Here is a 57,671-nt window from a genome sequence, read left to right on the forward strand (position 1 = left end):
GTGCATTTGCATACGGTATCGGAATCGCATCGGTATTCTGAGGGTCGAGTACCGGCATGGTTGGCACCGCATAATAAGCAAGGCGCCAGGCTGATTCTTCAGGGTCATATCGTGTCGCGTTACTGAAAATAACATTACCACCGATCTTCATCCAGTCGTTCGCTTTAAAATCGATCTTCGATCGAAGGTTAAAACGTTCATATTCATTTTTCATCTTCAGAATCCCCTCTTGTCCAAAATAACTGGCTCCGAGGGCATAGGTGGCTTGCTCACTACCTCCGGTAACGCCTAGGTTATGATTCTGAACGAAGCCGTGTCTTATGATTTCCTTATACCAATCGGTATTTGGTGCAGGCACATTCGGATTAACCCGGCTTCTGCCATAGCGTTGCATGGCATTCAGGATAAATTGTTCGTCAGGTTCAGAACCCGATTCCCGGGCTATGGTGGCGAATTGTTCGGAATTTGCCACTTTCAGTACATTCTGAGCGACCTGGATCCCGGAATAACCATCATAAGTAATCTCTGGTTTTTGATTATAGGTACCCGATTTAGTTTCTATCAGGACCACTCCATTAGCTGCTCTTACCCCATAGATAGCCGCAGCCGATGCATCCTTTAAGACCGACATGGACGCTATATCTGAAGGGTTGAGAAAATCGATGTCGTTAAAAAATGCTCCGTCGACTACATATAACGGTCCGGAAGCATCGGTATCATAAGATCCGATACCCCGGATTCTTACCGTAGGAGATTTCCCGGGAGAACCGGCATTAACGACCTGTAATCCTGCAACCTTACCTTGTAAAGCCTGCATGGCCTGGCCGGTCGGCACTTTCTGAATCTCTTCTGATTTTACAGTGGAAATAGCGGATGTCAGGTCTTTTACAGTAGTGGTACCATAACCGATTACTACTACTTCATCCAATTGATTTTCGGCGACTGACAATGAAATATCCAAAGGATTTTCATCTTTGATAACGACCTCCTGAGATGTTAATCCCACATAAGAAATCACCAACGTTTCACCGATCTCTGCATCCAGGGAAAAATTCCCATCGAAGTCGGTCTGAGTACCCCTTGAAGTACCCTTGACCAGCACGGATGCACCCGGCAATGGCATGTCAAACTCATCTTTGACGGTTCCGGTAATCGTAACCTGTTGGGCATGGACATAGGTACCCACCCAACCAAACAAAGCTAAAACTAGTAGTTTAATCTTCATTTTTGTTCTATTTAAGTTAGCTTAATTAAAATATTACCAGCAGTAGACGGACTGATATTAATCCTGAGCAGGAAAAACACACAGAAATAGTGTTAGGGTTACGAAAATATACAACAAAAAGTTTAATTTATTGGAAATCTGTAATTTAATGTTAATTAAATTAATAATTTTTTAATAATCCATTAAGAAATGATGTGTAGAGAGACTCTTATTCGCCCGTGTGAATTCATACAAAGTAGTATATTTACAATCGCTGTTTAAGGACAAATCATAAACCTGTTTTTTACATGAATCAAACGCTGCTAATTCTACTGATCGCGATCGGGACTTCTATACTCGGGCTCGTCCTGGGAATTTATATTCAAAAACTGAAGAACAATGCATTGAAAAGTGCAGCCGCCGCCAGTGCTGATCAGCTCCGGACTTCTATCGAAGAATTGAAATCCAGTTTGAAGGAGGTAAGAGAAGAGCGGGAACGACTTCGTTCAGATAAAGAACAGATCGCCATTCAACTTTCCCGCAGAGATACCGAAATGGAGAACCTCAAAGTACGCCTTGAGGAAGAAAAACAGGAAGTAGAACAATTACAAATAAGATTCCAAAAAGAATTTCAAATACTGGCCAATAAGATTTTAGAAGAGAAATCAGAGAAGTTCACCCTGCAAAACAAGGAAAATCTAAAAAACATCCTTACCCCTCTACAGGAAAAGATCATGCTTTTCGAGAAAAGAGTAGAAGACACCAATAAAGAGAATATCGTACGTCACTCTTCCCTTCAGGAGCAATTGAAGAATCTTAAGGAGCTCAATCAACAAATCACTAAAGAAGCCTCTAACCTTACCCGAGCTTTAAAAGGAGATACAAAGATGCAGGGTAACTGGGGAGAACTGGTACTGGAGCGGGTTCTTGAAAAATCAGGTCTTGAAAAAGACAGTGAATACTTTGTTCAGAATAGCTTCACGACAGAAGACGGTCGACGCGTACTTCCGGATGTCATCATCAATCTTCCTGATAATAAGAAAATGATCATCGATTCCAAGGTATCGCTGATCGCTTATGAACGTTACGTCAATGCAGATGATGAGCAACTACGCCCTGCACTGCTGAAAGATCATGTGAATTCTATCAATAAACATGTGGAACAACTCTCCTCCAAAAACTATCATCAGTTATATGAAATGGAGAGTCCTGATTTCGTATTGCTTTTCATCCCACTGGAACCGGCCTTTGCGCTGGCCTCACAAAGTGATCCGCAATTATATAATACGGCCTTTGAGAAGAATATCGTAATCGTTACCCCATCTACGTTGCTGGCAACACTCAGAACTATTGACAGCATGTGGCAGCATGACAAGCAACACAAACATGCAATGGACATCGCTACACAGGCCGGAAGATTATATGACCAGTTCAAAAATCTGCTGGATGATCTGGAAAAGATCGGTAAGCAATTACAAACTGTACAGAACTCATACGCTTCATCGATGACCAAACTAACCGGTAGAGGCAATCTACTCGGCAAGGTTGAAAAATTACGTAAACTCGGAGCTAAAGCCAGCAAGCAGATCGATCAAAAATGGCTGAACCGAATTGAAGAAGAGGACGATGATGAGCAGGAATCACTTCATGATCAGAACACTACCAGTAACCCGTTGAAAAACTAATTATCGCTTAATTAAACGATATTAAATTTTATCGCTTTTTTAAACGATATTTTGAAATATCATATTTTTAGACGATATTTACCCTTATGACAAGTGTAATAACCGGAGATATCGTTAATTCCAGAGGCGTTTCAGACCCTCAGAAATGGCTAAAACCATTGAAAAAACTACTTGCAGATCGTGTTGAAGACGAACTGAAGTGGGAAATCTTCAGAGGTGATAGTTTTCAGGCTGAAATAACCGATCCTGCCAAAGCGTTTGAAATGATCGTATTGATCAAATCGACCATAAAGATGATCAAAGGTCTCGATGTACGAATGGCACTAGGGATCGGAGTTAAGGAAGGAGAGCCGGTAAACATAGCAGAGGCCCGTGGAGAGGTCTACCTGCATTCCGGAGCATTATTTGAGTCTCTGAAACAGGAGAAGCTGAGTATTGCCCTAAAATCGAATGATCCGGAAATGGATGAAGAACTGAATCTGATGTTTCAGTTAGGATGTATCGCGATGGATAACTGGACCCCAAATTCAGCAGAGATAGTACGTCTGAGCATTTTGAACCCGACTTTATCACAAACCGAACTCGGAATGCTTATCGGAATCAGACAGAATACCGTTAGCGAACGACAGAAACGTGCGTATCTCGATGAAGTACTGGCCATAAGAGATCATTACAAAAAAAGAATTGACCACTTTATTGATAAAAACTGACCATGGAACTATTCTTAAAACTGCTTATCGCGCATCTGCTGGGAGATTTTGTATTGCAACCGTACAGCTGGGTACAGGACAAGAACCTTAAAAAACTCCGATCCCCCCGACTGTATTTACATACCGGAGTTCATCTCATATTGACCTTACTCATGCTGAGCACTGAACTTTCGTTATGGTATCTGGCTGTTATCATCGCTATCACCCATTTCCTGATCGATGCAATGAAACTTAAACTACAAAATGAAAAAAACGGCAGACTCCTATTTTTTATCGATCAGCTATTACACCTACTCGTCATAATCGTCATAGCCCTATTCTTTGTCGATACGATCTCGCTACCGGATCTGAATAATTCACAATGGTTCACCATTTGCGGACTCCTCTTCCTGACGCAACCGGCTTCGATCATTATCAAGACCCTTATTTCGGTATATACCCCTAAAACGGAAATGGAAGCCGATGATTCATTGCAAAATGCCGGTAAGTATATCGGGATCATCGAGCGGATACTCGTACTAATTTTTATCATGACAAACCATTGGGAAGGTGTCGGATTCCTGATCGCTGCCAAATCGATTTTCAGGTTCAGCGACCTGACTCAGGCAAAAGACCGGAAGCTCACAGAATATATTCTGATTGGAACCTTATTGAGTTTTGGCTTTGCAATCGTAACAGGACTAATCGTAATGCATTTTGTCAGGACCGCTGCTTGACAAATTTACCGAGTAGAATTCGCTCTTCAGAAATGATCTTTATAATGTAACTACCGGATTTAAGGGTAGAAATATCCATATCCCGATCAGAACTGAATTCATTTTCCAGCAAAGGTATTCCCATCATATCCTGTATGATTACTTTGGAGAAACGAACATTCTCCTCCAGAATTACCCTGAGAAATTTACCGGAAGGAAGAATCCGCAGGTTACCTGCCTTTAACTTTTCTACCTTTACATTGTTCCAGACACTAATTTGCTCATCCTGTTCCAAAAAAGCAACAGCGTCTATTTCCTGAGCATTACCCAATCCAAAAACGCAAATTACAAAAGCGAAGAGTACTATTTTATTCACATGACACAATTTACCGTTAAGTTACTGATAAAGCGCGACTTACACTAACCCAAGAACAATAATTACGATTAATGACACAGAAGATAAAATCTGATGAATTCTCTGCAATAAAAAAGGCTGTTTCCCGAAATTTAGGAAACAGCCTCTGTATTTAAACCTGCTGCAATTACTTGCTCAGGTACATTTTTCTTCTTTGATACAACTCGTAGAATTCATCATCCTTGAGTGAATCGATGAACAGGATACTCTCCCCTGTACTCTTCATTTCAGGTCCGAGTTTCTTATTCACGTTCGGGAATTTGTTGAACGAGAACACTGGTTGCTTGATCGCATAACCTTCAAGATGCGGTTTAAAATCGAAATCCTTTAGTTTATTGTGACCTAGCATCACTTTGGTCGCATAATTCACATAAGGTTCTTTATACGCTTTAGAGATGAACGGAACGGTTCTCGATGCTCTTGGGTTTGCTTCGATGATATAAACCTTATCATCTTTGATAGCAAACTGAATATTGATAAGTCCCACAGTGTTCAGTGACAATGCGATCTTACGGGTATGGTCTTTAATTTGTTCCAGTACCAGATCTCCCAGGTTGAACGGTGGCAGGGTAGCATTTGAATCACCTGAGTGGATACCACAAGGTTCGATATGCTCCATGATCCCGATAATGTAAACATCCTCTCCATCACAGATAGCATCAGCTTCTGCTTCGATCGCTCCATCAAGATAATGGTCGAGCAACAATTTATTGTTCGGTATCTTTCTCAGCAGATCAACGACATGTTCTTCCAGTTCCTGTTTATTGATCACGATTTTCATCCCCTGTCCTCCAAGAACATAGGAAGGACGAACCAAAATCGGGAAATTAAGATCATCAGCAAGTTTTAAAGCTTCATCTGCCGTTTCAGCAACCCCAAATTCCGGATAAGGGATATCGTTATCTTTCAACAGGGTTGAGAAACTACCTCTGTCTTCTGCAAGATCCAGAGACTCAAAACTAGTTCCAATGATCTTAATTCCGTATTTATCAAGTTTCTCAGCAAGTTTCAGTGCGGTTTGACCACCAAGCTGAACGATCACGCCTTCCGGTTTTTCATGTCGTATGATATCATAGATATGTTCCCAGAAAACAGGCTCGAAATATAGTTTATCAGCGGTATCGAAATCGGTTGATACGGTTTCAGGGTTACAGTTGATCATAATGGTTTCATATCCACATTCCGCTGCGGCTAATACCCCATGTACACAACTGTAATCGAACTCGATTCCCTGTCCGATACGGTTTGGTCCGGATCCGAGCACCACAATTTTCTTCTTATCGGTCACCTTACTTTCGTTATCAGCAAAAACTCTTCCGTCTTTCGTTTTAACGACATCCTCAAAGGTTGAGTAATAATAAGGTGTAACTGCTTTAAATTCTGCAGCACAGGTATCCACGAGTTTATAAACCCTGTTGATACCCAGTTCATCACGTTTGTTATAAACCTCACTCTCCCAGCAACCAAGCATATGTGCGATCTGTCTGTCTGCAAATCCTTTTTGCTTAGCTTCCAGTAAAAGGTCTTTTTGTATGGTCTCAATCTTATAGGTTGAGATCTCCATTTCCAATTGATGTAGTTCCTCATATTGTTTCAGGAACCACATATCGATCTTTGTGATCTCATGTATCCTGCTCAAAGGAATACCCATTTGTATAGCATCATAGATCACAAATACACGATCCCAACTCGCATATTTAAGTTTGTCCATGATCACATCATAGTTCTTATAGCCTTTTCCATCAGCTCCAAGTCCATTTCTTTTGATCTCCAGCGATTGGGTAGCCTTGTGCAGTGCTTCCTGGAATGAACGACCGATACCCATCACCTCACCAACACTCTTCATCTGGAGTCCGAGTTCGCGATTAGATCCTTCGAACTTATCAAAGTTCCAGCGTGGGATCTTAACGATCACATAATCGAGAGTAGGCTCAAACAGCGCCGAAGTTGATTTGGTGATCTGGTTATCCAGTTCATCCAGCGTATAACCGATCGCTAGTTTGGCAGCGATCTTTGCAATCGGATAACCGGTAGCTTTCGAAGCAAGTGCTGAAGAACGCGACACCCTTGGATTAATCTCAATCGCGATAATATCTTCTTTTTCATCCGGACTAACTGCAAACTGAACATTACATCCACCTGCGAAGTCCCCGATATTACGCATCATTTTGATCGCCATATCACGCATGCGCTGGAATGTACGATCTGAAAGTGTCATTGCAGGCGCTACCGTGATAGAGTCTCCGGTATGGATTCCCATCGGATCCATATTCTCGATGGTACAGATAATTACTACGTTATCATTCTTATCCCGTAACAACTCGAGCTCATATTCTTTCCACCCCATAAGGGCCTTATCGATCATCACCTCATGAATAGGCGAAATCTCGAGACCGCGACTCAACAATTCATCAAAATCTTCTTTTTTGTGTACGATAGAAGCTCCTGCCCCTCCAAGCGTATAGGAAGCACGAATCACGAGCGGGAAACCAAACTCCTGCGCGATCTCCTTACCTTTTAGGAAAGATGAAGCGGTAGCCTGAGGAGCCATACCCACTCCGATCTTCAACATCAGTTCCCGGAACTGTTCACGATCTTCGGTAATGTTTATCGCGTTGATATCAACTCCGATGATCTCAACCCCATGATCTTTCCAAATTCCTTTTTCGTCAGCTTCAATACAAAGGTTCAGGGCTGTTTGTCCTCCCATGGTCGGGAGAACTGCATCAATATTCGGATGCTTTTCTAAAATCTCCACCAGTGAACGGGTGGTTAATGGCTTGAGATAAACATGGTCAGCCATCGAAGGATCGGTCATAATTGTAGCCGGGTTGCTGTTGATCAACACGGTCTCTATTCCGTCTTCTCTTAGGGATCGCAGTGCCTGAGATCCTGAATAATCGAACTCACAGGCCTGTCCGATAACGATCGGTCCTGAACCGATAATTAAAATAGAATTAAGGTCTTTTCTTTTCGGCATCTTAATCTGTTGTAGTAAATGATCGTAACTTAATATATGGGTAAAAAAAAGGTGTTACCTTAAAAAGTAACACCTTAATATTTTAAATGACTATGCATTATTTCTTATGTCTTGGTTCAGATGAAACAGACAATTTCTTTCTTCCTTTAGCTCTTCTGCTGGCAAGCACTTTTCTACCATTAGCAGTAGCCATTCTTTCTCGGAAACCGTGCTTATTTCTTCTTTTTCTCTTAGAGGGTTGAAACGTTCTTTTCATTACAATATTTCTTTATCTACTTGGTAAATCTGTTACTAACGGCTTAATTCTGCTTCACAAAATCGCGGGGCAAATATACAAAGAGTTTTTACATTGACAAACCCTAATTAAAAAATAATTTTGTTTGTTTTTATTACCTTTGCCGAGCAAAATAAATCTCCAAAATGTTCAACAAAAATATTAAAATAATTCTTGCCGTACTAGTCTTCGGTTACGCAGTCTATCAATTTATTGAAGGGAACATCGGAAATGGCATTTTCCTTATCCTACTCGCACTGATCTTCGTTTTCCTGTATTTCAGAAACGAAATGATCCTGCTGGCTTTTCTTCGTATGCGTAAACAAGATATGGAAGGTACGAAAAAATGGCTCGATAAAATTAAGAATCCCGAAGCTGCACTGATCACAAAACAACAAGGTTATTACAACTACCTTCATGGAATCATGGCTTCGCAGACCAACCTAACCGAAGCCGAGAAATATTTTAAGAAAGCACTTAAACTTGGACTCTCAATGGATTATGATGTAGCTATGGCTAAATTAAGTCTGGCAGGTATCGCCATGCAGAAAAGAAGAAAAAGAGAGGCTACCATACTACTCAACGAAGCAAAGAAACTTGATAAACAAAATATGCTGAAAGATCAGATCAAAATGATGCAACAGCAAATGAAGAGAATCTGATCATCATATTCCTGATGCTCAGTCTGAGGTTATTAGTGGTACTTTAGCGATTCATCTGCCAACTTATCACTAATAACCTTTAAATTTATCACTAATAACTCTTCCCCTTCCTGTCTCCTATAATAACGGAGCCCAAAGCCTGCAAAACGATTCCTTTAACTTCTGGATCATTTTACGTTCATACCAGGCATTCGGATCAACACGTTCACATTCCTGCAGATCGTTATTAAAGGTATTGACCATTTTGTTGGCCAGCTTATTATCATACAAGAGCGCATTGATCTCGAAATTGATATTGAAACTCCTGTAATCAAGGTTGGAGGTTCCCACAGTCGAGAAAATATCATCGATCACCATCGTCTTCGCATGTATGACTCCTTTTTTATACAGATAAACCTCCACCCCAGCCCTTAAAAGATCCTCGATATAGGAAAAGCTGGCGTATTTAGCAGCCCAGGAATCACCATTTTTAGGAATGATCAGCTTTATTTGGACACCACTCTTAGCAGAGGCCTGCAAAGCAGTAATGATCTCATCATTTGGAATGAAATATGGAGTCGTGATGTACACATATTTTTCTGCAGTGGTGATCGCCAGGAAATAAGCCTCCATAATATTCGCCCAATCCGTGTCAGGTCCACTGGCCGCGATCTGAACTGCCGTTTCATGGGTTATTTCATTTTCGGGAAACCAATCTTCCTCGATCTTCTCCACATGGTGATCGCATACGAAATCCCAGTTCAACAGAAAGTTCACCTGCAAAACACCAACAGCCTCCCCGGTAAGCCGAAGATGCGTATCTCTCCAAAATCTTTTCTTTTCACCATTTACATATTCATCGCCCACATTAATCCCTCCAACATAACCTATCTTACCATCGATGATTGCAATCTTCCGATGGTTCCGATAATTTAATTTACTGGCAAGTCTGGGAAAATATACCGGCATGAACGGGTAAAATTCAATATTATTTTGCGTGAGACAGTTCCTGGCCTTAGCGGAAAGACTACTGGCCACAAAATCATAGTTGATTTTGATTTCTACGCCGGCCGCTGCCCTTTCACACAATGCATCGATCAGCTGATTTCCGATCTCATCATCACGGATTATATAGTATTCAAGATGTATAGAGTGTTGAGCTGTCTTAATATCTTCGAATAAACGCTTGAATTTCTCTTCCCCGTTTATCAGGATATCCACTTCATTATGCAAGGTAAGTGGTGACCGCTCGCTGTTATGCACCAATTTGACAAGCTTAAATTTCTCCTTCAGGAAGTCCTTCTCGATCTTTTCCAGTTCCCTTTTATTCAGCATCAGTGATTGATGCCATTTTTGAATATTCTTCTGATTCAGGATGTTTTTGCGTTTAAAAATCTTGGACTTTCGGTATTCCTGACCAAAAAGAAAATAGACGATGAGGCCTACATAAGGAAAAACCAGTAAAATCAGGACATATGATAATGTCTTGGTAGGATTTACATTTTTGAGAAGAATAGTGACAGCTGCCCCAATAGCCAGCACATAGTTCAGTACTATGAGCAGCTGCCAGAAATTATCTTTTATCAGACTCCACATCTATTCTGCCGGTGGATAAAAACCTGCTTTAGGAATCTTGATTTCATATAATTTTCGGGAAGCATTGTTCAGGTTTGCTTCACGAAGCCATGGATTGTGAATCTTCAGGATTTTATAATTAATATCGAATTTCTGAGCAAAATCCGCAAAATTGGTCACTGCAGTATCCACTTTTACCTCCTTAGTAGGAACCAATTCATACATATCGTCATTTTCTACGTGGAAACCATATTTTGCCGGATCTGATAAGATCTCCTTGATCGCCAGAATACGAAAAACATAGCGCCCGGTCTCTTCTCCAAGCAGGACATCGTAGTAATCATCCACCTGTTGACGCTCCAGTTGCTTAAACATTCCAAACTGACCGGCATTATAAGCCGCTGCAGCCATCGTCCAACTTCCAAATCGTTCCTTTGCTTTCGTCAGATAATCACAGGCAACTTCCGTTGATTTTTCAATATGATATCGTTCATCCACATTATCATTTACTTCAAGTCCGTATTCTCGGGCAGTTGATTTAAGAAGCTGCCAAAATCCGGTGGCCCCCGCAGGAGATACCGCATTGGTAAGTCCGCTCTCGATAACAGCAAGATATTTAAAATCATCAGGAACCCCTTTCTCTTTCAGAATAGGCTCAATGATCGGAAAAAACTTGTTCGCTCTTTTAATAAGAAGAATGGCATTTGATTGCCAATAGGTATTAACGAGTAATTCCCGGTCAAGTCTTTCTCTGACATCCGGATCGTTCAATGGCACCTGCTCCCCGGAAAAAGTAATATTATCGGGTAACTTAAGGGCTTTGATCTGATATTTACCGGCGACGGAATCCTTGGTTTCCGTTTCATTTCTTACAACAGTTCCACTTGCTGCGTCGGTCTGCACAGCATTGATAAAAACGGCCGACAACAAAGTAACACCGCCTATCATTACAATACTCTTCATGTTCATCATCACATATTTTTTGCTAAATATACAAAATGTAATGAAAGTTCCCAGAGGGAACACCACCGATGTTAAAGCTGTAAATGTTAAATATTTAGTGTCTGAAAAATCCTAAGCCTTCTCATTTCTGAACCGTTGGTATCAAAAAGTTGTAAAGGCATCTTAACTGCCTTCGATCAACTCGGGAAGATGGGAATTGAACCAGGTATATCTGCTGATGATAGCGATATGGGTTGCCCCCTTTACAAGGATACAGTCTCTGATATTCTTAATCGGAAATACCGGGTCTTTTTCACCCTGAATGTGGATCGTATTCTGCAAAGGCGCTTCCTGATCCCAGTTTACGATTTTATCCACCGACCAACGAATATAGTATGGGTCACGAACCGAAAGATATTTCTCATAGAGTGAGAGCCTTTTTTTTACCGCTTCCCCAAAAGCATATTGAGCAAGTACTTCGACATTCCGGACAACTCCGGCAGGAAGTAACTTATGTACCCCGGTTAAAGCAGAATAACGCATTCTTCGGGGAAGTTCGTACTTACTTTTAACACTGGAGACCACGATCAGCTTTTCAACCGCTATATGTTTTGCCATCTCCTGAATGATAATCCCCCCAAAAGACACACCCAGCAATACCGGTCTTTCATGATGTACTTCTTCACACATTCGTTTTGCATACGCCGAAACAGACTCTCCTCTAAGCGGAATTTTCCATTCAAGAAAATGCATCATAAAGCGATCTTCCGGTAAACGGATATGTTCGAAAATATCCTTATTAGCGGCCATTCCCGGCATAAAGTATATATGTCTAAGGCTGTTTTCCATTGATTTATAGGCGGGTATAAGTTATCAGTAAAGATATTTTTCGTACCTTTGCAAAGGCAAAAATATTGAATTCTTCATCAACCAAAAGCAGGGCCAAAAAAAATAATCGACGATCGATCAGACCCTGAATCGGATAGCTTCCTGATATTCAGGATCTTAACTGTTTTATACAGTGTATATGGTTAAAGGCATCAATAAACCTCACAATAATGAATGAAGTAGTAATAAATGACAATGAATTTTTGCGTCAGTTTGAAACTAAGGTCGACGGAAAACTAGCCAAGATCGAGTACGCTTCTCAGGAGCGCAAAGTTTTTTTAACGAAATTAGTCATCCCTGAAGAACTGAACGAACCTGAATTCAGAAATGAATTTATCAAAGCAGTACTTACACATATCGAAGCAAAAAACCTAAGCGTCGTCCCTACAAGTCCGCAAATTGCAGGCTTTTTAAGAAGACATAAAGAATTCAAAGGTCTGCTTCCGGTAGGAATCAGAATATGAAAAACAAAACCGTGTAATTACACGGTTTTTTTATGGTATTATATTTAGCTTCTGACTACACCGAAACCGACACTTCCGATTCTACGAATTCAAATCGCACCAATCCATCCTCATCGATCCTGTCCAGTTTAACGCGATGCAGTTCATTTACCAATTCCGGATTCCAGGGAGCCTTCACTTTCACATAGTTCTCAGTAAAACCATGGATATATCCTTCTTTATTCTCTCCTTCGAACAACACCACCCTTTCAGAGCCGAGCTGTTTCTCATAGAAAGCTCTGCGTTTTTTCACCGATAACCCACGAAGCATCTTACTTCTTTTCGCTCTGACATTTCCGGGCACTACCCCATCCATCCCGGCAGCTATTGTATTATCGCGTTCCGAATAAGTGAAAACATGTAAATACGAGATATCCAGATCGGCTAAAAATTTATAGGTTTCCAGGAACAATTCATCGGTTTCCCCAGGAAAACCAACGATCACATCCACCCCGATACAAGCATGAGGCATCACCTCACGAATTCTGGCAACTCGCTCCACATACAACTCCCGCTGATAGCGTCTTCTCATGAGTCCGAGTATCTTATTACTTCCACTTTGCAGCGGTATATGGAAATGCGGTACAAACGTTCTGCTGGCCGCAACAAAATCAATAGTCTCGTTTTTCAGAAGATTAGGCTCGATGGAGGATATACGTAATCTTTCGATACCCGCTACCTCATCAAGCGCCTGCACCAATTCAAAGAATGTATGTTCATGTTTCTTATTACCGAACTCTCCTTTTCCATAATCACCGATATTCACACCGGTGAGTACGATCTCTTTAATATCCTGTGCTGCGATCTCCCCTGCGTTCTTCAGTACATTTTCGAGCGCATCCGATCTGCTTATTCCTCTTGCCAGCGGAATGGTACAATAAGTGCACTTATAATCACAACCATCCTGAACTTTTAAAAATGCACGGGTTCTGTCGCCGATGGAATAACTACCCACATAAAAATCTGCTTCCGAGATCTCACAGCTGTGAACCTCACCGAAATCATTTTTACTAAGATCATTTATATAGTCGGTAATTTTAAATTTTTCGGTAGCCCCCAATACAAGGTCTACTCCGTCTACTGCGGCGAGTTCCTCCGGCTTCAATTGCGCATAACAACCAACTGCAGCCACGAAAGCATCAGGATTTGACTTTTGCGCCTGCTTTACGATCGTCTTAAAACGTTTATCAGCATTTTCGGTAACCGAACAAGTATTGATGACATAGATATCTGCAGGCTCAGAAAAATCTACCCTGTCGAATCCTTCATCAGAAAAATTACGGGCTATAGTTGAAGTCTCTGAAAAATTCAGCTTACAACCAAGCGTATAAAATGCAACCTTCTTACGATCGTTCATAGCAATACATTTACTGCATTTATTACCGAAACAACAAAATCGGTATGATTAAATATTAATAATAAAAACGGGCACAAATATACGACTAATTATCGCATCTTAAAATTGCCTGAAAGTACTTTTAACAGATTAACTGATTGCTTTTCAAGACACTAACAGTAAAGTCTATGTTTATTTGGAAACTTCCACAGTATTTTGCTCCAACATTCCGAGAATAATCAGATACTGAGCAAGTCCGTAACCGGACAAAACAAAGATACTGCTGGAGGAGAATGGCCTCATTTCTGAATGAAACACAAAGACGGTTTCTGAAACAAGAAAAAGGATAGCTCCTGACATAACCAGCCAAAAGCTTCTCGGATCGACCCGATCAAAACGGAGATATGCAAATTTGACCACAATAAGAGCGAATACCAGAAACAAAAATGCCGGTAAATGACCGGGGAGATCATAAAGAAAATAAATCACCGTTAAAGAATACAGGGTCGTAAATACCAGATATGGCAATATCCGGTCGATATCATAGTCTACCCGGTAGATAAAGGCACAACAATAGAGAAGTTTAGAAAATACGATGAGAATACATCCAATCGTAAAAATATCAATTGTACTACCGGCCATGATAAAATATTCACCTGCAAGAAACGCGATAAGAGCTAAAGTAATAAAGCCCCTTTCGAAACGATTCAGGTTACCGGAATTCAGCAGAAAAAATGTCAGCAAAAAGACCAGCAATACCAGCTTACTGGTATAACCGTACAATTCCATTCCCGCGATATTGTTCAATACGATATCGATGATGAGCATGGCTATAAACAGGATTGTGAAGCCCCTTTCTGACCTGAATAGCATTAACATCTGATTTACATAGTAGTGACAGAAAATTAAAAATACTACTCAGAAGGCGATTCTGTCAAAGATTCGGTCGCTTTTCGATAAGTTGCTGTAAAACACCTGTTAAATATACGATTTTTCCGACGAATGAATGGTGACGAAAATGTTTGAATCAGGTGCGTCAAATACAGATATTACGCTAAAAATCTATCCTGTAAAATGGCCGTTCCCCACCGCAGGCAAACTTCACCCGCTAACGATTAACACCGGAAACAAACAACATCAAACCACCCGTTCAACCCAATTGTCACCATTGCCACCAGTAGCACCAGTATCACAAATGCCCCTTATATCATTAATTATAATTATGTCCCTTTACGCCATTTAGCGCTTTCTTCGAAGACATGATCCATTATCGCTTTATCGAGATCTGTGAATTCAAGTCCTCTCCTTCCCATCATAGCCCGGGCAGTTTCATAAGCCTTCACCGGAAGATATGGGGTAAACCCAGAAGCACCCCCCCATGAAAAGCTGGGGATAAAATTCCGGGGAAATCCACTCCCGAAGATATTAGCACTTACACCGATAACGGTTCCGGTATTGAACATGGTATTGATCCCACATTTACTGTGATCTCCCATCATCAATCCACAGAACTGTAATCCGGTACGGGCGAAACGCTCGGTTTCATAATCCCACAAGCGAACCTCAGCATAATTATTCTTCATATTCGAACTGTTGGTATCAGCTCCAAAATTACACCATTCGCCAACTACCGAATTTCCGAGAAACCCGTCATGACCTTTATTGGAATAGGCGAACATAACCACATTATTGATCTCTCCACCAATTTTACAATGCGGACCGAACGTACTGGGTCCGTAGAACCTTCCACCCATTTTCGCAAGTCCTTTTTCGCCGAGAGAAAATCCGTTACGAATCATACAACCCTCCATTACGAGAGCATCCTTCCCGATATAGATTGGTCCATCTGAAGCATTCAGTGTACAGAATTCAACAACCGCACCTTCTTCCAGAAAGATATTTTCAGGATTGATCACATTATTCGTAGGTGAGATCGGCTGACTTCGCCTACCTGCGGTGATCAATTCAAAATCTGCCTCCAAAGCCTCGCCATTCTTAGTAAAGATATCCCATGTGTTCTCGACATGTGTATAATCTCCCTCAAATTCCAGAGCCTCATAAGTGCTTAGGTCGATATCTTCCTGTGCTTCTGTGGTAAAAAAAGCGATCACCTCCTCCTGGCAAAAAATGGCCTGATTAGGCTGAAGTTCACGAATCATCTCTACCATTTCTTCGTTAGGAAGGAAAGCAGCATTGATGAGAATATTCTCTTCCAGCTCTACCATCGGGTATTTTTCCGAAAGATATTCTTCTGTGATTGTAGTAGTGGTATAACCGAGATAACGTTCCCATTTTTCCCGGATGGTCAGGATACCGATCCTGATATCTGCAACGGGACGTGTGTAAGTAAATGGCAATAAAGCTCGTCGTACCGGTCCGTCAAAAAGGATATAGTTCATTGGGTGGAATTTTAATTTAAAGATAAGGGATTTAGCGGAAAATAAATGGTGTTAACTGTTCAGTTATCATTTTCCTCGGTGTACGGAAAGATTGATTACAGCCAACAAAAAAACCCCTGAATAGATCAGAGGTTTGATTCGGTATGTTAAAGCAAAATTACTTCTTGAACTTTGCGTATTTGTTCTTGAACTTATCAATTCTACCAGCAGTATCCACAAGTTTGGATTTTCCTGTGTAGTAAGGGTGTGATGATCTGGAAATCTCCAGTTTAATCAAAGGATACTCCACACCATCTATTTCAATGCTCTCTCTTGTATCAGCAGTAGACTTGGTGATAAATACGTCTTCATTTGACATATCCTTAAATGCTACCAATCTGTAATTTTCCGGATGTATATCTTTTTTCATCGTCCTTATGTTGTCTTTAACTTCAGAATTTTTTCGAGGTGCAAATTTATGTAATTATTTTTGATACACAATCATTTTTAAGCAAATTTTATTTGAGTGAAATTAAATTTCGTCAAACTGTAACAAAATATACGTTAATATTACATATCTTTTGTAACAACTTAAATCAACTTCAAAATGGAAAATTTACAACCTTCCACTGGCAAATATGCTTTAAAATTTGGAATTATCCTCGCGGTAGCCGGAATCGCTTTCAGTTTACTGCTGCATTTCAATGATCTGCAATATTCGCAAAGCTGGGCAAATTCCCTGGTATCAACACTAATGCTGATCATAATCCTGGTACTTGCGATCTATCAGTTCAAAAAGGATAATGGGGGGTATCTTAGCCTGAGTCAGGCACTGAAAGTAGGTATTGGTGCAGCTATGATCGCCGGGATCATCTCAGTGATTTACCTCATGCTTTATGTAAATGTGATCGAACCTGAATTCATGGATCGTACAGCAGAAATCACCAAAAGTACCTTACAACAAAATCCGGATCTGACTCCGGAGCAGATCGAAACTGCACTGAAGAATCAAAAAGAATATTTCTGGATCACCTACCCGATCGTACTGATTTTTAATTTATTCCTCGGTTTTGTGTTTTCATTGATCACAGGACTTATTATGAAAAAGGAGAAAAGTGATTACTAATTTATATCTTTGGTTCCTTAAGTTTCACTCAGCACACATACATGAACGTATCAGTAGTAATACCACTACTTAACGAAGAGGAATCACTCACCGAATTATACGATTGGATCGCTAGTGTTATGCGGTCCAATCGCTTTTCTTATGAAATCATTTTCATCGACGATGGGAGTACCGACAATTCCTGGAATATCATTTCCGGTCTCAGTGCTGCTCATCCTGAAGTCAAGGCGATCCGATTCATGAAAAACTTCGGCAAATCTCAGGCGCTGCATGCGGGTTTTGAGATTGCCTCAGGCGATGTGGTGATCACCATGGATGCAGACCTTCAGGACAATCCTGAAGAGATACCTGAACTCTATAAAATGATCAGTGAAGACCACCTGGATCTGGTCTCTGGCTGGAAAAAAAAGCGCTATGATTCCATCATAGCCAAGAACCTGCCTTCGAAATTATTCAACTGGGCCGCACGAAGAACCTCAGGAGTACGACTTCATGATTTTAATTGCGGACTTAAAGCCTATCGTCAGGCCGTGATTAAGAACATCGATGTTCACGGAGAAATGCACCGCTACATCCCGGTACTCGCCAAAAATGCAGGGTTTAGTAAGATCGAGGAAAAGGTCGTTCAGCACCAGGCCCGAAAATATGGGAAGACCAAATTTGGAATAGAGCGATTCATCAACGGATTTCTGGATCTCATAACGATCTGGTTCATCTCCCGATTTGGAAGACAACCCATGCACCTTTTTGGGGCACTGGGTGTGTTTATGTTCTTTATCGGTTTTAGTTTCGCTGCCTATCTGGGTATCGATAAAATGTTCTTCCATAAATCCGGAAGATTGATCACAGAACGCCCTCAATTTTACATAGCCCTTACCGCAATGATCATCGGTACCCAACTCTTTATTGCCGGCTTTCTCGGAGAACTTATCCTGCGTTCCAGAAAAACAGGGGAACGCTATCGCATTGCTGAGCGCGCAAATCTGTAAAGAAAATAGTAATTTGTTAAAGGGATAAGTTCAATCTTAGTAAATTTGAAAAAAATAAATTCATGGACATTAGCATTGACCAAATAGTAGAGAATGCCAAAAATTGGCTCGATGATTTTTTTGATGATGACACCAGAAAATCGGTGCAATCTTTGATCGATACAGATCAGGAAGAACTCAAAGAACGGTTTTATAAGAATCTGGAATTCGGAACCGGTGGAATGCGCGGTACCATGGGGGTAGGAACCAATCGGATCAACAAATATACCCTGGGAAAGAATACTCAGGGACTCAGTAACTATCTCAAAAGAGCATTTCCAGACACGGAACTGAAAGTTGCGATCGCTTATGACTGCCGACATAACAGTGACACCCTGGCAAAAGTAGTAGCAGAGGTATTCGCTGCGAACGGCATCCGAGTTTATCTATTTTCGGAACTGCGTCCTACCCCTGAACTATCTTTTGCAGTAAAACATCTCAACTGTCAATGTGGAGTAGTATTAACTGCTTCTCACAACCCTCCTGAATACAATGGTTATAAGGTATACTGGGAAGACGGAGGCCAGATCGTTCCTCCTCAGGACGGGGAAATAATCGAAGAAATTGAAAGCCTGGACTTTAAAGACATAAAATTCAATGCCGATGCTTCACTTATCGAATTGATCGACAAAGAAGTAGATGAAGCTTTTATCAATGCATCGGTTGCTAATGGTAGTATCGGAGCCAAAGGTAAGGATGACTTTAGTATTGTATTCACTTCTCTTCACGGAACTTCCATCACCGTACTCCCGGAAACTTTAAAAAGAGCTGGCTTCAAAAATGTACATATCGTCGAAGAGCAGGCAAAACCCGATGGAAACTTCCCGACGGTTGCCTCCCCTAATCCGGAAGAACCGGCAGCACTCGAAATGGCGATGAAAAAAGCCGATGAAGTCGGTGCAGATATGGTGATCGGTACCGATCCGGATTGTGACCGACTCGGTATCGCCGTGCGAAATAATGAAGGCCAAATGACCTTGCTCAACGGAAATCAGACCATGATCCTCATGACCCGCTTCCTCCTGGATAAATGGAAAAAAGAAGGTCGTATCAATGGCAAACAATTCATAGCTTCTACAATCGTTTCGACACCTATGATGAAGAACCTTGCAGATGCTTACAAAGTTGATTACAAGGAAGGACTTACAGGATTCAAATGGATCGCCAAAATGATCGTGGATTTTCCTAATGAAGAATTTATCGGAGGAGGTGAAGAAAGTTTTGGTTATATGGTTGGGGATTTCGTTCGTGATAAGGACGCTGTAACCTCTTCCCTACTGGCTTGTGAGATCGCTGCAGAAGCAAAAGCAGCCAACAGCTCCTTCTACAAAGAACTACTGAAGTGTTATTTAGATTTCGGATTCTTTAAGGAAAAACTGGTTTCCCTTACCAAGAAAGGAATGAGTGGAGCCGCTGAAATCAAACAGATGATGGTCGATTTCAGAGAAAACCCACCGGCCACTTTGGATGGGTCCAAAGTAATACGTGTAGAAGATTATGCAGACAGCACCGCTACCGATACAGCAACAGGCACAAAAACCATCCTGGATATTCCAAAATCCAATGTACTAATTCTGATCACAGAAGACGGTACTAAGATCGCTGCCCGCCCCAGTGGTACGGAACCGAAAATAAAGTTCTATTTCAGCGTAAACGGAAAATTATCAGACCCCTCAGAATTCAAGGAAGCAGAAAAGAGCCTGAACGATAAACTCGATCGCATTATCGACGAGCTAAAGATCAAATAAAGACTTACAGATCCCGCAGTCACTGCGGGATCGTCATATATCGACAACAGGATTCACTTTTAATAAGACATGAACTATTTTAAAAAAATACTGCATTTCGCAGCGCCCTACCGCAAATACGGTATACTCAATATCTTTTTTAATATTCTTTACGCTTTGTTCAGCGCCGTCTCTTTCGTTGCGCTGATCCCAATGTTGGACGTTCTGTTCGGAGAGAATCAAAAGGTTTACAGTAAACCCGAATATACCGGACTGGGAGATTTGAAGAATTATCTTCAGGATTACCTCAATTTCAAAGTTACCGAATTCGCCGGGGAGGATCAGATGAAAGCTTTGGTACTGGTGATCTCACTGGTCATCGTACTATTCTTGCTTAAGAATCTGTTCAACTACCTGGCTATGTATTTCATCACCTTTCTGAGAAACGGTGTATTACGGGATATCAGAGATGCGATGTTCAAAAAGGTGACCAGTTTGCCTATCGCATACTATTCAGAAAAAAGAAAAGGAGATATTATCGCTCGTATCACCTCCGATGTGTTGGAAATACAGCATTCTTTCCTGTCCATTCTCGAATTGATCGTTCGGGAACCCCTGACTATTCTGTTCACTATCATCGTGATGTTCGGAATAAGTACCAAACTCACCCTTTTCGTATTCATCTTCATTCCGATTGCCGGAATGCTCATATCGCGAATCGGAAAATCTTTAAAAAAACAATCAGACAAGGCACAGAAGGAACAAGGTGACTTTTTATCCATCATCGAAGAAACACTGGGTGGCTTACGTGTTATAAAAGCTTTCAATGCCGAAGGTCGGTTCAACGAGAAGTTCGGAGCTTCCACCACCCGATTCTTCAGGTTTTCCAACAGTGTCCTGAACCGCCAGAATCTGGCTTCTCCTACCAGCGAATTTCTGGGTATTCTGGTTATAGGAATACTCCTATGGTTTGGCGGTAAAATGGTTTTGATCGACAAAACCCTTGACCCCTCTTCTTTTATCGCCTATATGGGTCTTGCCTATAATATTCTGACTCCTGCAAAATCCATCAGTAAAGCTTCTTACGGAGTTAAGAAAGGGAATGCTGCCGCTGAAAGAGTACTGGAGGTCCTGGAAACAGAAAACACCATTAAGGATGCGCCGGATGCCATCATAAAATCTGAATTTGAAGATAAGATCACTATTGAAAAAATAAGTTTCGCATATGAAGATGATCTTGTTCTGAAAGAATTCAGTCTGGACATCCCCAAAGGAAGTACCGTTGCCCTGGTCGGTCAATCCGGAAGTGGAAAAAGTACAATTGCAAATCTTGTAACCCGTTTTTATGATGTTAATCAGGGAGCCATCAAGATCGATGGAACTGACATCAGAAACATCACTAAATCCAGCCTGCGAGAATTGATGGGAATCGTAACTCAGGATAGCATCCTTTTTAATGATTCCGTCGCTAACAATATCCGTCTGGGAAAACCCGATGCCACCATGGAAGAGATCGAAGAGGCAGCAAAAATCGCAAATGCCTACGATTTCATCATGGATCTTCCCGAAAAGTTCGATACTAATATCGGAGATTCCGGTGGTAAATTAAGCGGTGGACAAAAACAACGTTTATCCATCGCCAGAGCGGTACTTAAAAACCCTCCGATCATGATTCTGGACGAAGCTACTTCAGCACTGGATACCGAAAGTGAAAAACTCGTACAGGTAGCTCTCGAGAATATGATGCGTAACCGTACCTCCATCGTGATCGCTCACCGTCTTTCTACTATTCAAAATGCAGATCAGATCATTGTCATGCAAAAAGGGAAGATCGTGGAACAGGGCGACCATCAGAAATTGCTGGAAAATGGCAATGTCTATAAAAAACTCGTGGAAATGCAATCATTCGGGTAGACCCTACCGAATTATGTTAAAAGATCTAATGAACCAGACAATGACTCAAACATTTGTCTGGTTTATTGTTTATGGAGATTATCGATCAAACAAAATGTGCTATCCGGTGAGGGTCATTCCTACATACAAAACAGGCTCCTGCGATCAAGTGATCTGCAAACGCCCTGGTATACACCAGCGAACTTCACGGGCTCTTTAACATTATTCATCATTCATTTTAAACCTTTTTATTAATTTGTAGTCTTACTTTAAAATCCTATTGATTGGAGGCGCAGGAACTGGTAAACGAATTACAGGATAAACGAACGCAGGAAGCAGCGTTCCGCAAGCTTGTACAACTCTATAAAGAAAGGTTGTACTGGCATATCCGTCGGATCGTACTTGATCATCACGATACCGACGATGTACTGCAAAATACGTTTATCAAAGTGTACACCAACATCAATGGTTTCAGAGGAGAGAGTTCGATCTATTCCTGGATGTACAGGATCGCCACTAATGAAGCAATCAGTTTTCTGAATGCTCAGGCACGAAAGAACAATATAACCAATGAGGAACTCAAGAGTCAGAAGATCAAAAACCTCAGAGCCGATGTATATTTTGAAGGAGATGAAATACAGTACAAATTACAGGAAGCATTAGCGCAGTTACCTGAAAAACAATTGTTGGTTTTTAACATGCGTTATTACGATGAAATGAAGTATGAGGATATATCCAGAATACTCCATACATCCGTGGGAGCCTTAAAAGCATCCTATCATCATGCAGCAAAAAAAATTGAAGAATATCTGAAAAACACAGATTGAAAATGATACCCGAAGATCTAAATAATAAAAATAAAGGGTTTAAAGTTCCCGACGATTATTTTCGGGACTTTGAAGATGACCTCTTGAGCCGTGCGCGACTTAAGGATTCTCTTCCCGATGACGAAGGTTTTAAGGTCAACCCCGCATACTGGGATCGGTTTGAAAAGGAATTGTTCGAAAAGATCGAATCTAAGAAATCCGGACGTGTTATTTCCCTCTACAAAATACTTGGTCCGGTTGCAGCGGCGGTCATCGTTATTGTAATGACTGTATATTTTACCCGTAACGATAATTTCCCTTCCGCGCAGGATGCTGTGGCTTCCGGAAATGAAACAGAATCAAGCCTTGAATCTGACTATCTGGATTTCATTCCTTATAGTCTACTTTTTGAAGACATAGACGCTCAGGATCTGGAGGAGTTATCTCTAACAAAAGAACTGGTAGATGAGGATGCTATTCTCGATTACCTTTATGATAACACAGACATTTACAATGTCGTAAGCTTTGAAAATTTAAATGAAAATTAAAAAACAACATACGATCATGAAATATATCCTAACTGCAATGGTCATCCTATTTTGCTTTTCCGGCCAGGCTCAGGAAAGCAAGCGTGATAAGATCAGAGCCATGAAGGTTGCCTTCATCACCGAAAAGCTGGAACTCTCTTCCGCTGAAGCGGAGAAATTCTGGCCAGTTCACAATAAATACGATGATCTCCTATTTCAACTCAAAGTTCGGGAACATGGAAAATTAATGCGAGACCTTCGCAAAAGTGGATTGTCAGGAATCACCGATCAGGAATCCAGAGAAATATCAAAGCAATTAAAGACACTGGAGACCAAAATCTTTGAGACTGAACAAGCCTACTATGACAATGTAGAAAAAGTGCTTTCTTCCAAAAAGGCTATCTATCTCAGAGTTTTAGAGGAAGATTTTAAACGAGAACTCTACAGGCAATTAAAGGAAATGCATCGAAAAAAAGAATAAATTGAAATCCACCGGTTAAAGAAATTTAACCGGTGTTTTTTTTTAGGATTGTCTCCGGATAAGCTCCTGGATTATTTGAATTCAAGCCTGGATATTCGATCCTTTCCTGCGGCATAAGCCGTGGAATCTGTATCGAATCTTAACGTATAAAAACCTTCATCAGATAATTTTATCCATGAATCGCCTGCAGTAGAAGAATAATAGATTCCATTGAATCCAACCGCTACCAATTCAGAGGCCTGACCTCCGGGTACATATTGTACACAAGAAAGGTATCCGGGTTCAATTCCATCGGCAACGGTTTTCCAAGTCTTACCTCCATCAGTTGTTTTAAGCTTATTGGCAGTATTTCCTGTAGGCTCGGTATAATCGCCTCCTATAGCAAATCCGTTCATAGCATCATAAAAGGCCACTGAATACATTCCCGTAGTTTCCTTGCCTTTAACCACTGGCACCTCGATCGATTCCCAGGTCTGTCCTCGGTCTGCAGAATGCAGAATCCTCGATTCAACACCACCGGTGGCGATCCAGGCATGATCCCCATTGACAGCAATATTGGTATTACTGGCTGCAAATGCACCTTCCTTATCGGATGCCGGTAATTTTTCACATGGCACTTTGGCCCATGTATTACCGCCGTCACGGGTAACGATCACAGACATACAACCACCTACAGGATCACCCACGGCAATACCGTCCAAATCATCCCAAAAGGTCATCGCATCATAAAAAACACCTTCACCCTCTTCCTTATAAACCAGTTCCATCTTACCCTGATCACCCGTTTTAAACAACAAAGCAGGACTTTCGATCGATAATACGAAGAAATCATTTGAAGTAGCAGCCACGGCTCTGAACTGCAATTTCAGAGAGTCGTGTTCGATCTTTGAGGTTCGAACCAGATTCCTGGAATTATCATAAAGACCATATAGATTATCGGTACCTGCAAAACCGAGATTCTTACCCATCATCGTTATGGCCCGAATACTCACGCTGTCTTCATAAACAGGTTCGATTTTTACCGTGGTATAATTATTTTTTACAGATTCGGTTTTACCGGCACAAGAGGCCAGAAGACATAAAAGTAGGATGTATCGGATCATAATCAGAATTTGGACTAAAAATAAGTTTAATAGCCGACAAAGCAATACCTTTGCGGTCAATTTTATTTTTTATGAAACTTCACAGAAATCTGGTTTTTGCAGTAATCGACGGATTGAACGAAATATTCAACGGAGACAAATATGCCGATAAGGTGGTGGAACAATTACTCAAACGCGATAAAAGATGGGGTGCCCGTGATCGTGGATTCATCGCGGAAACAACCTATGATATCGTTCGTTGGAAAAGACTTTATGCTGCTATCGCCGATGTAAATGAACCCTTCAGCCGCGAAAACCTCTGGAGAATCTTTGGAGTTTGGGCTGTCTTAAGAGGTATACGCCTTCCCGACTGGCCGCATTTAAAGGACACCCCTTCCCGAAGAATCAAAGGTAGATTTGATGAACTTTCCAAGATCAGAAAATATCGCGAATCCATCCCTGACTGGATGGATGAACTGGGCGTTAAGGAACTCGGTGAAAAGGTTTGGACCAAAGAACTCAATGCGCTCAATGAACAAGCCGATGTGATCATAAGAGCTAACTCGCTCAAAACCGATGTAAATTCATTACAAAAAAGACTTCTTGAAGAAGATATTCAATCGAAACCGCTAAAAGGATACCCGGACGCACTGGTGTTAGCGGAAAGGGCAAATATCTTTAAAACGGAAGCATTTCAGCAAGGCCTCTTTGAAGTACAGGACGCATCTTCCCAACTGGTGGCCGATTTTGTGGATGCTGCTCCGGGAATGCGAGTGGTTGATACCTGTGCAGGTGCCGGGGGGAAAACACTTCACCTCGCTGCCAGAATGGAAAACAAAGGTCAGATCATTGCGATGGATATATTCGGAAACAAACTTTCCGAACTCAAACGAAGAGCCCGAAGAAATGGAGCGCACAATGTTGAAACGCGTGTGATCGACTCATCAAAAGTGATCAAAAAATTAAAGGAAAGTGCAGACAGAGTATTGATCGATGCTCCCTGTAGCGGACTCGGCGTATTGAGAAGAAATCCTGATGCGAAATGGAAACTGCAACCCGAATTTCTGGATTCTATAAAAGAAACTCAGCAACAGATCCTGAAAGATTACTCAACCATGGTTAAAAAGGGAGGTAAAATGGTCTATGCTACCTGCTCGATCCTTCCTTCAGAAAATCGCGCTCAGGTAGAACAATTCCTTAAATCGGAATCCGGGGCTAATTTCAAACTGGTAAAAGACAAAAGTATCCTTGCTTCAGAAGCCGGATTTGACGGTTTCTATATGGCCCTGCTCGAAAAAAAGGATTAAGCAGAAAGCACAAAAGACAGGTATAACTTTACGCAAACGCTAATACATTGCGTTTCAACTGGTTTAACAATAGTTAAACATCAGCATACAATTCGTATTTACCACTATAAAATAGGCGGAAATTTAAACGGAAAATTTTACCTTTGCGCTTTCAATAAAAAATTATCAGTTCGCTACCTAAAGCGGACTAAAACACTGACATTTATGATCGTTTTCTTCGGAAACCCAAAGGAAAAGGTTTTTGCAGTTCAAACCTCTAAAGAACTGTCGGCAGAAGATAATTCCAGACTGATCTGGTTGTTCGGTAACCAACCGAACTTAGGTGCGGCGTCCGTTGACGCCTTTTTTGTTGGTCCCCGTGCCACGATGATCACTCCATGGAGTACCAATGCTGTTGAGATCACCCAGAATATGGGTATTGAAGGAATTCTCCGCATAGAAGAGTTTTTTCCTTGCGAAGAAGACAGTCACGATTATGATCCGATGCTTTCGCAGAAATTTGCGAAACTGGATCAAAACCTCTTCAAAATAGAGATCGAACCGCAGCCTATTATGGAGATCGAAGATATCTCGGCATACAATGATAAGGAAGGCCTTTCACTTAGCGAGGAAGAGGTTAGCTACTTAAACGGACTTGCTGAAAAGCTTGGACGAAAGCTTACCGATTCTGAAGTTTACGGCTTCGCACAGATCAATTCTGAACACTGCCGCCATAAGATCTTTAACGGTACCTTTGTGATCGATGGTGAAGAAAAGCCTACTTCGCTTTTCAAACTGATCAAAAAGACCTCTGAAGAACACCCGAACGATATCGTTTCGGCTTATAAAGACAACGTTGCCTTTCTGAAAGGCCCAAAGGTTACTCAATTCGCTCCTAAGAGTGGTGATAAACCTGATTATTATACTGAAAAAGAATTCGATTCTGTTATATCCATCAAAGCGGAAACACATAATTTTCCTACTACCGTAGAGCCTTTTAATGGAGCTGCAACGGGTTCAGGAGGTGAAATCAGAGACCGCCTTGCCGGTGGAAAAGGATCATTACCGCTTGCAGGAACCGCGGTATATATGACCTCGTATTCCCGACTGGAAGAAAATCGACCCTGGGAAAACCAAATGGATGAAAGAAAATGGTTATACCAAACCCCGATGGATATCCTTATCAAAGCATCCAACGGAGCTTCCGACTTTGGAAATAAATTCGGTCAGCCACTGATCGCAGGTTCCGTACTTACCTTCGAACATGAAGAAGAAGCAAGGAAGCTGGGATTTGATAAAGTGATCATGCTTGCCGGTGGAATCGGATATGGTAAAATCGATCAATCGATAAAAGCAACTCCTAAAACCGGCGATAAGATCGTGGTGATGGGTGGTGATAACTATCGTATCGGAATGGGGGGTGCTGCAGTATCATCTGCCGATACCGGTGAATTCAGCAGTGGAATCGAACTCAATGCCGTACAACGTTCGAATCCTGAAATGCAAAAACGTGTTGCGAACGCTGTAAGAGCCATGGTGGAAAGCGATGATAATGATATTGTTTCCATTCATGACCATGGTGCCGGAGGACACTTAAACTGTCTTTCCGAACTTGTGGAAGATACCGGTGGAAGAATCGAGATCGATAAGCTTCCAGTTGGAGATCCAACCCTTTCCCTGAAAGAACTCATCGGAAATGAAAGTCAGGAGCGAATGGGACTGGTAATCGGAAAAGAACATACCGAGAGACTCAAAAGGATCGCAGATCGTGAAAGATCACCGATGTATGAGGTAGGTGATGTTACCGGAGATGACCATTTCTCCTTTGAATCATCATCTCGTGGAGTAAAACCTATGAATCTTGATCTCAGCGATATGTTCGGAAGTTCTCCGAAAACAATCATGAACGATCGTAAGATCAATAGAAATTATAAATCGCCGGAATATAATGCCGGTGCTATCACGGAGTACCTGGAACAGGTACTGCAATTGGAAGCCGTGGCGAGTAAAGACTGGTTGACCAATAAAGTAGACCGATGTGTAAGCGGCCGTGTTGCAACACAACAATGTACCGGACCGTTACAACTTCCCCTTAACAATTGTGGCGTCATGGCTCTTGATTACAAAGGGAAGGAAGGAATTGCAACCGCAATAGGTCATGCGCCTGTCTCTGCTTTGGTTGATCCGGTTGCAGGAAGCCGTAATTCAATAGCAGAGTCTCTGACCAATATTATCTGGGCTCCCTTAGAAGAAGGAATCAAGTCTGTTTCCCTTTCTGCAAACTGGATGTGGCCGTGTAAGAATGAAGGAGAAGATGCCAGACTTTATGATGCAGTAGAAGGTTGTTCAGATTTTGCAATAGCCTTGGGTATCAATATCCCAACCGGAAAAGACTCGTTGTCGATGAAACAAAAATATCCGAACGAAGAAGTGATCGCTCCGGGTACGGTTATCATCTCCGCAGCAGGACACTGTTCCGATATCACAAAAACTGTTTCACCTACCCTTCATATAGAAGGTGGAAGTATCTACTATATCAACCTTTCCGGTGACGATTTCAAACTTGGCGGATCATCTTTTGCTCAAGTTAGAAATGCTATTGGTAATGAAGTTCCTACGATCAAAGATGCTGCAATGTTTAAGCAAGCCTTTAATACGATTCAGGAACTCATCAAAAAAGACCTGATCCTTGCAGGACATGATGTTGCCAGTGGCGGACTTATTACTACCTTGTTGGAAATGTGTTTTGCCGATGTGCATACAGGTGCTCTTATCGATCTTTCCCCGTTACAGGAGTCGGATGCGGTAAAGGCTTTATTCAACGAAAATTCAGGGATTGTATTCCAGGTTGCCGATGATGCCAAAGCAGAAGCCATGCTTCAAGAGGCCGGAATCACCTTTATAAAGATCGGAAGTGCCGTTGAAGGTGATCGACTTCAACTTAAGAACGGAGATCAGAACTTCTCATTCAGCATCTCCCGCTTAAGAGATATTTGGTTTAAAACCTCTCACCTTCTGGATGCTAAGCAAAGTGGAGTTAAGAAAGCGGATGAAAGAGCTAACAATTATAAGATTCAACCCTTAACGTATAGTTTCCCTGCAGATTTCGACGGCAAAAAACCGATTTTGGACTCTAGTAAACCAAGGATCAAGGCTGCGATAATCAGGGAAAAAGGAAGTAACTCAGAAAGAGAGATGGCCAATGCCATGTATCTGGCAGGTTTTGATGTAAAAGACGTGCATATGACCGACCTTATAAGCGGACGTGAGACACTGGAGGATATTCAGTTTATCGCTGCCGTGGGTGGATTCTCAAACTCAGACGTATTGGGAAGTGCAAAAGGATGGGCCGGAGCCTTCTTATACAACGAAAAGGCCAATAAAACCCTTAAGGCATTCTTCGATAGAAATGACACCCTTTCCTTAGGCGTTTGTAACGGATGTCAATTGTTCGTGGAACTCGGATTGATCAACCCTGACCATGAAGACAAACCGAAAATGCTACATAACGAATCTCATAAATTCGAATGTAACTTTACGTCCGTGAAGATCCAGGAGAACAATTCTGTTATGCTTTCCGGACTTGCAGGAAGTACGCTCGGTATCTGGGCTGCACATGGTGAAGGTAAGTTCAGCTTCCCTTATGATGAATCAAAATACAACATCGTTGGTAAGTACGGATACGAAGGGTATCCGGCGAATCCTAATGGTTCAGATTTCAATACTGCGATGATGACCGATGATAGCGGAAGACACCTTGTAATGATGCCTCACCTTGAACGTTCTACATTCCCTTGGAACTGGGCTCATTATCCAAACGACCGAAATGACGAAGTATCGCCATGGCTAACGGCTTTTGTCAATGCCAGAAAATGGCTGGAAGCAAAGAAATAAATTGATATATTTACATAATAATTAAGGAGTTGGTAATAATCAACTCCTTTTTTTTAATTCCTAATGAAAATAATGCACATTTTTTTATAATTTGCAATTTTGTAAAACGAATAAAATGATAAAGGTTTCCCGTCTTTTTGACATACCTGCCTATCAACTTGAGAAACATAATCTCGATGATGCTTTGGTAACCAAATACGGTAATGAATGGGTCAAAACCTCTTCTGCCGAATATGTTGCACTCTCGAACCAGGTAAGTCGGGGTCTTCTGAGATCCGGAATTAATCCCAATGATAAAATTGCTGTTATATCTTCCAATAACCGTACAGAATGGCATATTGCAGATATTGGTATACTTCAGGTAGGTGCTCAGAATGTGCCAATCTATCCTACCATCGCTGAAGAAGATTATGCCTATATTCTTAACCATTCAGAATCGGTAATCTGTATCGTTTCTGATCAGGAGGTCTATAACAAGCTTAACAGTGTTCGTGATCAGATCCCGAAATTAAGGGAAGTTTATTCCTTTAACGAGATCAAAGGAGTCAAGAATTTTCGCGAAATTCTGGAATTGGGTAAAGATGACAGCAACCAGCATGAAGTAGAAGCAAGAAAGGCAGTTGTAACTGAAGACGATCTGGCTACGATTATTTATACTTCAGGAACCACAGGTCGCCCTAAAGGCGTGATGCTTTCTCATAAGAATATCACATCCAATGTAATGGCAAGTCATGAGCGTGTTCCTTTGGAACCGGGAGACAAAGCTCTTAGCTTCCTCCCTATTTGTCACATTTTTGAGAGAATGCTCGTATACCTCTACCAATATTTTGGCATAAGAGTCTATTTCGCAGAATCCATTGACAAGATGAGTGATAACCTTAAAGAAGTCAAACCCGAGGTAATGAGTGTGGTGCCAAGACTTCTTGAAAAAGTATACGACAAGATCTACGCCAAAGGGTCAGAACTGACCGGAATCAAGAAAAAACTTTTCTTTTGGGCTGTAGAACTGGGTCATCATTTTGAACCCTATAATGCCAATGGAAGCTGGTATGGCTTTCAGCTGGAGATCGCTAGAAAACTTATTTTCAGTAAATGGCAGGAGGCATTAGGCGGAAATCTGAAGATCCTGGTTAGTGGAAGTGCTGCATTGCAACCAAGACTTTCCAGAGTTTTCGGAGCTGCAGGAATTCCAGTTATGGAAGGCTACGGACTCACGGAAACATCTCCGGTGATTGCAGTTAATGACCAGAACAACAGAGGATGGAAAATTGGTACCGTAGGAAGAGTTTTGAACGGAGTTGAAGTAAAGATAGCCGAAGATGGTGAGATTCTTTGTAAAGGTCCGAATGTAATGATGGGATATTACAAAGATCCGGAACGCACGGAAGAGGCATTAAAAGACGGCTATTTCCATACCGGTGATATCGGTGAGATCGATAAGGAAGGATTCCTGAGAATTACCGATCGCAAGAAGGAAATGTTCAAGACATCAGGCGGAAAATATGTCGCACCTCAGCTTATAGAAAACGAGATGAAACAATCCAGGTTCATCGAACAGATCATGGTGATCGGAGAAGGCGAAAAGATGCCCGCTGCCCTGATACAACCCAATTTTGACTTTGTTCGGGAATGGGCACGCCGCCACAATGTTCAATTGAACGGAGATGATGCTTCCTTAGTCAGCAATCAGCAGGTCATAGCCCGTTTTCAGGAAGAAGTAGACCGGTATAATCAGAAGTTCGGGCACTGGGAACGCGTTAAAAAGTTTGAACTCACTCCGGATGCTTGGAGTACAGAAGGCGGACAACTCACCCCTACCCTCAAATTAAAAAGAAAGATTATCAAACAAATTTATCAGGATCTATATAATAAGATCTATGATAGAGCATAACTCATTTACTATTCAAACTGAGTTCCATTTTGACAAAATTTATGAAAACTCCCCATATTCTGGGGAGTTTTTTTATTAAATTATCTTAAAAGACACCCTTAGATTTAAAACTTACTAAGTTTATTATAATTTACTATGCATGCATAGTAAAATTTTCATATATTTGATGCTAGACCTATTCAACAATGAAAGATAAGACCATAGATTATTTGCTTCGGGCAACCTGGCAGGCAGTTACCAAAATGTATAACGAAGAAGCCTCCAAGTTCGATAGCACCATGGCAACGGGTTTTACACTGTTAAGCATCGATCCCGAACATGGATCGCCATCTACCACGCTCGGGCCACGGATGGGCATGGAAGCGACCAGCCTTTCACGTATTCTGAAAAACATGGAGAATAAGGGGTTGATCACCAGAAAACCAAATCCGGAAGATGGCCGTGGAGTTTTGATTTGTCTTACACCTTTCGGACAGGAGAAAAGAACCGTTTCTAAAGAAGTTGTACTAAAATTCAATGACATTGTAAAAAAGAATGTTACTGATGAAGATCTAAAAGGTTTTATAAAAGTTACAGAGACTATCAACGAACTCATATCAGAGAAAAAGATTTACCATAACGAAAACACCAAAAACAACGAGTAGACAATGACGCGAAGAATCAAAAAAGTAGCGGTGATCGGATCCGGTATCATGGGTAGTGGTATAGCATGCCATTTCGCCAATATCGGTGCAGAAGTATTACTGCTGGATATCGTTCCCAGAGAATTGAATGAAAAAGAAAAAGCCAAAGGACTCACTCTAGATGATAAAGCAGTACGCAATCGAATCGTCAATGAGAACCTTCAGACTGCGATAAAATCAAAACCCTCTCCTATTTATCATCAGAAGTTCACCACTCGGATCAAAACCGGAAATCTGGATGATGACCTGAAACGAATTGCTGATGTGGATTGGGTGATCGAGGTAGTTGTAGAAAGGCTCGATATCAAAAAAAGTGTCTTTGAAAAGATCGAACAATTCCGAAAACCGGGAACCCTAATCACTTCCAACACTTCAGGTATTCCCATACATTTTATGAATGAGGGAAGAAGTGAAGACTTCAGAAAGCATTTTGCTGTAACGCATTTCTTTAATCCACCGCGTTATTTAAAACTTTTTGAAGTTGTTCCAGGTCCTGATTGCAAACAGGAAGTAACTGACTTTCTATTAAGTTATGGAGAAAAATTCCTGGGCAAAACCAGTGTTCTGGCTAAGGATACTCCCGCTTTCATCGGAAACAGGATTGGAATCTTCGGAATCCAAAGCTTGTTTCATCAGGTAAAAGAAATGGGATTATCGGTTGAAGAAGTGGATAAGCTTACCGGCCCAGTTATTGGTCGACCAAAATCTGCTACCTTCCGTACCGTTGATGTCGTAGGATTGGATACTTTGGTTCATGTGGCAAACGGAATCTTTGAAAATTGCCCTGAAGATGAAGCACATGAACTGTTTAAATTACCGGGATTCATCCAGACCATGATGGAAAAAAAATGGTTGGGAAGTAAAACCGGTCAAGGTTTCTATAAAAAAGTAACCGGTGATGACGGAAAGAGTCAGATTCTATCACTCGATCTGGACACCATGGAATATACGCCTTCCAAAAAAGCATCCTTTGCCACATTGGAACTCACCAAAACCATAGATAAGGTCATCGACCGTTTTCCGATATTGGTCAATGGAAAAGATAAGGCTGGTGAATTCTACAGAAAGAATTTCGCTTCATTATTTGCCTACGTCCAAAATAGAATTCCTGAGATTTCCGATGAACTATACCGTATCGATGATGCTATGAAAGCCGGATTCGGATGGGAACATGGTCCTTTCGAGATCTGGAATGCTATTGGGGTAAAGAAAGGGATCGAATTGATGGAGGCCGAAGGACTCCAACCGGCTGCCTGGGTAACCGAAATGCTGGCCACCGGAAATGAGACCTTTTATACCGTTACGGATGGAGCTACGTATTATTATGATATTCCATCCAGGAAACAAACGAAAAAACCAGGACAGGATGCTTTTATAATCCTGGATAATATTCGCAAATCCAAAGAGGTCTGGAAAAACAGCGGCGTTGTGATTGAAGACCTCGGAGACGGAATTCTAAATGTCGAATTCCAGTCAAAAATGAATACCATCGGAGGCGATGTGCTTGCCGGACTGAATAAAGGAATCGATCTTGCTGAAAAAGACTTCCAGGGACTTGTCGTAGGTAACCAGGGAGCCAATTTCTCGGTCGGCGCCAATATTGGAATGATCTTTATGATGGCTGTTGAACAGGAATATGATGAATTGAACATGGCCATTAAAATGTTTCAGGACACCATGATGCGCATGCGCTATTCCTCAATTCCAACCATTTCCGCTCCTCATGGAATGACCCTCGGTGGCGGATGTGAATTATCCCTGCACGCCGATAAAGTGGTTGCTGCAGCAGAAACCTACATGGGACTCGTCGAGTTCGGAGTAGGAGTTATTCCGGGTGGAGGAGGTTCTAAGGAAATGACCCTAAGAGCAGCCGACACTTTCAAAAAAGATGATGTTGAACTAAACGTTCTCCGTGAATATTTCCTGAGCATCGGTATGGCAAAAGTATCGACCTCCGCTTATGAAGCCTTTGACACCGGAGTTCTTCAAAAAGGTAAGGATGTAGTTGTGGTCAATAAAGACCGCCAGATCGCAGAAGCGAAAAAGCACGCGTTATTATTGGCTGAAGCCGGTTACACCCAGCCCCCAAAACGTCATGATATAAAAGTGCTCGGAAAACAAGCATTGGGTATGTTCATGGTGGGAACAGATTCCATGGAGGCCGGTCATTATATCTCGGAACATGATAAGAAGATCGCTAATAAACTTGCCTGGGTGATGGCAGGAGGTGATCTCTCCGAACCCAATTATGTGAGTGAGCAATACCTGCTCGATCTTGAACGGGAAGCTTTCCTTTCTTTATGTACAGAGCGAAAAACTCTGGAAAGGATTCAGCATATGTTGAAAACAGGAAAACCACTGAGAAATTAATGAACAGGTTAAGAGCAGAGAAATCACCACAAAAAACAAGAAAATGAAACAAAGAACAGCATATATAGTCAAAGCTTACAGAACTGCTGTAGGTAAAGCACCCCGCGGTCTATTCCGGTTCAAAAGACCTGATGAACTTGCCGCAGAAACCATCGCGTATCTTTTAAAGGAGATTCCTCAACTGGACAAGAAACGCATCGATGATGTGATAGTCGGAAATGCGATGCCAGAAGCAGAACAGGGTCTTAATATGGGACGCCTGATCTCTCTGATGGGACTCAAGATCGAAGATGTACCCGGAGTAACGGTAAACCGTTACTGTGCGTCTGGCCTGGAAACAATTGGTATTGCCACCGCAAAAATTCAATCCGGAATGGCCGATTGTATCATTGCAGGAGGTGCCGAAAGTATGAGTTATATTCCGATGGGCGGTTACAAACCCGTTCCCGATTATAAATTGGCAAAAGAAGGAAATGAAGATTATTACTGGGGCATGGGGCTCACTGCTGAGGCCGTAGCCAATCAGTACAAGGTTTCGCGGGAAGATCAGGATGAATTTGCCTTTAATTCCCATATGAAAGCGCTGAATGCTATCAAGGAAGGTAAGTTCAAAGATCAGGTTGTTCCAATCGATATTCATGAAGTGTATGTAGGCGGTGACGGCAAAAAAGCCGAAAAGAATTATATCGTAGACACCGATGAAGGCCCGCGTGCCGATACCTCCATGGAAGTATTGTCAAGACTTAAACCTGTTTTTGCTCAGGGAGGTAGTGTGACGGCTGGTAATTCTTCTCAAATGAGCGACGGAGCAGCATTTACACTCGTAATGAGTGAAGATATGGTTAAAGAACTCAATCTGGAGCCTATCGCAAGACTTGTTTCTTATGCAGCCGTAGGTGTAGAGCCAAGAATCATGGGAATCGGCCCAGTTAAAGCCATTCCAAAAGCATTGGCACAGGCAGGAATGAAACAAAATGATATTGAACTGATAGAGTTGAACGAAGCCTTTGCTTCACAATCTCTTGCAGTAATTCGTGAACTCGGATTAAATCCGGAAATCGTCAATGTTAACGGAGGAGCAATCGCATTAGGACATCCGCTGGGATGTACCGGTGCAAAACTTTCTGTACAGCTGTTTGACGAAATGAAAAGAAGAAATAACAAATATGGTATCGTTACCATGTGTGTAGGAACCGGCCAAGGTGCTGCAGGGGTTTACGAACTCCTCTAAAGACAACCAAACTTTGATTCGGACCGATATTTAATTTATTAGACATATTTACTTAAAATAACTGATTAGAAATGCAAACCACTGATAAAGAATTAACACGAGGCGGCCAGTTTCTGGTAAAGGAAACTCCGGCTGAAGATGTCTTCACTCCGGAAGATTTTTCGGAAGAACAACAAATGATGCGCGATTCCGTCAAGGAATTTGTTGACCGGGAAATATGGGCAAAAAAAGAACAGTTCGAAAAGAAGGATTATGCATTGACCAAATCCGTAATGGATAAGGCCGCGGAACTCGGACTTCTTGGTGTTGCCGTTCCGGAGGAATATGAAGGTTTGGGTATGGGATTCGTAACCACTATGCTGGTATGTGATTATATCTCAGGGGCAACCGGATCCTTTGCCACAGCATTTGGGGCACACACCGGTATCGGCACCATGCCGATCACGCTTTATGGTACAGAAGAACAAAAGCAAAAATATGTCCCTAAACTGGCGACCGGGGAATGGTATGGCGCATACTGCTTAACAGAACCTGGAGCAGGTTCCGATGCTAACAGTGGAAAGACCAAGGCCGTGCTATCTGAAGATGGTACACACTATTTGATCAGCGGTCAGAAAATGTGGATTTCGAATGCCGGATTTGCCAGTCTTTTCATTGTTTTTGCCAGAATTGAAGATGATAAAAACATCACTGGATTTATCGTTGAAAACGACCCTTCTAATGGCATTACGTTAGGAGAAGAAGAACATAAACTCGGAATTCATTCATCTTCTACCCGTCAGGTATTCTTTAGCGAAACGAAAGTTCCCGTAGAGAATATGTTATCAGAAAGAGGAAACGGATTCAAGATCGCCATGAATGCATTGAACATCGGGAGGATCAAACTTGCCGCTGCCTGTCTTGATGCACAGCGCCGCGTAACAACTGAAGCCGTTAAATATGCTAATGAAAGAATACAGTTCAAGACTCCTATCGCAAAATTCGGAGCGATCAAAGCAAAGCTGGCAGAGATGGCTACGAATGCCTATGTAGGTGAATCTGCTTGTTACCGTGCTGCTAAAGATATCGAGAACAGAATTGAGATCAGACTCTCCGACGGTGCTTCACATTCAGAAGCTGAACTAAAAGGAGTAGAAGAATATGCGATCGAATGTTCTATCCTTAAAGTAGCGGTATCAGAAGATTGTCAGCAATGTACAGACGAAGGAATTCAGATCTTCGGAGGGATGGGGTTCTCTGCAGATACCCCGATGGAATCTGCCTGGAGAGATGCCCGAATCTCAAGAATCTATGAAGGAACCAATGAGATCAATAGAATGCTTGCTGTAGGTATGCTGATCAAAAAAGCAATGAAGGGACATGTAGACCTTTTAGGTCCTGCCATGGCCGTTAAAGATGAATTGATGGGAATTCCTTCCTTTGATACACCCGATTATAGTGAAGCATTGAGTGAGGAGAAAGAAATGATCACCAAGCTTAAAAAAGCCTTCCTTATGGTTGCAGGTGCAGGCGTACAAAAATATGGACCGGAACTTGAAGAACATCAGCAACTATTGATGGCTGCTGCCGATATTCTGATCGAGATCTATATGGCTGAATCAGCCTTGTTAAGAACAGAAAAGAATATAAAACGCTTTGGTGAAGAAAGTCAGGCACATCAGATCGCGATGACCAAACTCAATCTGTTCAATGCGGTTGAAAAGATCAACACCAAAGGTAAGGAAGGTATCGCAAGCCTTGCAGAAGGAGATGAACAGCGAATGATGTTGATGGGTCTTAAACGATTCACTAAATACACCAACCTGCCTAACGTGGTTGAATTGAGAAATAAGATCGCAGAAAAAGTAACTGCAGAAAATAAATATTGTTTTTAGATCTAAAGATATTCTATTAGGTTTTAGAATTTAGTTGTTTGAAAAAGGCTGCCTTTATTGGCAGCCTTTTTTTGTTCTGTTTAGTAATGTTGAATTTTTAAGTACCTGCCAGCACCAGTTTATGATGCTTCATTGCATTATAAATTACTCGTCAAAGACATTCTTCAGAAAATCTGTGATATAGGTTATGGTAGGTTCATACCATGGGTTCACAAGCCAGAAGGAGTGCGGAGAATCCGGGATGGTATGCACTTCTGAATAGATTCCTCTATTTTTTAATTCATTGATCATGGCATCACGGCCTGCATGAAATCGCGGTTGAGCACTGTTTACAAATAGTATCGGAGGTGTATTTTCACTTACATATTCCAAAGGTGAAGCCGCCTTCCATATTTCGAGGTTTTCCGATTTATAGCCGCCGAGCCATTTTGCAGCATATCGCCCCTCTTCAGCTTCCGGACTAACAAAGGACACGATTCCATCAATATTGATTATCGCTTGTACTTTAGAATTGCCCGTTCCGGTTACACCGGACAGGCTTGCAAGTTGTGCTCCGGCCGAAGCCCCCAGGACAGCCACCCTATCCGGATCAACATTAAATTCTTCGGCATGATTCCTGAGATAAGTCAGTGCCGCATGCAGATCATTTAAGGCAGCAGGATAAGGCTTTTCATCACTAAGTGTATAGGAAACGTTCATAGCTACATATCCAGCCCTGGCTAAATCATACGCGAGGATTTCCATGTTATCCTTACTTCCAGAGATCCATCCGCCTCCGTGAACTAATAAAACTGCCGGATGTGGTTTCCTTCCTTTATTCGGCAGAAATATATCTGCCTTTTTATCGGTTCCATCTCCAACCCGGTATATGATATCCTTTTTTAAATCTGTCTTCAATTTATCAGGCAATCCTGTTGGAGTAACATCTGGATAATATTTTTTAAGCTTCTCCGAAGTGGTCTGTATGGTATAGGGAGAAGGCTTCAGACTATCAAGCGCTAGTACTTTCAGCCCCTCAAATACTTGTTGTGCCACTGCCCTGGCACCATCCGGTTGAAAATGGGTGTTGTCGTTCTGTCCTTTAGGATAGGCTTCATATACCCCGGCTGGCAAATTCATAAAATAATGCTCCGAAACATATTCCTTCCCCTTCTTTGTGAAAAAAGCTCTTGAACGCATGTTAAGATCGATCAGTGGTACCTTCATTTCTAAAGCCACTTCTCTCGGCGCCAGATCATACATACCATGTATATCTTCGAGAACTCCCTCTTTCCATGGATAATTTCTTGCTACTGGAGTCAGGATGATCGGGAAGGCTCCTTTTTCACGACTTTGCGAAACAAACAATCGTAAGAATTCCTTATATCCTGTTGTATCCACATACCGCTCCGGTTTGTTTTCAGCAGCATCGTTATGTCCGAATTGCATCATTACAATATCACCCGGTCGTAATGACTCATAGACCTTTCGCCATCTGCCTTCCTGAAAAAAGGTACGGGTACTCCTACCACCCCGAGCCCGGTCATCAACGATCACAGAATCCGTTCTGAAGAGATCATGAAAATATCCAAGGCTATCCTTTTTGAAGAATTCCTGAAATACCTGTCCCCATCCTGTTACCGGATACCGCGTTTTCATATAATCTTTACCCGGCTCATAATTGTTACTATAATCTGCCATGGTAGAATCGCCGATAAGGTAAATCGTGACCGGTTTTTTGTCTGCAGTAAAAGATAACAGCAAAAATCCAAATGCTATTGAAGCCCCTATTTTAAAGCTTTTAAACTTTAATCGTTCCAAAATCTTAATCTTTGGTAATTCTAAACCAGTCCACATCTGCATATCCACCTCGTTTTTCTCCTTTATCGCTCATCGAGAAGAGTCCGACCTTAGCGCCAATCCATTTACCGGGTTGAGCGATAAATGCTTCACCGATATCCTTGAAACGTTTTCCGTTTTCACTATAACTGAATGTGCAAATCGCTTCTCCGTTCTTCTCCTTCACGTTTACACGGAAATAAACCTCATTACTTTTGAGAGGTTCAGTTGCGATCACCTTTTCCTCCTCATTCCTTGATGCTTTCTTAGCGACGGTCTGTTTTACAAAATACCCGGACTCATCAAGTGCGATCGTCAGTGTTGCATAGTCAAGTCCAAGCACTATAAGTCCGGCATTTTTCCCTTGTGTTGACTCATGTGGCATTAAACGGATTTTAGTGGTTGCTACAAAATCTGGTGCAGGAAACTTCTGGGATACTACATTTGGAACCATCCAAAGATTATTAGCTTCCTCCGGATATTCCATAGCGAACAATCGGAGATGATCAGTGTTCCGTAATTGAGCACTCCAGGTTATGGAAGGGTTTGCATTCCATTGCCATTGCAGCCCCAGTTCATCGGTGTTGAATTCATCCGTCTCCACCGGAGTTACCACCGGGTACGTACTTCCTACTTCCGGCTTACGATAGTTCATGACCGGTTCCCCGATTCCGTTCTTATCTTTATCTTCACCCATCACCGGCCAGTCATTTTTCCACATTACTGGCTGTAGGTGTACAATCCTACCATAGGCTTCAACATCCTGAAAATGATAGAACCAGGACTCGCCTTTCGGTGTATCGACCCAGGCTCCCTGATGGGGTCCGTTTATCGAACTCTTGCCTTGCTCCAAGACCACCTTTTCTTCATAAGGACCATAAATATCCTTCGATCTCAATACCAGTTGCCATCCGGTGGCTACGCCTCCGGCGGGAGCAAATATGTAATAATATCCGTTCCTTTTATAAAATTTGGCTCCTTCAACCGTCGGGTGTTCATCATGTCCGTCAAACACATGTTTTCCACGATCAAGGACTTCCGTTCCTTCGGGATTCATTTTTCTTACGGTTAACAGACTGTTTACGCCAGCTCGGCTCCCAGCCCAGGCATGAACCAGATAGGCATCCCCGTTGTCATCCCATAAGGGACAAGCGTCTATGATTCCTTTCCCGGGTAATACAAGTACCGGTTCATCCCATTCTCCAAAAGGATCTTTGGTCTTCACCATATAGACCCCAAAATCCGGGTCTCCCCAATAGATATAAACCTCATCATTATGAAATCGGATACTGGGAGCCCAGACACCGTTACCATGCTGTGGGATATTAAAATGTTCTTCCGGAACCTGTACCGGCAACGCATGATTGATCAGTTTCCAGTTAACCATGTCTTTGGAATGGAGTATTGGTAACCCCGGTGTTGCGTTAAAACTGGAAGCAGTCATAAAGTAGTCATCTCCGACCCGTACAACATCCGGATCAGAATAATCAGTATAAAGAATTGGATTTATATAGGTTCCATCGCCCTGATCTGCAACCCAAACTTCAGAAACATAGGTAGTCGGATCCTGGGCATGCAACATCAATACTCCGGAAAGCGCTATAAGACTTAAGAACTTTTTCATGGATATACTTCTCTTCAGATTCTTAATAGGCTTTTCCATTGATAGTGGTATTTGTAAAATTGACCGGCTCCGAATTTTCTACAGACAGTGGGGTTTGTACACCATCGATCGTCACATTGGTAAAGTAAACATCCTTAACCGGTAATTCTTCCCGTCCTTTGATCAGTATTCCGTACTTTCCTCCCTTAACAACCTTTACATTACTCAAATGAATATTTCGAATGGTCGGAAGAAAATCGCCTTCCTGATTACCATGAATATCATAGTAAGTATTAATGCGTAAGACAGCTTCCTTTACTTCACCAACATAGATATTATCTACGAAGACATTTTCAACAAATCCTCCCCGAAGTGTATTCGTTTTGATACGGATTGCTCGATCGAGATTCGGACTATCCATTTTACAATCTCTTACAAAAACATTTCGAACACCGGCGGAGATCTCACTCCCCATAACCACACCACCGTGACCGTCTTTCATTTCACAATTTTCTACCACGATATTCTCACTGGGCATATTCACTCTTCTCCCATCATTATTCCTCCCTGATTTTATAGCAATACAATCATCTCCTGTATCAAAAAGACAGTTTTTGATGTGAACATTGCTGGAATATTCCGGATCACAACCATCATTGTTTGGACCATGGCTTTTTACAGTAACTCCATCGACTGTTATATTAGCCGATTTGAGCGGATGTATCACCCAGAAAGGAGCATTGGTAATGGTAATTCCCTGGATCAATATATTTTCACATTCGAAAGGTTCAACAAAAGTTGGCCTTAAATAATACCCTTCTCCGAATATTCTTTCCGATACCGGTGCCTGTTGTTCATTTAATCTTCTTAGTCGGGGTAAATTGAGTGAATCCCCTTGTTTTGGCATACCTTCCTGGTATCCATAGGTATCCTTACCACACCATGGCCACCAATTATCAGTTCCTCCCTGACCATTGAGTGTTCCCTTTCCGGTGATAGCAATATTCTTTTGCTTATAGGCATAGATCAACGGAGAGTAATTCATCAGTTCCACACCTTCATAGGAGGTATGTACCAAAGGTAGATACGCCTGTTTATCTTTGGTGAAGCGAATTTCGGCTCCTTCTTCCAGGTGTAAGTTAACATTGCTAAGCAGGTGTACAGGGCCCGTCAGATAGACTCCTTTCGGAACCAGAACCCTTCCCCCTCCGGCAACATTACAAGCCTTGATCGCTTCTTTAAATGCATCGGTGTTCAGCGTAATGGTATCTCCTTTTGCGCCATAATCATCAACCGAAAAGTTCTTATCCGGAAATTGAGGAACCACAATAGATTTAATCAGTGCATCTGCTTGGTCTATCCCCTGTACCTCAACGGTTTCGGCTTCCTGTTTGCACGAGGTCAAAAAGGCTATTCCCAACCCGACAAGCAGTAAGTTAAAATTCATTTTCATCATATTCTAGTTTATAGTGGTTAATTTAAATCGTTTAATTCCGGAATCCAGTTATCTTCACCTTTCAACACTTCTTCCTTGCTGAATCCGGCAGCCTGTTCTTTGGTAAGCTCTTTTGCCCAGGGAACTCTTTGTCCGTTCGCACCCGGTCCTTTTGAGTCATATTCACCATAGTATACGGTAGACTCCGCATTGGGTTTATTCCAGTTATGCCAGCCTTCTGGTTTTATATGTGCATCCATGAAACAAGATATCCATACAGTTTTAGCATGATCACGCCAGGGTCTGCCGAGGTAAAAGGTACCTTGTCCGGCATCTGAAATGAGACGGCAATCTTTGAATACGAATCCAAAAGACGAATGTTCATCAGTTGAAGCGGCAGTGACATAACCTCCATTCTTACAGACGATGTCACAATTTTCAAAATATCCGGTTGACCAACCAAAGATAAAATCTACGGTTCCTTCAATATAGCAATTACGATAATACTGACGACTTTGTTTCCCATGTAGATACAAGGTATCCTGAAAACCTAGAAACCGACAATTATCAAAGATCACTTTATCTCCGTCTACTCTGACTGCTACTGCCTGCCCTACCGGACCTGCGCTGTTCTCAAAGGTCAGATCACGGGCATGGAATCCATCCCCAAAAACAAAGAAGGATGTAGAACCGGTGGTACCAACCTCCTCTCCGAAGGCGTTGAGTTTCTGTGCATAATCATCATAAGTGATCACAGTATTTTCCCGGCTTTCTCCTATAAAGGTTACATTTGTTTTCGAAGCCGGAAGAACAAGTTTTTCCTTGTATATCCCATCTCTTATATAAATAACCGTACGGGACCTTCTGAAATCAGGTACTGCATCAATGGCTTCCTGAACGGTTTTGAAATCACCCATTCCGGTAGGATCGACTGTGAAATCAAATTTTCTAACCAATAAATCAGCATAGTGTTCGGCAAAGGTATATTCACTTTTGTGCGCTTTGACATAAGCATCCTTTACTTTTGGGTCTGAACCGAGTTCATTTTCAAAATTGTCAGGAATCCCATCGTTATCAGTATCTGTTTCTACAGAATCCTTCTTTAAATCAGGCCATCCACCAACGTCCGTCTGTGAATCGATTATACCCTCTTTAAAATCGGAATCTCCATTTCGGACATTTCGTACGATACGCGCATCAACGGCATCTCTGAATAGACTTGCTCCGGCATATTTCAATACTTGAATATAGGCGGCTGATGCACCTTGCAAGTTCAAATTATCAACTGCCACCGGAACTTTACGTCTATGCTGCGCTGGAATATTTCCTTGAATACCTCCATTCCAATTATCTTTTGAAACCTCTTCAGATCCGACAACGAAATTCCCATCAATATAAAATTCTCCATAAGGTTCATAGGGTTCAAGTATGCGAGCTTTTTTGGAATCGGGTGTTGCAGGTCCGGGTTTAAAGTAATTATTGATGATATTGTAATGACCTTTTTCCCCGCCGTAGATACTATTTTCCTGCCAGTTATAGATCACATTGTTGCTAAGATCTACAAATTCACGCTCCGAATTCTTTGTAGTGGCAGAACCGCTTAAACGCGGATTTCTGCTATTGTTACTCGCGATCAGATTATGATGAAAAGTCGCTCTTATACCACCCCAAATACCACCATATCCATGATCTCCTTTATGGTGTACCGATGAATTCAAGGCTTCCGAAATGATGCACCATTGCATGGTGAAATCTTTATTGTGATAAAAAGAAGCATTTTCGTCTACTGCCCAGCTAATGGAACAGTGATCGATGATCACATTGGTCAGGTCCCTGCCACCAAATGCATCTCCTTCGACCTTATTGAGATCTCCCATCCTAAAGCGTAAATATCTTATAATGATATTATCTGACTTGATTGTTACAGGATAACCTTTAATAGTAATCCCCTCCCCGGGGGCAGTTTGGCCGAGAATAGTAAGATCTCCGTTATTTATATCTATACGTGATTCAAGATTTATAGTTCCTGAAACAGCAAATAGGATGGTTCTTTTTCCATGTCTGACAATTCCTTTTCGAAGACTTCCTTCCCCGCTATCGTTCAGATTTGTCACTACATAAACTTCTCCGTCACGTCCACCGGTAGCAAACTGACCAAAACCTTCAGCTCCCGGAAACGCAGGAACCTGAGCTTCCCCATTAAAGTTTGTCAGAAGATTCAGGAGAATAAAAGTAAGTACCGATATCGATTGGAATATTTTGATCATTCTTATTTTTGTTTTTCTATGAGCTCATTGACGAGACTATTGATATAAACCTCAATGTTATCATACACGTTACTCAGATCCTTCCCGTTTGGATTATTTGCAGCAACTTCAAGTTTCATTTCTTCCTTCCAGTCATCAGGCATCCCGTCTCCGGAAGAATCGATCGGAGCCGCTTCACTTTCCAGCACAGGCCATCCACCAACATCGGAAGGCGTATCGATGATTCCATTTGTTCCACCATTTGAACCTTCGAAGGTGTAAGTGCCCTGGGCCACCTCTTCGGCGATCCTTGCGTCCACAGCATCTCTTTTAAAGGAAGCACCACTGTAGTCCAATACCTTTTGATAGGCATCCGCTGCACTATGGGTAACGACGTTATCTTCAATATCATGTGGCAGACTCATACGGATCGCATTCTTCTCAGCATCGGTTACCGTACCATATTTGCTATTGAAATGTTTAAAGACTCCATAGGTCCAGTTGTCTTCAGTAGCCAGTGCACTCCCTGCCATATAATTTCCATCGATATAATATTTCCCCCATATATTATAGATGGGAGTAGATTCATCAAGGTTCTTATCGATAGCGACAATACGGTCGACCTTAGTTGTTGCAGGCCCGGGTTTATAATAACAATTCACAATATTGACATTCATGCCTTCTCCTCCATAACAGCTATTCCCCTGCCAATTATAGATCACATTATTTCTGAGATCCACAAGGTCTGTCAAAGCCATAATATCTCCACCGGCTTCACCCAGCCGTGGATTTCGGCTGTCATGATGAGCCAGTAAATTATGATGAAAGGAAGCCTTCGTTCCTCCCCAAATTCCACCGTAACCATGGCTGCCTTTTTCGTGAACAGAATTTTTAAGGCTTTCTGTGATAAAACTCCATTGTAAGGTTGTATTCTCATTCGCATAAAAGGTGGCGGTCTCATCGGTACTCCAACTCATCGAACAATGGTCTATGATGAGATTCTTATGGAATCGAGATTCCAATGCATCGGCCTGTTGTGCTGCAGCATCACCCATTCGAAACCTCATAAATCTGATGATCACATTATCAGCGTTGATGACAACCGGATAATCTTTGATACAGATACCGTCACCCGGAGCGGTTTGTCCGGCAATGGTCAGATCACCGTTATTGATCGCTACTCTGGATTTCAATGCGATCGTACCGGATACTTTAAAGAGTATATATCGCGGTCCGCTTTCATTAATGGCAGCCCGAAAACTTCCTTCACCACTGTCATTGAGATTGGTAACAAAAAGAACCTTACCACCCCTTCCTCCAGTGGTTTGCATTCCAAAACCTTCCGCACCCGGAAATGCCTTTAGTACATCCTCTTTTTGGGTAGGAGTCTCGGATACAACTTCCTCTTCATCCTTGATATTCGAATGGCCTCCCGGTTTAATGTTTGTACCGTCATCGGCACTGCATCCGATCATGGATACCAGTAAAAGCAATGCAGCACAAATAAGTCCTGAAAAAATATTTTTTAACATATGATTCGTTTATATAACCAAAAAGTTAATACGTCATAATCAACAAAGGTTATGAAATGAACGTATTAACTTTTTGGCGGTTAACTGGAGCGTATGAATACGCAACTTTATCTTAAAGTTTCACTCTCCATCTTGGATCTCCTGTGTCGTATTTACCGGAGAAACCATTATCCTGAATATTAAAATCATTATTGGCCGGATCTACCCAAAGATCGTCTTGAGTACCCGAATAATTTGCAACAGGGAAACCAGGTATCTCACTTCCTGAATTAAACGAGAAGTTGGCTGTACTGTATATATTGCTCAAAGAGATCGGTGTATTTCCCAGTCCTTGTCCGATACCTTGTATTCCATAACTTTCCGAATCTGACTGGTCCCAGGAATGTCCGAATATCGAATTGCTGATCGTAATACCGCTTATCACATTATCATTACCATCTCCACCGCGATACCTGAATAATCTTCCACCTGTATTGATGAAGTTGGCGAAAGTACAGCTCTCGATCACCAGGGTCTGAGAATTGTTTCTTGACTGAATTCCGGTATCGATCTTATTGAAGGTACTATTCTCGAAAATAATATTATTAAATCTGGCCGTTTGGGTTTCACCCGCACCTGCCGGATCGGTATCAGCTGTAGCTAATCCATATCCACCGATACTATCGACAACACTGTTCATTATTTTGTAATTATCGATCTCAACGGTACCCCGAATACGCATGATTCCTCTGAAAGTACCGATCTGACAATTGTCGAACAATAGTTCTCTTACATATACATCACTGGTATTAGGGTTGAAGACATAATCTCCCGAATAATCGGCACCACGAATTTCCAGATCTACAAAATGTATGTGATCAATATTGGATCCACCTGCGATATTCCAGTTACCGGTCGTATATAATCGAGCTTTCTTCTCACCAAAACCATAAGCGGCTCTGATGGTGATCGACTTATCGAGGGCATCTTCAGGAAGGTCATAGCTTACTCCCCTTTTTACAAGAATGATCGCTCCATCCGGCGCCATGGCAACCGCATTGGCAACAGCTTCAGGGCTTTCATCTTCACGAAGATCGATGACATTCGGATCGGTTGGATCGACATCAGCAAGTTTTGTGGTATAATTCACCCATCCTCTGAGATCTTCACCACTATAGATAGCGATCTGATATTCGGTTTCCGGTGATAAACCATAAACGAATCCTTCTCCTGCCAAGTTTTCCTCCTCACTAACCGGAGTCTCATCAAACAAGGGTTCCTCCAGTCTAAGGTCTGTTGCAGCAAATACTTTGATTCCGGTCACCGCAGCACCAGCAACTTCCCAGGTAACTCTGGCGGCGATATCGGTAACATCATAGACCGCCGGTATATTCAGAATCGTCGGGAAACGCTGTGTTCTAACATTCCCGAGTTCTGAAACCTTACTGTCATATTGCGGATCTTCCGCATGTGCTGTGGCCTGAACCTGGTATAATGTATTCCAGAACAGCTCTTCGCCTACCAGATCTTTATTGATCTCTACGTAGTTTGTATCGATCTCAATGGTGTAATCAACGGTTTGAAAAGTATCCCTGCTAACTTCAAGGGTATAGCCAACCGCTGATTTTAATTTACCCATATTCACTATAATAGTGTTACCCACCGAATACAGATCCTCGTTAAGTACGGGTCTGAAAAGTCTGGTTTGTTCATAGGTCTGATCATCATCGTTGTTACAGGCATATAACAGTAACATGGAGATGCCGACAAAGAAAAGCGACCTCAGATTAAATATGCTTTTATTTTTACTCATGATTTTCCTTTTTTAATACGCTTAATTAAATCCGTAACCATCATTCTTCAACATTCCCTGACTACTCTCCACCGCCACATTCGGGATGGGGAAGATATATCGGGCAACTCCGGGAGCCGGACCGTCATAATAATTTTCCCAATCTCTGGTGATCCACTCATCATACGTATTCGTATCGTCATGAAGATCAAGTAGGAAAGGTACTTGATTCCAGGTTTCATCTGGCGGAGCAGCCACTTTATAATCCGGGTTCAGTACCATAAAATCTCCATTTTCGTCAAGCTTCCAATACATATAATCAGGCAGGTCTCCGACTCCGGCATAGGCATCATCGGCCAATTTCTTCAGGTCTTCAACGGTCTGCTGAACCTTCTCTGAATAAATACCCCAGCGAATAAGTTCATATTTTCGAATCATCTCTCCTCCGAATTCCCAGGCACGCTCATCTACGATTGCCTCGAAGAATGAATCTTTGGAACCTGAGATCCCAGCGACATATCCATCTACCATTTCTGCCCAATCCGCTTCATCAAAAGCTCTTTGACGCACTCGCTTTAAAGCATCCTGAGCAAGTGCTGTTGGGCCGTTCAATTCATTTTCTGCTTCTGCGAACATTAGTAATACATCGGCAAAGCGCATCATCGGCCAGTTAATCCCTGTACTTTTTGCGGTGGATGCTCCGGGAGGTGTTTCCAGAAAAGCACGACTCCATTTTCCTTGAGAAATATTCATAGGTCCTTCAACAAAGGTTTGTTCAAATGAAGTATTAATTTTGTAGAGTCCGCAGGTAACATCTCGTCGCTTATCATTAGAGTCGAATGACAGGTAATAGGTAACGGGCATAGCCATATAATTTCCACCGGACCCATAGTCGTGAGACGCAGTAGGACCACCATCGACGGCGATACCTATATTCCATCCTACATCGCCACTGTTAAGCGAGAACGGTACTTCGAAAAGTATTTCACTGTTAACCGGACTCTGAAAGGTCGCATTGTTCAGGAATATTTGTCTGAAATCAGTAGGAAGCGGTCTGTCTTTAAGTTCTATAAGTTTCTGTGCATATTCTTTAGCTATAGCATAATACTGTTGATAATCGCTGCTTCTGTTCATGGTCAGGTCTGGCTTCAAATAATATCCACCACGTTGCAGTGAAAGGCGGGCAATCATACCAAGTGTATATTCACGATTCACCTGTTCGATACCATAACGTACCTCATCTGCCCATTTCATCTGGCTTTCGATTTCGATAAGTGCATCGATCTCAGCAGAAAGTATCTCATTTCTATCCGCCTTCGGAAGAAGGAATTCCCCTCCGGCTACAGGGGCCTGCGTAACATAAGGTACATCTCCGAAATAGAAGATAAGCATGGAATACCAATAAGCTCGTAACGTATAAGCCTCTCCCAACAAATGATACATCGTATTCTGAACGGTCACATCAGAGGATTGTAAAGCACTACTCGCCAGAATTCCTTCGATGGAAATGTTTGCATCCCTGATCGCCTGATAAGCGTAGGTCCAAACGATGTTAAGATCTCGGTTAGAATCGAGTGCTTCCAGATTCCAGATCTGATAACGATCTCCGTTACTGGTCCATCCGGACTGGTGTTCTATATCGGTGTTTCCTGTCATATTATTCGACAATCTGGAACGGAATGCATCCTGATTGAAATAGGAATAAATTGCATTCACACCTTTTCTGGCGTCATCGACGTTAGAATAGATATATTGATTATCGAAAGTAGACAATGAATCGGGCTCCAGAAAATCCTTGTCGCAGGAGCCCAACATAAATGCGGCGGCTAATACGGCCAGGTTCTTTAATTTCATATCTCTAAATATTGTTTTCATCCTTAATTAGAAAGTTAAGTTAAGACCAAATGTGTACGAGCGGCTTCTCGGATAGGAGGAATAATCCACCCCCGGAGTCAGACCATTATTGGTAGAGTTCACTTCAGGATCATAACCTGAATAATTCGACCATAATTTCAAGTTTCTACCTGTAGCATAGATCCTGAACTGTGACAGGCCGATCTTTGAGATCAGTTCGGTTGGAAGATTATACCCTAAGGTAAGGTTGTTCAACCTTAGATAAGAACCATCTTCGATAGCCCAGGAGTGTACCACTGCCCCGGCGATTCCATGACTCGCATGAGACCAGATCTTCTTATCCTGATTCATTTCGGCCAATTGATTCAGATCGGTTACGATCTCACCGGGAGTACCGGTATAGTCTCCATTCACATCGATATAGGTGAATCGGTTATCTGAGTTCATGGTGTTCAGCATGTTCCCATAAGTAACCCTTCTGAACTGGTTGAACTGAATTTTTCCGGTATTATACACATCGTTTCCAACCTGATAATTAAAGAAGATCGAAAAATCAAACCCTTTCCAACGAGCGTCGAATCCGAAACCTCCCTGAAAATCAGGCAGGGCATTTCCGATCACCTGACGGTCGTCGGCATTGATCACACCATCATCATTAAGGTCTTTCAGTTTTAGGAAACCGGGACGTACATCCAGGTTACCGACAACTGCTCCTGATGAAGGCACATCACTCTTAAGGATATATTCATCAGCAGCTTCATCATAACTCTCGAAATCATCCGTGGTATACATACCATCCGTTACATAACCGTAAATATCTCCAACTTCACCACCTACTCTTAGATAGTAGTCATTGATATTATTTAAATCTGTACTGGCCCAGTTAGAACGCATAAATCGTTCATTGGTTCCATCCAGAGATTCGATCTTAAATTTGTTGGCGCCGATGTTAAAATTCGCTGATAATGAAAATTCAGAATTATCAACGATGTATGCATTCGCACCGAATTCAATACCTTTATTTGAAGTAGATCCGATATTTCCCCATTGCGTATCAAAACCGGTATTGCTTGGAATAGCAGATTCTAACAGCAGGTCTCTGGTCTCATTCTTATACACATCAAGACTTCCGTTAAAACGGTTATTGAACAAAGTGAAATCAAGTCCGATGTTATTCGTCACTGTTGTTTCCCATTTCAGGTCCGGATTATAAAGTACATTACTACTTGGTGTATAATAAACATTATCTACATTTCCGAATCCTGGTCCACGATTGGTTGTTGCACTGAACAGGAATTGAGTCGCAGTTGCATCGATTCGGTCATTTCCGGTTTCCCCGTAAGTGATACGAAGTTTTAACTGGTCGATCCAGGTAGATTCTTTAAGGAATGGTTCCTCATCGATTTTCCAGGCAAAAGCCAGTGCCGGAAAGACTCCTAACCGGTTCTCTTTTGCAAAACGACTGGATTCATCAGCACGCATTGTAAAGGTAAAAATATACTTGTTGAACAATTGAAGGTCTGTTCTACCAAATACCGATTGACGGTTCGCATCCGTATCCTCCGATGTAAACATTCTATCCACACGTCCAAAGGCCATGTTCGCGAATAATTCTTCAGGAGTGATCGAGAGACGGAAGTCCTCTGCACGAATAAAGGTACGATCGCCTCCGCTGGAATAGATCTCCTGACCTAATAAGAGATCAAGTCTAATATCATCTCCCCAATCTTTCTTATAATTGATAGTATTCAACCATCGGTATGAGAAACTTTCGCGATTATCCTTTTGACCTAAAGGCATGCTACCTCCGTTATTAAAAGATTCTCCGGTCAACGGACCATAGAATCTGAGGTCTTCTCTAAATTTCTTCTCAGTAGTGAATGTCGTCTTAAAATCGAGTCCTTTAATGATACTCCAGGTCAATCCTGCATTTAACACATAAGCATGTTCTGTTCTTTTTCTCCAGTCCTGTTTTACCAATTCGGTTGGATCTACCAGACTGAGCAGAAAGGATTGATAATCATCGTCATTATTAGGTTGTGTGAGGTCGATATCGAGTTCATCTGCGATACCATTCACCGGACGAGCCTGAACTGCATCCTTAATTTTGAGCTGAGAATTGGTCGAAGTACCCGCACCATCCACAACGGTTTTGGTGATCCTTGCACCAACATCAAGCTTTAAAGGATCAGCGATCTTCTGATCTAATTTGAAGTTGATCGCAGTACGTGTATAATTAGATCCTATTAATAATCCTTCATCATCATTATGAGACACACTCAGTCGCATTTTGGTAACTTCTGTACCTCCACTCACGGCAAGATTGTGGAATTGAGATAAGCGACTCTGACCGAAAAGTTCATCCTGCCAGTCAGTTGGTGCCTTTTGTTTATATAGTTCAAGGTCATCATACTTACCGAAATACTTTTCGAAATTACGAGTGGCAGACTCTCCCTGCAATTTTGCATATTCATAGTTCGCCATTACGTACTCATAAGGAGAGAGCACTTCATACCGGCGATCTTCCGGTAAGGTATTGAATTGAAAGAAATTGTTATACGTTACAGAAACCCTTCCTGCCACCGGACTCTTGGTCGTAATCACGATTACCCCGTTCGCGGCCTGGGCTCCATATACGGCTGTTGCCGCAGCATCTTTAAGCACATCGATACTCTGAATATCGGATGGCGGTATATCATTGATACTGCTCACGATAAATCCGTCGACTACATATAAAGGTGCATTATCCTGGGTGATCGATCCACCGCCACGAACACGGATTCTGATATCCGCTCCCGGCTCTCCGTCGGAGGTAGTTACGTTTACCCCTGGAAGTCTACCACTTAAAGCTTCAGCAGCACTGGCAACAGGAATTTTATTGAGTTCTTTGCTTGACATACTCGCAACAGAACCTGTCATATCAGATTTTTTGACCTTACCATATCCGTAATCGATCAGCACGACTTCATCCAGCTGATTTACATCACCAACAAGAGTGATATTGAAAGTAGTTTGGTCTTTCACTTGCACTTCCTGAGGCACATAACCTATATAGGAAAAGATCAGAACAGCATCACTATCGGTAACCGTCAGTGTAAAGTTACCATCGAAATCGGTTGCCGTACCGTTATTGGTTCCTTTTTCCACAACGGCAACCCCAGGTAAGGGTCCGCCGATATCACCAGCCATAACCTGACCACTGACCTGAATATTCTGGGCACGGGCAAATCCCATGGAAACAAAAAGCAGTCCCAAAAATACCAGGAATCTGGTCATTCTTTCGCCTAAACGAAAGGGAATCGGCATCACAAGAACGCAAAGCCGATTCCTAAAAGAATAGTTGTTTGTCATAAAACAAAGTTTTTGGTTGTAAAAAGTAGTTTATAATAAAGTTTAGTGTGTGTACTGTATTATGACCGACTACCCTGTAAATGTTAATTCCACACTTTTGCATTTAACACATTACCCCCCTAGTCCGCATTATAACCAGCTTTATATTATTGTATTCACAATTAAGCCGTATTATTTTTAACAAATATTAATGTAATCGATTGTCCAAATATATTTAAAAATTGATTTTTCACAAATTTTTAATGAGAAATAATAGCATAATTATAAAAATATAGGGGTTAAATTGCGTTTTTGACTACTCTATTCGTATGAAAATAGCAAAATCAAAGGTTTTCGCACGACTAAATTGTAATCGATTGCATCTTTTAACTTTCTGATTACACCTATCTTACAAATACGATATCAGCATGGATGAAAACTGAAATAAATGACTTGAACCTCCTGAAATCTCTGGAATATCCGACTATCAGTATAGAGTATTTACCCCTATGAAAATCAAGACAGGGTTGAATAGGCTATCTGGAGTGGTGAGTGGTAAAATGTAAATGTTAGATTATAAGTCGATTTTCAATTCCTGGTATACGATACATACTACAATTTGGAATAACAAGTTATTCCATCGATCAGCATGGATATTCAAAAAATAATCTATAAGCCGGAGGTACACCACTATGTTAGTAATTCGACTTCTGGAAAGCCACAATGTTCCGTTAGGTACATCGCCAAGGATACATTAATACTGTTCCAGAATTTTATTCAAGAATTCAATAAATTAAATCCTCCAAGAAAATCACATAAAGTCTAATGAAAATTTATCAATCTATATCTTGTACCTAAAGGCATACTTGAGGCACTTGCTTCACCTTAGCGAACATTGTTTTGTACTTAACCGGAAAAATTGCATCTATATGTTCCACCAAAAATTGGTAATCCTTTATGATAATCTATTTATCAAACGAATGAAAATAATAGAATTTTTCTCCATTGTCGAATAAAATATTAGGATTTAAAATTGAAATAACCTTAGTTTTTAAAAATTCACTTTCTGGATAATAATCCAATAAAACTTCTCCTTCATTTAATATTGAATAGCGGCTTACTGTATTTTTTAATAAGCTATTTGTGATTTCAGGAGAAAGCTCGTTAATTTTTCTATTAGTAAAAACCATCTTCATATTTTCATCAAAAAACAAGTATTCATAATACTTCGTTACAATTTTTCCTCCTCCGTGATACTCTTCATCAATCAATAATTCTGATCGGTAATACCCATTGTACTTTACCATTTTTCAAATATTTTTCGCTCACTATTATAGCTATATTTCTGATTTATAAGAAGATTTATTTCTTTTCCAAAACCAGTTAATTCATTTTCAAATTTCAAACTTATGTAATGTTTCATGGCCTTTTTTAAAGTTTCGAAATCAATTATGTTAAAATCACTAACCAAATCCACATTCTTAAAAACCTTCTCCACATCCAAAGGATCGGTGACAGCATAGATGATATCTCCGCGATCGATGGCGGCTTTCAGCCATGGCTTATTATATTCTTTCCAAAAATCTGAACTCCCATTGAATATTCTGTCTGATACATTCAAAACATTGAATCCTCCCGGTTTTGCACCAAACTGACTATTCTTCATATTGAACAGCAATTCTTCTATGACCGCTTTCATATCTCCGGTTAGCATCCCTTTAGTGGTATAGTTTCCAATGATAGTGGTCGTTTTCCCTGTTGTGGCCACTATATCCATTATTCCGGGAATCGATAGATAACCATCTGGTTTCTGCCCATGATAATACGCCAATTTATCACCAATTTTATTAATCCCTTTGGCATTGACTATTTCTATATTGGTAATTCCTTCATAAAACCCTAATAACTCCTTTGTATTTCTATTTCCATATAACAACATTCCCGTTTCAGGGTTAAATTTCAAATAATAGTCTCCCTTACTGAAATGAATACAGGTTTCAGACTGAAGGTCAAAGAATTCAGTAGCCGTTACTGGAGAATCGAAAACGTTGAGTTCATTATCCCAGGATATCTCAAAGGGATTCGTTCGCTGCTTCCATGCCTTTGGAAGTTCCAGTAGCTCCTTGACCGACTTCTCTTCGAAGAATGGAGATTTATCAAGACTCTTTAAAACTTCTATTTCTGAGGCATCCCCGGTTAAGATCGGAGAAACCTGAACCTCATCAGCTCCGACACTACCCGTTTCTGCCAGATAATAGTAAAGTTTTGTATCCTTTTTACGCGCATAAACCGCCAGAGAAGCCGGAGTTGAGTTTAGCGTTTGGAGGATGTGTGCCGAAGTAAGTGGAATTGCCAGTGAAGCGGCATACGTGATTGTTCGATCAAAATCGCCTCGGATACCGGCATACAGCATTCCACTCAATTCTGCTGCAGTATCGAGGTTGGGAATAACACTTATGGCATCAACGATACCATAAACCGTTTCATCGATTACCTGGAGGTTGGAGTAATTATAAATATGATCTTCCTCCAATGAGGATCGTGCAAAAAGGATCTTCCATCGCTCCAGATAATCTCCTTTTATAAAAGTTGCCAGATATGCATTTCTGATATCCTTGTCCGGTATAAAAGGCTCTCTTAACTGCCCTATATCAGAAACCCTTCTTTTCCAAAAAGTGATGTCGTTACCCCGCAGCGCCTCATTCTCTTCAATCCATGAACGCTTCAGTAATTCATTGTAGCGTGCGACATAGTCATTCCGAATCTTAATTACCTCCTCCAAATTTCCATCGGTAACAAGTCGTTTCTCAAGCGTTTTCAGTTCGCTGATCTGAACCTGAAGTTTTTTAACGTTAGTAAGATTCGGACTTTCATAATAGGCCACATAATTGATATATGGAAGGCCTCTGACACTTCCGAATTCCCCTGAGGTTGTTTTCAAATGAACAAAAGAACCGTTGGCACGATAAAATCCCCGGAAGATGCGGAATGGCTTTTCGATATCGCTGTATACATCCAGTAAAAAGCTAAACAGACTATCCTCACGAAACTTCTTTCCTGAGGAGAGCATAGTTGGTTCGGAGACGGCTAGTCCAGATTGAAGGCAACTGATTTTTCCGGTTGAAACGAACCTTTCTGTCGAAGGTATGATGATCAATATACTACGCTTTGTATCCGGAAGGTCTGAAGCCTCAAGAATTTGCTTTGCCAGTTCATCTGCCTGGATGGAATTCAGTTGAGAATCCAGTGAAATTTTCATCACATAAAAATTCACACGGGTTTCCCGATCAAGCAGAAATAATTTATCTTCCAACACTTCCCTTTTCTCATTCAAATCCCCTTCTGAGAAATTAATGAGATGAAAGTAATCTCCCTGGCTTCTTACAGCATCTCCCTTCCGACCTCTTCTTGCATAAGCCTCATTTAATATGGCTATATACGGTGTAGCCTCAGGCAACTCCCCAACGAATGTTGCATCATCGGTTTCACAAAGAGGTATGCTGAAAAGATCATCATAACCGGCTGTTTCTTCAGGAACTTCTGCACATTCGATCATCGCGACAAAATCGATCTCCTCTGAATTGAAATCGGGTTTTAACCCGGAACCAAGAAGATGATTATAGGTTGTCCGGTAATAGGCATTACGGCCACAACCTCCATTATCCTGAAACAGATAAACAGGATCTTCTTTTTGGGGATTCCTGAACTGTATCTCTTCATAAAACCGTCCGCTGTTCGATTGATAACCCTGAAAGATATCATTTTCAAAGGTCGCATAGTAGTATGTATTTTCGATCCTAAAGCCGGGAATCGTCCCGGCTGGAACTTCTGACTTTTTTGAAGCTATGGTCTGTGTATTCTTAATGGTAAATGGTTTCCAATCGGGAGTAAACCAAATGCGATTTCCTATCTCTCCGTCATCAACCGGATCGAACCAATTAAGCTTTAGAGAAGGAT

General features: G+C 41.6%; 41 protein-coding genes (2 of these 41 only partly in view). 19 read left to right on the forward strand and 22 right to left on the reverse strand.

What is annotated here, in order from left to right; translation table 11 throughout:
• On the reverse strand, positions 1–1,225 hold the start of the coding sequence (locus tag DMZ48_RS09585; protein WP_143954915.1) for a SusC/RagA family TonB-linked outer membrane protein. The gene continues 1,781 nt to the left of window position 1, outside the view; only the first 1,225 of its 3,006 coding nucleotides appear in the window; it begins with the start codon at positions 1,223–1,225; its stop codon lies beyond the left edge, outside the window.
• 287 nt (positions 1,226–1,512) lie between these two features.
• Between DMZ48_RS09585 and DMZ48_RS09590 the strand changes: the two genes are divergently transcribed.
• The 3 genes from DMZ48_RS09590 (at position 1,513) to DMZ48_RS09600 (ending at position 4,315) form a co-directional block, all read left to right on the forward strand.
• Complete coding sequence (locus tag DMZ48_RS09590; protein ID WP_143954916.1) at positions 1,513–2,889, forward strand: DNA recombination protein RmuC; 1,377 nt, start codon at positions 1,513–1,515, stop codon at positions 2,887–2,889.
• Between the two features lie 86 nt (positions 2,890–2,975).
• Entirely contained in the window at positions 2,976–3,599 is a 624-nt protein-coding gene (locus DMZ48_RS09595; RefSeq protein WP_143954917.1) for a SatD family protein, read from the forward strand.
• A 2-nt stretch (positions 3,600–3,601) separates the two neighbouring features.
• On the forward strand, positions 3,602–4,315 hold the full coding sequence (locus DMZ48_RS09600) for a DUF3307 domain-containing protein (RefSeq protein WP_143954918.1): 714 nt from the start codon (positions 3,602–3,604) through the stop codon (positions 4,313–4,315).
• Here DMZ48_RS09600 and DMZ48_RS09605 read toward each other — a convergent pair.
• From DMZ48_RS09605 to rpmH, 3 genes are all read right to left on the reverse strand, one after another.
• Positions 4,299–4,670 carry a T9SS type A sorting domain-containing protein gene (locus tag DMZ48_RS09605; RefSeq protein WP_162558697.1) on the reverse strand — a complete coding sequence of 124 codons (372 nt, stop codon included), beginning with the start codon at positions 4,668–4,670 and terminating at the stop codon, positions 4,299–4,301. The two genes, DMZ48_RS09600 and DMZ48_RS09605, sit on opposite strands and share 17 nt — an antisense overlap.
• A 166-nt stretch (positions 4,671–4,836) precedes the next feature.
• Positions 4,837–7,689 (reverse strand): carbamoyl-phosphate synthase large subunit, encoded by a 2,853-nt coding sequence (carB, locus tag DMZ48_RS09610; RefSeq protein ID WP_143954920.1) that lies wholly within the window; start codon positions 7,687–7,689, stop codon positions 4,837–4,839.
• Between the two features lie 97 nt (positions 7,690–7,786).
• Positions 7,787–7,945 (reverse strand): 50S ribosomal protein L34, encoded by a 159-nt coding sequence (rpmH, locus tag DMZ48_RS09615; protein WP_143954921.1) that lies wholly within the window; start codon positions 7,943–7,945, stop codon positions 7,787–7,789.
• 164 nt (positions 7,946–8,109) lie between these two features.
• On the opposite strand from rpmH, the gene DMZ48_RS09620 reads away from it, so the two are divergent.
• Positions 8,110–8,625 carry a DUF2892 domain-containing protein gene (locus tag DMZ48_RS09620; protein WP_143954922.1) on the forward strand — a complete coding sequence of 172 codons (516 nt, stop codon included), beginning with the start codon at positions 8,110–8,112 and terminating at the stop codon, positions 8,623–8,625.
• A 117-nt stretch (positions 8,626–8,742) separates the two neighbouring features.
• Here DMZ48_RS09620 and cls read toward each other — a convergent pair whose 3' ends face one another.
• From cls to DMZ48_RS09635, 3 genes are all read right to left on the reverse strand, one after another.
• Positions 8,743–10,200, reverse strand: coding sequence for a cardiolipin synthase (gene cls / locus DMZ48_RS09625; RefSeq protein ID WP_143954923.1), 1,458 nt, complete (start codon positions 10,198–10,200; stop codon positions 8,743–8,745).
• A complete protein-coding gene (locus tag DMZ48_RS09630; RefSeq protein WP_143954924.1) occupies positions 10,201–11,151 on the reverse strand; it encodes a lytic transglycosylase domain-containing protein in 951 nt (316 codons plus the stop codon).
• Positions 11,152–11,304: 153 nt separating this feature from the next.
• The gene (locus tag DMZ48_RS09635) at positions 11,305–11,970 is read right to left on the reverse strand and encodes an alpha/beta fold hydrolase (RefSeq protein ID WP_143954925.1); all 666 of its coding nucleotides are present in this window, start codon (positions 11,968–11,970) and stop codon (positions 11,305–11,307) included.
• 209 nt (positions 11,971–12,179) lie between these two features.
• Here DMZ48_RS09635 and DMZ48_RS09640 point away from each other — a divergent pair, with 209 nt between their 5' ends.
• On the forward strand, positions 12,180–12,473 hold the full coding sequence (locus tag DMZ48_RS09640) for a GNAT family N-acetyltransferase (RefSeq protein WP_143954926.1): 294 nt from the start codon (positions 12,180–12,182) through the stop codon (positions 12,471–12,473).
• Between the two features lie 55 nt (positions 12,474–12,528).
• Here the strand turns inward: DMZ48_RS09640 and mtaB are convergent, their stop codons facing one another.
• The 4 genes from mtaB to DMZ48_RS09660 form a co-directional block, all read right to left on the reverse strand.
• Positions 12,529–13,869 (reverse strand): tRNA (N(6)-L-threonylcarbamoyladenosine(37)-C(2))-methylthiotransferase MtaB, encoded by a 1,341-nt coding sequence (mtaB, locus tag DMZ48_RS09645; RefSeq protein ID WP_143954927.1) that lies wholly within the window; start codon positions 13,867–13,869, stop codon positions 12,529–12,531.
• A gap of 171 nt (positions 13,870–14,040) precedes the next feature.
• Positions 14,041–14,721, reverse strand: a complete 681-nt coding sequence (locus tag DMZ48_RS09650) for a lysoplasmalogenase family protein (protein WP_162558698.1) — start codon at positions 14,719–14,721, stop codon at positions 14,041–14,043.
• Between the two features lie 347 nt (positions 14,722–15,068).
• Positions 15,069–16,247 (reverse strand): GlmU family protein, encoded by a 1,179-nt coding sequence (locus tag DMZ48_RS09655; protein WP_143954929.1) that lies wholly within the window; start codon positions 16,245–16,247, stop codon positions 15,069–15,071.
• A 157-nt stretch (positions 16,248–16,404) separates the two neighbouring features.
• Positions 16,405–16,656 carry a type B 50S ribosomal protein L31 gene (locus DMZ48_RS09660; protein WP_143954930.1) on the reverse strand — a complete coding sequence of 84 codons (252 nt, stop codon included), beginning with the start codon at positions 16,654–16,656 and terminating at the stop codon, positions 16,405–16,407.
• Positions 16,657–16,833: 177 nt separating this feature from the next.
• On the opposite strand from DMZ48_RS09660, the gene DMZ48_RS09665 reads away from it, so the two are divergent.
• The 7 genes from DMZ48_RS09665 (at position 16,834) to DMZ48_RS09695 (ending at position 23,814) form a co-directional block, all read left to right on the forward strand.
• Positions 16,834–17,352, forward strand: a complete 519-nt coding sequence (locus tag DMZ48_RS09665; RefSeq protein WP_143954931.1) for a DUF4199 domain-containing protein — start codon at positions 16,834–16,836, stop codon at positions 17,350–17,352.
• A 41-nt stretch (positions 17,353–17,393) separates the two neighbouring features.
• Positions 17,394–18,341 (forward strand): glycosyltransferase family 2 protein, encoded by a 948-nt coding sequence (locus tag DMZ48_RS09670; protein ID WP_143954932.1) that lies wholly within the window; start codon positions 17,394–17,396, stop codon positions 18,339–18,341.
• Positions 18,342–18,403: 62 nt separating this feature from the next.
• A complete protein-coding gene (locus DMZ48_RS09675) occupies positions 18,404–20,128 on the forward strand; it encodes a phospho-sugar mutase (RefSeq protein ID WP_143954933.1) in 1,725 nt (574 codons plus the stop codon).
• 69 nt (positions 20,129–20,197) lie between these two features.
• On the forward strand, positions 20,198–22,021 hold the full coding sequence (locus DMZ48_RS09680) for an ABC transporter ATP-binding protein (RefSeq protein ID WP_143954934.1): 1,824 nt from the start codon (positions 20,198–20,200) through the stop codon (positions 22,019–22,021).
• Positions 22,022–22,284: 263 nt separating this feature from the next.
• Positions 22,285–22,827 (forward strand): RNA polymerase sigma factor, encoded by a 543-nt coding sequence (locus DMZ48_RS09685; RefSeq protein ID WP_143954935.1) that lies wholly within the window; start codon positions 22,285–22,287, stop codon positions 22,825–22,827.
• Positions 22,824–23,354, forward strand: a complete 531-nt coding sequence (locus DMZ48_RS09690; protein WP_143954936.1) for a hypothetical protein — start codon at positions 22,824–22,826, stop codon at positions 23,352–23,354. Before DMZ48_RS09685 ends, DMZ48_RS09690 begins: the two co-directional genes overlap by 4 nt.
• A 16-nt stretch (positions 23,355–23,370) precedes the next feature.
• Positions 23,371–23,814, forward strand: coding sequence for a hypothetical protein (locus tag DMZ48_RS09695; protein WP_143954937.1), 444 nt, complete (start codon positions 23,371–23,373; stop codon positions 23,812–23,814).
• 71 nt (positions 23,815–23,885) lie between these two features.
• On the opposite strand, the gene DMZ48_RS09700 is transcribed toward DMZ48_RS09695, so the two are convergent.
• The gene (locus DMZ48_RS09700; protein ID WP_143954938.1) at positions 23,886–24,917 is read right to left on the reverse strand and encodes a WD40/YVTN/BNR-like repeat-containing protein; all 1,032 of its coding nucleotides are present in this window, start codon (positions 24,915–24,917) and stop codon (positions 23,886–23,888) included.
• 71 nt (positions 24,918–24,988) lie between these two features.
• On the opposite strand from DMZ48_RS09700, the gene DMZ48_RS09705 reads away from it, so the two are divergent.
• From DMZ48_RS09705 to DMZ48_RS09735, 7 genes are all read left to right on the forward strand, one after another.
• On the forward strand, positions 24,989–26,203 hold the full coding sequence (locus DMZ48_RS09705; protein ID WP_143954939.1) for an RsmB/NOP family class I SAM-dependent RNA methyltransferase: 1,215 nt from the start codon (positions 24,989–24,991) through the stop codon (positions 26,201–26,203).
• Positions 26,204–26,407: 204 nt separating this feature from the next.
• Positions 26,408–30,076: a phosphoribosylformylglycinamidine synthase gene (gene purL / locus DMZ48_RS09710; protein ID WP_143954940.1), complete on the forward strand. Its 3,669-nt coding sequence runs from the start codon at positions 26,408–26,410 to the stop codon at positions 30,074–30,076.
• Between the two features lie 115 nt (positions 30,077–30,191).
• On the forward strand, positions 30,192–31,967 hold the full coding sequence (locus tag DMZ48_RS09715) for an AMP-dependent synthetase/ligase (RefSeq protein ID WP_143954941.1): 1,776 nt from the start codon (positions 30,192–30,194) through the stop codon (positions 31,965–31,967).
• A gap of 185 nt (positions 31,968–32,152) precedes the next feature.
• The gene (locus tag DMZ48_RS09720; protein WP_143954942.1) at positions 32,153–32,611 is read left to right on the forward strand and encodes a MarR family winged helix-turn-helix transcriptional regulator; all 459 of its coding nucleotides are present in this window, start codon (positions 32,153–32,155) and stop codon (positions 32,609–32,611) included.
• A gap of 3 nt (positions 32,612–32,614) precedes the next feature.
• A complete protein-coding gene (locus DMZ48_RS09725; RefSeq protein ID WP_143954943.1) occupies positions 32,615–35,020 on the forward strand; it encodes a 3-hydroxyacyl-CoA dehydrogenase/enoyl-CoA hydratase family protein in 2,406 nt (801 codons plus the stop codon).
• 43 nt (positions 35,021–35,063) lie between these two features.
• On the forward strand, positions 35,064–36,251 hold the full coding sequence (locus tag DMZ48_RS09730) for an acetyl-CoA C-acyltransferase (protein WP_143954944.1): 1,188 nt from the start codon (positions 35,064–35,066) through the stop codon (positions 36,249–36,251).
• Positions 36,252–36,322: 71 nt separating this feature from the next.
• Entirely contained in the window at positions 36,323–38,125 is a 1,803-nt protein-coding gene (locus DMZ48_RS09735; RefSeq protein WP_143954945.1) for an acyl-CoA dehydrogenase family protein, read from the forward strand.
• Between the two features lie 144 nt (positions 38,126–38,269).
• On the opposite strand, the gene DMZ48_RS09740 is transcribed toward DMZ48_RS09735, so the two are convergent.
• The 10 genes from DMZ48_RS09740 to DMZ48_RS09785 form a co-directional block, all read right to left on the reverse strand.
• Positions 38,270–39,925 (reverse strand): alpha/beta hydrolase fold domain-containing protein, encoded by a 1,656-nt coding sequence (locus DMZ48_RS09740; protein WP_242009170.1) that lies wholly within the window; start codon positions 39,923–39,925, stop codon positions 38,270–38,272.
• A gap of 4 nt (positions 39,926–39,929) precedes the next feature.
• Positions 39,930–41,606 carry a glycoside hydrolase family 43 protein gene (locus tag DMZ48_RS09745; RefSeq protein WP_242009171.1) on the reverse strand — a complete coding sequence of 559 codons (1,677 nt, stop codon included), beginning with the start codon at positions 41,604–41,606 and terminating at the stop codon, positions 39,930–39,932.
• The gene (locus DMZ48_RS09750) at positions 41,590–42,999 is read right to left on the reverse strand and encodes a glycoside hydrolase family 28 protein (protein WP_143955050.1); all 1,410 of its coding nucleotides are present in this window, start codon (positions 42,997–42,999) and stop codon (positions 41,590–41,592) included. Before DMZ48_RS09750 ends, DMZ48_RS09745 begins: the two co-directional genes overlap by 17 nt.
• Positions 43,000–43,019: 20 nt before the next feature.
• Positions 43,020–45,248 carry a pectinesterase family protein gene (locus tag DMZ48_RS09755; protein WP_143954946.1) on the reverse strand — a complete coding sequence of 743 codons (2,229 nt, stop codon included), beginning with the start codon at positions 45,246–45,248 and terminating at the stop codon, positions 43,020–43,022.
• Between the two features lie 2 nt (positions 45,249–45,250).
• Entirely contained in the window at positions 45,251–46,759 is a 1,509-nt protein-coding gene (locus tag DMZ48_RS09760; RefSeq protein ID WP_143954947.1) for a pectate lyase family protein, read from the reverse strand.
• A gap of 112 nt (positions 46,760–46,871) precedes the next feature.
• Positions 46,872–48,551 carry a DUF5123 domain-containing protein gene (locus DMZ48_RS09765; RefSeq protein ID WP_143954948.1) on the reverse strand — a complete coding sequence of 560 codons (1,680 nt, stop codon included), beginning with the start codon at positions 48,549–48,551 and terminating at the stop codon, positions 46,872–46,874.
• A gap of 21 nt (positions 48,552–48,572) precedes the next feature.
• On the reverse strand, positions 48,573–50,405 hold the full coding sequence (locus tag DMZ48_RS09770; protein ID WP_242009173.1) for a RagB/SusD family nutrient uptake outer membrane protein: 1,833 nt from the start codon (positions 50,403–50,405) through the stop codon (positions 48,573–48,575).
• A 6-nt stretch (positions 50,406–50,411) separates the two neighbouring features.
• Positions 50,412–53,735, reverse strand: a complete 3,324-nt coding sequence (locus DMZ48_RS09775; RefSeq protein WP_242009174.1) for a SusC/RagA family TonB-linked outer membrane protein — start codon at positions 53,733–53,735, stop codon at positions 50,412–50,414.
• Between the two features lie 944 nt (positions 53,736–54,679).
• Positions 54,680–55,021, reverse strand: coding sequence for a hypothetical protein (locus DMZ48_RS09780; protein ID WP_143954949.1), 342 nt, complete (start codon positions 55,019–55,021; stop codon positions 54,680–54,682).
• Positions 55,015–57,671, reverse strand: the 3' portion of a protein-coding gene (locus DMZ48_RS09785; protein WP_143954950.1) for a fibronectin type III domain-containing protein. It continues 2,719 nt past the right edge of the window; 2,657 of the gene's 5,376 nt are visible here — the last part of the coding sequence; its start codon lies off the right edge, out of view; it ends in the stop codon at positions 55,015–55,017. Before DMZ48_RS09785 ends, DMZ48_RS09780 begins: the two co-directional genes overlap by 7 nt.

This window comes from Robertkochia solimangrovi (assembly GCF_007279655.1).
Classification (GTDB): Bacteria; Bacteroidota; Bacteroidia; order Flavobacteriales; family Flavobacteriaceae; genus Robertkochia; species Robertkochia solimangrovi.

What these genes read in the sequence shown, in the direction of transcription:
- DMZ48_RS09670 (WP_143954932.1), top strand. Translation starts at nt 17,394, where the DNA reads ATGAACGTATCAGTAGTAATACCACTACTTAACGAAGAGGAATCACTC.
- DMZ48_RS09725 (WP_143954943.1), top strand. Translation starts at nt 32,615, where the DNA reads ATGACGCGAAGAATCAAAAAAGTAGCGGTGATCGGATCCGGTATCATG.
- cls (WP_143954923.1), bottom strand. Translation starts at nt 10,200, where the DNA reads ATGTGGAGTCTGATAAAAGATAATTTCTGGCAGCTGCTCATAGTACTG.
- DMZ48_RS09775 (WP_242009174.1), bottom strand. Translation starts at nt 53,735, where the DNA reads ATGACAAACAACTATTCTTTTAGGAATCGGCTTTGCGTTCTTGTGATG.
- DMZ48_RS09590 (WP_143954916.1), top strand. Translation starts at nt 1,513, where the DNA reads ATGAATCAAACGCTGCTAATTCTACTGATCGCGATCGGGACTTCTATA.
- DMZ48_RS09730 (WP_143954944.1), top strand. Translation starts at nt 35,064, where the DNA reads ATGAAACAAAGAACAGCATATATAGTCAAAGCTTACAGAACTGCTGTA.
- DMZ48_RS09715 (WP_143954941.1), top strand. Translation starts at nt 30,192, where the DNA reads ATGATAAAGGTTTCCCGTCTTTTTGACATACCTGCCTATCAACTTGAG.
- DMZ48_RS09665 (WP_143954931.1), top strand. Translation starts at nt 16,834, where the DNA reads ATGGAAAATTTACAACCTTCCACTGGCAAATATGCTTTAAAATTTGGA.
- DMZ48_RS09770 (WP_242009173.1), bottom strand. Translation starts at nt 50,405, where the DNA reads ATGAAAACAATATTTAGAGATATGAAATTAAAGAACCTGGCCGTATTA.
- purL (WP_143954940.1), top strand. Translation starts at nt 26,408, where the DNA reads ATGATCGTTTTCTTCGGAAACCCAAAGGAAAAGGTTTTTGCAGTTCAA.
- DMZ48_RS09655 (WP_143954929.1), bottom strand. Translation starts at nt 16,247, where the DNA reads ATGAACTATATCCTTTTTGACGGACCGGTACGACGAGCTTTATTGCCA.
- DMZ48_RS09640 (WP_143954926.1), top strand. Translation starts at nt 12,180, where the DNA reads ATGAATGAAGTAGTAATAAATGACAATGAATTTTTGCGTCAGTTTGAA.
- DMZ48_RS09595 (WP_143954917.1), top strand. Translation starts at nt 2,976, where the DNA reads ATGACAAGTGTAATAACCGGAGATATCGTTAATTCCAGAGGCGTTTCA.
- DMZ48_RS09720 (WP_143954942.1), top strand. Translation starts at nt 32,153, where the DNA reads ATGAAAGATAAGACCATAGATTATTTGCTTCGGGCAACCTGGCAGGCA.
- DMZ48_RS09735 (WP_143954945.1), top strand. Translation starts at nt 36,323, where the DNA reads ATGCAAACCACTGATAAAGAATTAACACGAGGCGGCCAGTTTCTGGTA.
- DMZ48_RS09620 (WP_143954922.1), top strand. Translation starts at nt 8,110, where the DNA reads ATGTTCAACAAAAATATTAAAATAATTCTTGCCGTACTAGTCTTCGGT.
- DMZ48_RS09675 (WP_143954933.1), top strand. Translation starts at nt 18,404, where the DNA reads ATGGACATTAGCATTGACCAAATAGTAGAGAATGCCAAAAATTGGCTC.
- carB (WP_143954920.1), bottom strand. Translation starts at nt 7,689, where the DNA reads ATGCCGAAAAGAAAAGACCTTAATTCTATTTTAATTATCGGTTCAGGA.
- DMZ48_RS09660 (WP_143954930.1), bottom strand. Translation starts at nt 16,656, where the DNA reads ATGAAAAAAGATATACATCCGGAAAATTACAGATTGGTAGCATTTAAG.
- DMZ48_RS09700 (WP_143954938.1), bottom strand. Translation starts at nt 24,917, where the DNA reads ATGATCCGATACATCCTACTTTTATGTCTTCTGGCCTCTTGTGCCGGT.
- DMZ48_RS09630 (WP_143954924.1), bottom strand. Translation starts at nt 11,151, where the DNA reads ATGATGAACATGAAGAGTATTGTAATGATAGGCGGTGTTACTTTGTTG.
- DMZ48_RS09600 (WP_143954918.1), top strand. Translation starts at nt 3,602, where the DNA reads ATGGAACTATTCTTAAAACTGCTTATCGCGCATCTGCTGGGAGATTTT.
- DMZ48_RS09680 (WP_143954934.1), top strand. Translation starts at nt 20,198, where the DNA reads ATGAACTATTTTAAAAAAATACTGCATTTCGCAGCGCCCTACCGCAAA.
- DMZ48_RS09765 (WP_143954948.1), bottom strand. Translation starts at nt 48,551, where the DNA reads ATGAGTAAAAATAAAAGCATATTTAATCTGAGGTCGCTTTTCTTTGTC.
- DMZ48_RS09635 (WP_143954925.1), bottom strand. Translation starts at nt 11,970, where the DNA reads ATGGAAAACAGCCTTAGACATATATACTTTATGCCGGGAATGGCCGCT.
- DMZ48_RS09745 (WP_242009171.1), bottom strand. Translation starts at nt 41,606, where the DNA reads ATGGAAAAGCCTATTAAGAATCTGAAGAGAAGTATATCCATGAAAAAG.
- DMZ48_RS09760 (WP_143954947.1), bottom strand. Translation starts at nt 46,759, where the DNA reads ATGTTAAAAAATATTTTTTCAGGACTTATTTGTGCTGCATTGCTTTTA.
- DMZ48_RS09650 (WP_162558698.1), bottom strand. Translation starts at nt 14,721, where the DNA reads ATGCTATTCAGGTCAGAAAGGGGCTTCACAATCCTGTTTATAGCCATG.
- mtaB (WP_143954927.1), bottom strand. Translation starts at nt 13,869, where the DNA reads ATGAACGATCGTAAGAAGGTTGCATTTTATACGCTTGGTTGTAAGCTG.
- rpmH (WP_143954921.1), bottom strand. Translation starts at nt 7,945, where the DNA reads ATGAAAAGAACGTTTCAACCCTCTAAGAGAAAAAGAAGAAATAAGCAC.
- DMZ48_RS09750 (WP_143955050.1), bottom strand. Translation starts at nt 42,999, where the DNA reads ATGAAAATGAATTTTAACTTACTGCTTGTCGGGTTGGGAATAGCCTTT.
- DMZ48_RS09695 (WP_143954937.1), top strand. Translation starts at nt 23,371, where the DNA reads ATGAAATATATCCTAACTGCAATGGTCATCCTATTTTGCTTTTCCGGC.
- DMZ48_RS09755 (WP_143954946.1), bottom strand. Translation starts at nt 45,248, where the DNA reads ATGATCAAAATATTCCAATCGATATCGGTACTTACTTTTATTCTCCTG.
- DMZ48_RS09780 (WP_143954949.1), bottom strand. Translation starts at nt 55,021, where the DNA reads ATGGTAAAGTACAATGGGTATTACCGATCAGAATTATTGATTGATGAA.
- DMZ48_RS09705 (WP_143954939.1), top strand. Translation starts at nt 24,989, where the DNA reads ATGAAACTTCACAGAAATCTGGTTTTTGCAGTAATCGACGGATTGAAC.